Annotated in this window: 48 protein-coding genes (2 of these 48 only partly in view); 26 read left to right on the top strand and 22 right to left on the bottom strand. The window is 68.2% G+C overall.

Annotation, left to right across the window (positions count from 1 at the left end; translation table 11 throughout):
• The 3 genes from OG300_RS02970 to OG300_RS02960 form a co-directional block, all read left to right on the top strand.
• Positions 1–327, top strand: partial view of an aspartate aminotransferase family protein gene (locus tag OG300_RS02970; RefSeq protein ID WP_405491861.1) — the end only. It extends 1,038 nt beyond the left edge of the window; only the last 327 of its 1,365 coding nucleotides appear in the window; its start codon lies beyond the left edge, outside the window; its stop codon occupies positions 325–327.
• A 10-nt stretch (positions 328–337) separates the two neighbouring features.
• A complete protein-coding gene (locus OG300_RS02965) occupies positions 338–1,825 on the top strand; it encodes a gamma-aminobutyraldehyde dehydrogenase (protein WP_405491859.1) in 1,488 nt (495 codons plus the stop codon).
• Between the two features lie 374 nt (positions 1,826–2,199).
• Positions 2,200–3,615: an NAD(P)/FAD-dependent oxidoreductase gene (locus OG300_RS02960; RefSeq protein WP_405491857.1), complete on the top strand. Its 1,416-nt coding sequence runs from the start codon at positions 2,200–2,202 to the stop codon at positions 3,613–3,615.
• Here OG300_RS02960 and OG300_RS02955 read toward each other — a convergent pair.
• Complete coding sequence (locus tag OG300_RS02955; RefSeq protein ID WP_405491855.1) at positions 3,612–4,733, bottom strand: metallophosphoesterase; 1,122 nt, start codon at positions 4,731–4,733, stop codon at positions 3,612–3,614. The genes OG300_RS02960 and OG300_RS02955 overlap by 4 nt on opposite strands.
• A gap of 77 nt (positions 4,734–4,810) precedes the next feature.
• On the opposite strand from OG300_RS02955, the gene OG300_RS02950 reads away from it, so the two are divergent.
• A complete protein-coding gene (locus tag OG300_RS02950; RefSeq protein ID WP_405491853.1) occupies positions 4,811–5,296 on the top strand; it encodes an Lrp/AsnC family transcriptional regulator in 486 nt (161 codons plus the stop codon).
• 25 nt (positions 5,297–5,321) lie between these two features.
• On the opposite strand, the gene OG300_RS02945 is transcribed toward OG300_RS02950, so the two are convergent.
• On the bottom strand, positions 5,322–5,888 hold the full coding sequence (locus tag OG300_RS02945) for a TetR family transcriptional regulator (RefSeq protein WP_405491851.1): 567 nt from the start codon (positions 5,886–5,888) through the stop codon (positions 5,322–5,324).
• A 67-nt stretch (positions 5,889–5,955) separates the two neighbouring features.
• Between OG300_RS02945 and OG300_RS02940 the strand changes: the two genes are divergently transcribed.
• Complete coding sequence (locus tag OG300_RS02940) at positions 5,956–6,945, top strand: SMP-30/gluconolactonase/LRE family protein (RefSeq protein WP_405491849.1); 990 nt, start codon at positions 5,956–5,958, stop codon at positions 6,943–6,945.
• A 4-nt stretch (positions 6,946–6,949) separates the two neighbouring features.
• On the opposite strand, the gene OG300_RS02935 is transcribed toward OG300_RS02940, so the two are convergent.
• Positions 6,950–8,437, bottom strand: a complete 1,488-nt coding sequence (locus OG300_RS02935) for an MFS transporter (RefSeq protein WP_405491847.1) — start codon at positions 8,435–8,437, stop codon at positions 6,950–6,952.
• Positions 8,438–8,477: 40 nt separating this feature from the next.
• Positions 8,478–9,743: a uroporphyrinogen-III C-methyltransferase gene (gene cobA / locus OG300_RS02930; protein WP_405491845.1), complete on the bottom strand. Its 1,266-nt coding sequence runs from the start codon at positions 9,741–9,743 to the stop codon at positions 8,478–8,480.
• Positions 9,744–9,873: 130 nt separating this feature from the next.
• Here cobA and OG300_RS02925 point away from each other — a divergent pair, with 130 nt between their 5' ends.
• On the top strand, positions 9,874–10,857 hold the full coding sequence (locus OG300_RS02925; protein WP_405491843.1) for a hypothetical protein: 984 nt from the start codon (positions 9,874–9,876) through the stop codon (positions 10,855–10,857).
• Here OG300_RS02925 and OG300_RS02920 read toward each other — a convergent pair.
• The gene (locus tag OG300_RS02920) at positions 10,844–12,202 is read right to left on the bottom strand and encodes a DoxX family protein (protein ID WP_405491841.1); all 1,359 of its coding nucleotides are present in this window, start codon (positions 12,200–12,202) and stop codon (positions 10,844–10,846) included. The genes OG300_RS02925 and OG300_RS02920 overlap by 14 nt on opposite strands.
• 348 nt (positions 12,203–12,550) lie before the next feature.
• Between OG300_RS02920 and OG300_RS02915 the strand changes: the two genes are divergently transcribed.
• The 5 genes from OG300_RS02915 to OG300_RS02895 all read left to right on the top strand — a co-directional run bounded on the left by OG300_RS02915 (position 12,551) and on the right by OG300_RS02895 (position 19,197).
• The gene (locus OG300_RS02915) at positions 12,551–13,687 is read left to right on the top strand and encodes a phosphotransferase family protein (protein WP_405491839.1); all 1,137 of its coding nucleotides are present in this window, start codon (positions 12,551–12,553) and stop codon (positions 13,685–13,687) included.
• A 3-nt stretch (positions 13,688–13,690) separates the two neighbouring features.
• On the top strand, positions 13,691–14,803 hold the full coding sequence (locus tag OG300_RS02910) for a hypothetical protein (RefSeq protein ID WP_405491837.1): 1,113 nt from the start codon (positions 13,691–13,693) through the stop codon (positions 14,801–14,803).
• Positions 14,804–14,969: 166 nt separating this feature from the next.
• Positions 14,970–17,195 (top strand): MMPL family transporter, encoded by a 2,226-nt coding sequence (locus OG300_RS02905; RefSeq protein ID WP_405491835.1) that lies wholly within the window; start codon positions 14,970–14,972, stop codon positions 17,193–17,195.
• 95 nt (positions 17,196–17,290) lie between these two features.
• Entirely contained in the window at positions 17,291–18,526 is a 1,236-nt protein-coding gene (locus tag OG300_RS02900; protein ID WP_405491833.1) for a sensor histidine kinase, read from the top strand.
• Entirely contained in the window at positions 18,523–19,197 is a 675-nt protein-coding gene (locus OG300_RS02895) for a response regulator (protein ID WP_405491831.1), read from the top strand. The genes OG300_RS02900 and OG300_RS02895 overlap by 4 nt, the downstream gene beginning before the upstream one ends.
• Positions 19,198–19,229: 32 nt before the next feature.
• On the opposite strand, the gene OG300_RS02890 is transcribed toward OG300_RS02895, so the two are convergent.
• The 7 genes from OG300_RS02890 to mqo form a co-directional block, all read right to left on the bottom strand.
• Complete coding sequence (locus OG300_RS02890) at positions 19,230–20,396, bottom strand: DUF6301 family protein (protein ID WP_405491829.1); 1,167 nt, start codon at positions 20,394–20,396, stop codon at positions 19,230–19,232.
• A 72-nt stretch (positions 20,397–20,468) separates the two neighbouring features.
• Entirely contained in the window at positions 20,469–20,855 is a 387-nt protein-coding gene (locus OG300_RS02885; RefSeq protein WP_405491827.1) for a cobalamin biosynthesis protein, read from the bottom strand.
• Entirely contained in the window at positions 20,842–22,251 is a 1,410-nt protein-coding gene (locus tag OG300_RS02880) for a cobyrinate a,c-diamide synthase (protein ID WP_405491825.1), read from the bottom strand. Before OG300_RS02880 ends, OG300_RS02885 begins: the two co-directional genes overlap by 14 nt.
• Positions 22,245–22,865 carry a cob(I)yrinic acid a,c-diamide adenosyltransferase gene (gene cobO / locus OG300_RS02875; RefSeq protein WP_405491823.1) on the bottom strand — a complete coding sequence of 207 codons (621 nt, stop codon included), beginning with the start codon at positions 22,863–22,865 and terminating at the stop codon, positions 22,245–22,247. The genes OG300_RS02880 and cobO overlap by 7 nt, the downstream gene beginning before the upstream one ends.
• Before the next feature lie 86 nt (positions 22,866–22,951).
• A complete protein-coding gene (locus tag OG300_RS02870) occupies positions 22,952–25,084 on the bottom strand; it encodes a magnesium chelatase subunit D family protein (RefSeq protein ID WP_405491821.1) in 2,133 nt (710 codons plus the stop codon).
• 103 nt (positions 25,085–25,187) lie between these two features.
• Entirely contained in the window at positions 25,188–25,637 is a 450-nt protein-coding gene (locus OG300_RS02865; RefSeq protein ID WP_405491819.1) for a GNAT family N-acetyltransferase, read from the bottom strand.
• An 18-nt stretch (positions 25,638–25,655) separates the two neighbouring features.
• Positions 25,656–27,179: a malate dehydrogenase (quinone) gene (mqo, locus tag OG300_RS02860; protein ID WP_405491817.1), complete on the bottom strand. Its 1,524-nt coding sequence runs from the start codon at positions 27,177–27,179 to the stop codon at positions 25,656–25,658.
• Between the two features lie 259 nt (positions 27,180–27,438).
• Here mqo and OG300_RS02855 point away from each other — a divergent pair, with 259 nt between their 5' ends.
• Complete coding sequence (locus OG300_RS02855; protein WP_405498450.1) at positions 27,439–28,410, top strand: alpha/beta hydrolase; 972 nt, start codon at positions 27,439–27,441, stop codon at positions 28,408–28,410.
• Here the strand turns inward: OG300_RS02855 and OG300_RS02850 are convergent.
• The 3 genes from OG300_RS02850 to map all read right to left on the bottom strand — a co-directional run bounded on the left by OG300_RS02850 (position 28,390) and on the right by map (position 31,435).
• A complete protein-coding gene (locus tag OG300_RS02850) occupies positions 28,390–28,953 on the bottom strand; it encodes an alpha/beta fold hydrolase (RefSeq protein ID WP_405491815.1) in 564 nt (187 codons plus the stop codon). The two genes, OG300_RS02855 and OG300_RS02850, sit on opposite strands and share 21 nt — an antisense overlap.
• Positions 28,954–29,019: 66 nt before the next feature.
• Positions 29,020–30,561 carry a cobyric acid synthase gene (locus OG300_RS02845; RefSeq protein ID WP_405491813.1) on the bottom strand — a complete coding sequence of 514 codons (1,542 nt, stop codon included), beginning with the start codon at positions 30,559–30,561 and terminating at the stop codon, positions 29,020–29,022.
• A gap of 10 nt (positions 30,562–30,571) precedes the next feature.
• Complete coding sequence (map, locus tag OG300_RS02840) at positions 30,572–31,435, bottom strand: type I methionyl aminopeptidase (RefSeq protein ID WP_405491811.1); 864 nt, start codon at positions 31,433–31,435, stop codon at positions 30,572–30,574.
• A gap of 78 nt (positions 31,436–31,513) precedes the next feature.
• On the opposite strand from map, the gene OG300_RS02835 reads away from it, so the two are divergent.
• A complete protein-coding gene (locus OG300_RS02835; RefSeq protein WP_405491809.1) occupies positions 31,514–32,188 on the top strand; it encodes an epimerase in 675 nt (224 codons plus the stop codon).
• Positions 32,189–32,652: 464 nt separating this feature from the next.
• On the opposite strand, the gene OG300_RS02830 is transcribed toward OG300_RS02835, so the two are convergent.
• Positions 32,653–34,119 (bottom strand): DUF222 domain-containing protein, encoded by a 1,467-nt coding sequence (locus tag OG300_RS02830; RefSeq protein ID WP_405491807.1) that lies wholly within the window; start codon positions 34,117–34,119, stop codon positions 32,653–32,655.
• Positions 34,120–34,235: 116 nt separating this feature from the next.
• On the opposite strand from OG300_RS02830, the gene OG300_RS02825 reads away from it, so the two are divergent.
• Positions 34,236–34,850, top strand: coding sequence for a hypothetical protein (locus OG300_RS02825; protein ID WP_405491805.1), 615 nt, complete (start codon positions 34,236–34,238; stop codon positions 34,848–34,850).
• A gap of 16 nt (positions 34,851–34,866) precedes the next feature.
• On the opposite strand, the gene OG300_RS02820 is transcribed toward OG300_RS02825, so the two are convergent.
• The gene (locus OG300_RS02820) at positions 34,867–35,490 is read right to left on the bottom strand and encodes a TetR/AcrR family transcriptional regulator (RefSeq protein ID WP_405491803.1); all 624 of its coding nucleotides are present in this window, start codon (positions 35,488–35,490) and stop codon (positions 34,867–34,869) included.
• Positions 35,491–35,574: 84 nt separating this feature from the next.
• Here OG300_RS02820 and OG300_RS02815 point away from each other — a divergent pair, with 84 nt between their 5' ends.
• Entirely contained in the window at positions 35,575–36,045 is a 471-nt protein-coding gene (locus OG300_RS02815) for a nitroreductase/quinone reductase family protein (RefSeq protein ID WP_405491801.1), read from the top strand.
• Between the two features lie 13 nt (positions 36,046–36,058).
• Here OG300_RS02815 and OG300_RS02810 read toward each other — a convergent pair whose 3' ends face one another.
• Positions 36,059–36,670, bottom strand: a complete 612-nt coding sequence (locus OG300_RS02810) for a TetR/AcrR family transcriptional regulator (protein ID WP_405491799.1) — start codon at positions 36,668–36,670, stop codon at positions 36,059–36,061.
• Positions 36,667–38,280 carry an FAD-binding oxidoreductase gene (locus tag OG300_RS02805; protein ID WP_405491797.1) on the bottom strand — a complete coding sequence of 538 codons (1,614 nt, stop codon included), beginning with the start codon at positions 38,278–38,280 and terminating at the stop codon, positions 36,667–36,669. Before OG300_RS02805 ends, OG300_RS02810 begins: the two co-directional genes overlap by 4 nt.
• A 171-nt stretch (positions 38,281–38,451) precedes the next feature.
• Here OG300_RS02805 and OG300_RS02800 point away from each other — a divergent pair, with 171 nt between their 5' ends.
• Positions 38,452–39,465 (top strand): LLM class flavin-dependent oxidoreductase, encoded by a 1,014-nt coding sequence (locus tag OG300_RS02800; RefSeq protein WP_405491795.1) that lies wholly within the window; start codon positions 38,452–38,454, stop codon positions 39,463–39,465.
• Positions 39,466–39,486: 21 nt separating this feature from the next.
• Here OG300_RS02800 and OG300_RS02795 read toward each other — a convergent pair whose 3' ends face one another.
• On the bottom strand, positions 39,487–40,179 hold the full coding sequence (locus OG300_RS02795) for a GntR family transcriptional regulator (protein ID WP_405498449.1): 693 nt from the start codon (positions 40,177–40,179) through the stop codon (positions 39,487–39,489).
• Between the two features lie 181 nt (positions 40,180–40,360).
• On the opposite strand from OG300_RS02795, the gene OG300_RS02790 reads away from it, so the two are divergent.
• The 7 genes from OG300_RS02790 to OG300_RS02760 all read left to right on the top strand — a co-directional run bounded on the left by OG300_RS02790 (position 40,361) and on the right by OG300_RS02760 (position 48,113).
• Complete coding sequence (locus OG300_RS02790; RefSeq protein ID WP_405491793.1) at positions 40,361–41,476, top strand: TIGR03364 family FAD-dependent oxidoreductase; 1,116 nt, start codon at positions 40,361–40,363, stop codon at positions 41,474–41,476.
• A gap of 9 nt (positions 41,477–41,485) precedes the next feature.
• Positions 41,486–42,172, top strand: a complete 687-nt coding sequence (locus OG300_RS02785; RefSeq protein ID WP_405491791.1) for a phosphonatase-like hydrolase — start codon at positions 41,486–41,488, stop codon at positions 42,170–42,172.
• A 93-nt stretch (positions 42,173–42,265) separates the two neighbouring features.
• On the top strand, positions 42,266–43,333 hold the full coding sequence (locus OG300_RS02780; RefSeq protein ID WP_405491789.1) for a 2-aminoethylphosphonate ABC transporter substrate-binding protein: 1,068 nt from the start codon (positions 42,266–42,268) through the stop codon (positions 43,331–43,333).
• Between the two features lie 28 nt (positions 43,334–43,361).
• Positions 43,362–44,543: an ABC transporter ATP-binding protein gene (locus tag OG300_RS02775; RefSeq protein WP_405491787.1), complete on the top strand. Its 1,182-nt coding sequence runs from the start codon at positions 43,362–43,364 to the stop codon at positions 44,541–44,543.
• Positions 44,540–45,433 carry a 2-aminoethylphosphonate ABC transporter permease subunit gene (locus OG300_RS02770; RefSeq protein WP_405491785.1) on the top strand — a complete coding sequence of 298 codons (894 nt, stop codon included), beginning with the start codon at positions 44,540–44,542 and terminating at the stop codon, positions 45,431–45,433. The genes OG300_RS02775 and OG300_RS02770 overlap by 4 nt, the downstream gene beginning before the upstream one ends.
• A gap of 2 nt (positions 45,434–45,435) precedes the next feature.
• The gene (locus OG300_RS02765; protein ID WP_405491783.1) at positions 45,436–46,233 is read left to right on the top strand and encodes an ABC transporter permease; all 798 of its coding nucleotides are present in this window, start codon (positions 45,436–45,438) and stop codon (positions 46,231–46,233) included.
• Between the two features lie 140 nt (positions 46,234–46,373).
• Positions 46,374–48,113 carry a hypothetical protein gene (locus tag OG300_RS02760; protein WP_405491782.1) on the top strand — a complete coding sequence of 580 codons (1,740 nt, stop codon included), beginning with the start codon at positions 46,374–46,376 and terminating at the stop codon, positions 48,111–48,113.
• 62 nt (positions 48,114–48,175) lie between these two features.
• Here the strand turns inward: OG300_RS02760 and OG300_RS02755 are convergent, their stop codons facing one another.
• Entirely contained in the window at positions 48,176–48,550 is a 375-nt protein-coding gene (locus tag OG300_RS02755) for a hypothetical protein (protein WP_405491780.1), read from the bottom strand.
• Between the two features lie 298 nt (positions 48,551–48,848).
• Positions 48,849–49,286, bottom strand: coding sequence for a DUF4254 domain-containing protein (locus tag OG300_RS02750; protein WP_405491778.1), 438 nt, complete (start codon positions 49,284–49,286; stop codon positions 48,849–48,851).
• 184 nt (positions 49,287–49,470) lie between these two features.
• Here OG300_RS02750 and OG300_RS02745 point away from each other — a divergent pair, with 184 nt between their 5' ends.
• The 3 genes from OG300_RS02745 to OG300_RS02735 form a co-directional block, all read left to right on the top strand.
• On the top strand, positions 49,471–50,334 hold the full coding sequence (locus OG300_RS02745; protein WP_405491776.1) for a helix-turn-helix domain-containing protein: 864 nt from the start codon (positions 49,471–49,473) through the stop codon (positions 50,332–50,334).
• Between the two features lie 161 nt (positions 50,335–50,495).
• Positions 50,496–50,888 carry an AMP-binding protein gene (locus OG300_RS02740; protein WP_405491774.1) on the top strand — a complete coding sequence of 131 codons (393 nt, stop codon included), beginning with the start codon at positions 50,496–50,498 and terminating at the stop codon, positions 50,886–50,888.
• Between the two features lie 43 nt (positions 50,889–50,931).
• Positions 50,932–57,671 carry the 5' portion of an amino acid adenylation domain-containing protein gene (locus OG300_RS02735; RefSeq protein ID WP_405491772.1) on the top strand. 6,448 nt of this gene lie beyond the right edge of the window, so only the first 6,740 of its 13,188 coding nucleotides appear in the window; its start codon is at positions 50,932–50,934; its stop codon lies off the right edge, out of view.

The following is a 57,671-nucleotide window of genomic DNA, read 5'->3' as shown; positions in this document are numbered from 1 at the left end:
GACATGGGTGAACGCGTGATCGGTCCCGGACTGCGGGAACTGGCCGAACGGCATCCCAGCGTCGGCGAGGTACGCGGCGTCGGCGTGTTCTGGGCGGTCGAACTGGTCCGTGACCGCGACACCCGCGAACCCCTCGCGCCGTACGGCGGCAGCAGTCCCGCGATGAACGAGACCATGGCCGCCGCCAAGGCCGCCGGACTGCTGCTGTTCATGAATTTCAATCGCCTGCACGTGGTTCCGCCCTGCACCATCACCGAGGGCGAGGTCAAGGAGGGGCTGGCCATCCTGGATCAGGCCCTCGGTGTGGCGGATTCGCACCTCGCCTGAAAGGAACGCAGTGCCGGAGCAACACCTGCAGTACATCGACGGGGCGCGCCGGGCCGGATCCGGTGCGCCACTGTCGATCCTCGCCCCGGCGACCGGTGCGATCGTCGCCACCGGTCGCGGGGCACACGCCGATGATGTCGAAACCGCCGTCGGCGCAGCCCGTTCCGCCTTCCCGGCCTGGGCCGCGCTGACGCCGGGGACCCGCTCCGACCTCATGCACGAGTGGGCGCGCATCCTGCGCGAGCGCGCACCGGAGCTGGCCGCGATCGAAAGTGTCAACGCGGGCAAGCCGATTCGGCTGGCCACCGAATTCGATGTGCCCGGAACGATCGACAACACCGCGTTCTTCGCCGGTGCCGCCCGGCACCTGGAGGGCAAGGCGGCGGGCGAATACTCCGGCGAGCACACCTCCTCGATCCGCCGCGAGCCGCTCGGCGTGATCGGGTCGATCTCGCCGTGGAACTATCCGTTGCAGATGGCGGGATGGAAGATCCTGCCCGCCATCGCCGCCGGAAACACGGTGGTGCTCAAGCCTTCCGAGCTGACACCGCTCACCTCACTGCTGTTCGCCGAGGCCGCGACCGCCGCCGGGATTCCGGCGGGCGTGATCAACGTGCTCACCGGCGCCGGCCTCGACGCCGGGCAGCCGCTCGTCGAGCATCCGGCGGTGGCGATGGTGTCGTTCACCGGGTCGACCGCGGTCGGTCGCCGGGTGGCGGCGAGCGCGGCGGGCGCGGCCAAGCGGGTGCACCTCGAACTCGGCGGCAAGGCCCCGTTCGTGGTGTTCGACGACGCCGACCTCGAGGCCGCCGCCCGCGGTGCGGTCGCGGGCGCGCTGATCAATGCCGGGCAGGACTGCACGGCCGCGACCCGCGCCTATGTCCAGCGGCCGCTGTTCGAGGAGTTCGTCGGCCGCGTCGCTCACCTGATGGACCAGGTACGCATCGGACCGGTCGAGGACCCCGATACCGATATGGGCTCACTCATCTCCCGCGCACACCGCGACAAGGTGCACGGCATGGTCGAGCGGGCCCGCACCGACGGCGCGAAAGTCGTTCACGGCGGCCGGATTCCGGAGCACACCCCGCCGGCGGGCGCGTACTACGAACCCACCCTCATCACCGGCGCCGTCCAGGACTCCGAGATCGTGCAGCAGGAGATCTTCGGCCCGGTGCTGGTGGTGCTGCCGTTCGACACCGACGACGAGGCCATCGCCCTGGCCAACGACACCCCGTACGGTCTGGCCGCCTCCGCGTGGTCGCGCGACGTCTTCCGCACCCAGCGGGCCAGCCGGGAAATCCAGGCGGGTTGCGTCTGGATCAACGACCATATTCCGATTGTCAGCGAAATGCCGCACGGCGGCCTCAAGTCCTCCGGATTCGGAAAAGACATGTCCGCCTACGCATTCGAGGAATACACCAATATCAAACATGTCATGTCGGATATCACCGGGGCCGCGCACAAGCCCTGGCACGACGTGATCTTCCGGGCGCGATAGCAGGAGAAAATTCCGCGCAACCGGACCGGTAACCCTTACCGGTCCGGTTCGTGCGTTATCCTCATCGCACACGTCACGCTCTGCCTATCGTGTTGCAGGAGACGGCCATGGAACCGGATGCGACCACGTCGCTGACCTATCGTTCCGTGCGAAATTTCGTCATCGCCGGGCAATTGCGCATGCGTCGCCGCTGCGACGATCGCGCTGCCACCAGCTGATCACCGCCCTCACCGCCGGTCAGCCCATCCGGGCAGACCGGCGGTACTTCGTCATTCCCCCTAATCGGGTCGACGCATATCCGGGGCACGGAACAGCACATTCACCATCAGCCGGGCGGCCGGACCGCCGGGCGAGAGAGAAGGAGTTGATCGGCCATGGCGGCCAAAGGAAGCAAACTGTGGGCGTCGGCACTCGCTAACGCGGCGCCGACGCCGTACTGGACCGACCGGCCCGAGCGGCCGACCCCCACCGACCCCCTCACCACCGCCACCGACGCCGACCTTGCCGTCATCGGCGGCGGCTACAGCGGACTGTGGACCGCACTACTGGCCAAGGAACGCGATCCGGGCACCGATGTGGTGCTGATGGAATCCGGGCTGTGCGGGCACGCCGCCTCCGGGCGCAACGGCGGCTTCTGCTCCGCCAGCCTCACCCACGGCCTGGCCAACGGCCTGGAACGCTTCCCCGACGAGATCCACCAGCTCGAACGACTGGGCCGCATCAACCTCGACGGCATCGAGGACGCCATCCACCGCTACCGCATCGACTGCGAGTTCGAACGCACCGGGGAGATGGAAGTCGCCACCGCCCCACACGAATTGGAGTGGCTGCGCGAGAGCCACGACGCCGCCGAAGCGCTCGGATATCGCAGCAAGCTCTTCGACGCGGGCGAGACCCGGGGGCTCGTGCACTCCCCCACCTATCTGGGCGGCTGGTGGGATCCCGACGGCGTCGCCATGCTCGATCCCGCGCGACTGGCCTGGGGACTGCGCCGGGCCTGCCTGCAAGCCGGGGTCCGCATCTACGAAGGCACTCCCGTGCAACGCATTTCGAAATCGCACGGCGGCGCGCTCAACCTGCACACACCGCACGGCGAGGTGCGCGCACCCCGGGTCGCGTTGTGCACCAGCGCTTTCGCTGGACCGGTACCCAAGGTCACCCGGCACGTGGTGCCCGTCTACGACTACGCGCTGATGACCGAACCGCTCACCGCCGAACAGCGGCGCAGCATCGGCTGGGATACCCGCATGGGGCTCGGCGACGCCTCCTACCGCTTCCACTACTACCGGCTCACCAGCGACAACCGCATCCTGTTCGGCGGCTACGACGCCATCTACCACTTCGGCAACCGCATCGCGCCGACCCTGGAATCCAACGAGGCCACCTTCGAAACCCTTGCCGCGCACTTCTTCCAGACCTTCCCGCAACTCGAGGGGCTGCGCTTCAGCCATCGGTGGGGCGGGGTCATCGACACCTGCGGGCGCTTCTGCGCCTTCTTCGGCTCCGCGTACAAGGGCCGCCTGGTCTACGCGGCCGGATACACCGGGCTCGGGGTCGGGGCGACCCGGTTCGGGGCGGAGGTGATGCTCGATCAGCTCTGGGACCTCGACACCGAGCGCACCCGCCTGCGCCTGGTGCGCTCGCGACCCCGTGCCCTGCCGCCGGAACCGTTGCGGTCGGCCGGAATCAACCTCACCCGGTGGTCGCTGGCCAGGGCCGACGCCCACGAGGGACGACGCAACCTGTGGTTGAAGACCCTCGACTACACCGGGCTCGGGTTCGACAGCTAGGCGCTGCGCAGGATCAGGACCGTGATCTCGCTCGGCGCGAACAGCCGCAGCTGCGGCCCCCAGAAGCCGGTGCCGCGGCTGGTGTAGAGCTGGGTGCGCTCCCCGTGCCTGCTCAGCCCCGCGACCACCGGCTGCTCCAGCCGGACCAGATAGTGGAACGGCCAGATCTGACCGCCGTGGGTGTGACCCGAGATCTGCAGGGCCACACCGGCTTTCACGGCGTCGGCAACCTGGACCGGCTGATGCGCCAGCAGCACCACCGGAATCGCGGGATCGGCACCGGCGAGCGCGGCCTCGATATCGGGGCCGTGCCCGGTCAGACCGCGACCGGTCGGATCGTCGATGCCCGCGATGATCAAGCTGTCGCCGCCGCGGGTGAGCACCTGGTGCTCGTTGCGCATCGGCTTCCAGCCCAGCCCGGCCATGTGCTCGATCCAGCCCGGCGCGTCACCGAAGTACTCGTGATTGCCGGTGATGTAGAAGCGGCCCAGCGTGGCCTCGACCTTGCCGAGCGGATCCACCTGGGCGCTGCGCGCGGCCACCGAACCGTCGGCCAGATCGCCTGCGTGACAGGCGATATCGGGCCGCTGCGCATTGACCTCGGCCACCACCCGCTCCGACCAGCGCAGGCGATCCAGCGCCGCGAAGTGGGTGTCGGTCACCACCACCAGGCGCACACCGTCCAGGCCCGCGCCCAAGCCCTCGATCGGGACCTCGACCGTGCGCACCCGCGGCAAGCGCCGCGCCTCGTAGACCGCGTACGCCACCAGCGCCGCCGCCACCACCACGACACCGATCGCCACGATGCGCGAACGCGCGGGATCATCGACCCCGCCGAGGATCAGCCCGGCGCGGACCACCGCGCCGATCACCGACCAGGTGAACACCACCCACATCACGCCCAGCAGCGTGTCACCGATCTTGGACGCGGTATCCGACTGCCGCGGACCGTGCCCGAGCAGCATGCCGGTGGGCAGCGCCGCGAACGCGAGCAGGAACACCGCCGTGCCCAGCCAGAACCACGGGCCGGACAGGGTGGTGTAGACCAGCAGCCACCACGGCGCCCCGAACAGCAGTGCCGGAATGGCGAGAAACATGACTATGCGCGGAAATCTCACGGGGGTTCATCCTTGTCGGACAGGAATGGCGCCGAAAACGACGCCTCCGACCAACATACCCGCGCATATCGGGAAGGATGGGCCACGTGACCGACCAGACCTCCGGCCGGGGAGCGCCGCTCCTCGACGACATCTCCAAACGGATCATCGCCCAGCTTCAGGAAGACGGGCGACGGGCGTACGCCACCATCGGCAAGGCGGTCGGGCTGTCGGAGGCCGCGGTACGGCAGCGGGTGCAGAAACTGGCCGACGCGGGCGTGATCCAGATCGTCGCCGTCACCGACCCGTTGCAGGTGGGTCTGTTCCGGCAGGCGATGATCGCGATCACCGTGGACGGGCCGGTGCAGCCGGTCGCCGACGCGCTGGCCGCCATCGACGAGATCAATTACGTGGTGGTGTGCGCGGGGCGCTACGACATCCTGTGCGAGGCGGTCTGCCCGGACGACGAAGGGCTGCTGGATCTGGTGTCGCACCGCATTCGGGCGCTGGGCGGGGTGCGGCACGCGGAGATCATGGTGTACCTCAAGCTGCGCAAGCAGACCTACCGCTACGGCACCCGCTGATCACAGCGTGAGATAGCGCTGCCCCTCACAACGTGAGATATTTCTGCACCGTCGGGCCGATGTCGGCGACGATCTGCGCGTGGGTCATCGCGACCACCGGCGGCAGCCGTAAGACGTAGCGGCACAGGGCGAGTCCCAGCATCTGGCTCGCGATCAGCCCGGCCCGGTGCGGGGCGTCCCCGGGATCGCCGACCCGCAGTACCGCAGGCATCAGCTGCTGCGCGAACACCCGCTGCGCGCGCTCGACCACGGCCTCGTCGGTCACCGCCGAGCGGATGAGGGTGAACAGGATGTCGGCGGTCGGCGGGTTCTCCCACAGTTCGATGAATCGCCCGGCGACCAGTTCGCCCAGCGAATCCGGTTCCGCCGCAGCCAGATCCGGCAGTTGCAGATCGACATCCAGTGCGGCGTCGAACAATCCGTCCTTGTTGCCGTAGTACCGCATCACCATCGAGGGGTCGATGCCCGCGTCGGCGGCGATGGCCCGGATGGTGGCCTTGCGGAAGCCGTCCTCGGCGAAGCGCCGCCGGGCCGCCTCGAGGATGGCGGCGCGGGTGGCGTCGGAACGCCGCGGCGAAGTCTCCACAGTCATGCCAACGAGTGTAGGCCAACATTCGTTGACCCTCGCGATCCGGGCCGTGATCCGGTTAGGGTTAACCATGTCCATGCAGCCGCACCGCTGGTCTCCGCCCAAGGCGACACCCCGCGCGAGCGAAAAACACAGCACACCGCCGATGCCGCCACTGCGGCTGCTGCCCCTGCCCGGCACCGGACCCGAGGACGTGGTGATCGCCGCCGACGGCAGAGTGCTCACCGGACTCACGGACGGCGCGGTGGTGGCCGTCGACCCCACCGACGGCAGCGTCGAGCAGATCGCGCACACCGGGGGTCGCCCGCTGGGCCTGCACGCCGAGGCCGACGGATCGCTGCTGATCTGCGACGCGCACCGCGGCCTGCTGCGCCTCGACAAACCCGGCGGCACCCTGGAAACCCTGGTCACCGAGATCGACGGCAAGCCACTGACTTTCACCAGCAATGTGGTCGCCGACGGCGAGACGATCTACTTCTCCGAGTCCTCCCGCAAGTGGCCGCTCGAGGAGTACATGGGCGACATGCTCGAGCACACCGAGTCCGGCCGACTGTTCCGCCGAGCCGCGGACGGCAGCGTCGAAACCCTGATCGACGGACTGAAATTCGCCAACGGCATCGTGCTGGCACCCGACCGGTCCTGCGTGCTGGTTGCCGAGACCGGCGGCTACCGCGTCACCCGCTACTGGCTCACCGGTGAGCGCGCGGGCACCATCGACCTGTTCACCGAGAACCTGCCCGCCTTCCCCGACAACATGGGCCTCGGCAGCGACGGCCTGGTCTGGGTCACGCTGGTCTCCCCGCGAAATCCGCTGCTGGACACGCTGCTTCCGCTGCCCGGCGCGATCCGGCGGGTGGTGTGGGCGATTCCCGAAGCGCTGCAACCGAAACCGGCCCGCACCGTCTGGGTGCAGGCCTTCGACTTCGACGGCAACCTCGTGCACGACCTGCAACGCGAGGCCGACGACTACGCCATGGTCACCGGTGTCGCCGAACTCGACGGCACCGTCTACCTCGGCAGCCTCTCGGAATCCGCGATCGCGGTGACCCGGATTCCCTAGCGGCTCAGTTCTTCTGGGCCTCGTCCTGCGCGTGCTGCGCCTGCGCCAACTGTGCGGGCGTGTAGCGCAGGGTGAGCGCGATCAGACCCATGACGGCGGTGCCGATCGCGCACACCAGCAGCACGAAGGTGTAACCGCTGCTGAGCGCCTCGATCTGGTGCGGATTCATCTCGCTGACCTTGCCGGTCGCGCCCTTGTCCAGCGACAGCGTCTTGGACAGCGCCACCGGGCTGAGCAGGCCGACCGCGAACGGTGTGCCCATGTTCATGAACATCTGGCCGACCGCCGACAGTGGGCCGATGTGGGCCATATCCACGCCGACCAGCACGCACAGCGGCAGGATGACGATCGCGGTGCCGACACAGAAACCGACCACCGACAGCAGAATCAGCAGGGTCGGGAAGTACTCGGCCGAACTGTCCAGGGTGGAACCGAAGGCCAGGCCCGCCGACAGCACGATCGCGGAGACCAACAGCAGCCAGCGCGGCTGCACGTACAGCGCCAGCTTGGAGGCCACCGCGGTGCCGACACCCGCGCCGAGGGTGAACGGGATGCTGGCCAGACCCGCGGTCAGCGGGCTGTAGCCGAGCACGTTCTGCAGGAACTGGGCCACGAAGAAGGTGGTCGCGCCGAGCACACCGGAGGTCAGGAAGATCGCGATGAAGGTGATCACTCGATCGCGACTGTCGAACAGCGACCAGGGCAGCAGCGGGTTGGGGACATCGCGTTCGGCGAGGACGAAGACCACCATCAGGATCAGGCCGCCGATCACCGCGGTCAGGATGTATGGACTGTCCCAACCCAATTCGGGTCCCTCGGTCGCGCCGAACACGATCGCCGCGCAGGCCAGGGTGCCCAATACCGCGCCGCGCGCGTCCAAGCCGGTGCGACGGTGCTCGGTGTCGCGCAGCTGGGTCATGGCGCCCCACACGATGAGCAGACCGATCGGCACATTGATCCAGAAGATCCAGCGCCAATCCACCTGGGTGAGCGCACCACCGATCACCAGGCCGCCGACCGAGCCGATGCCGACCATGGATCCGAAGATCGCCACCGCCTGATTGCGGGCGGGTCCGGGCGCGTAGGTGCTCGCCACCAGCGCGAAGGCGGTCGGCGCGGCAATGGCCGCGCCGGTGCCCTGTAGGGCGCGGGCCGCGATCAGCCAGGCCTCGTTCTGCGCGGTACCGCACAGCGCCGAGGCCAGGGTGAACAGCGAGACGCCGACGATCAGCATCCGTTTGCGGCCGAACGAGTCACCGAGGCGACCGCCCAGCAGCATCAGTCCGGCGAACGGCAGGCCGTAGGCGGTCACCGTCCACGCGCTGCCCGCGCTGGACAGGCCGAGCTGCTCCTGTAGTCGCGGCAGCGCGAGGATCATGACGGTGCCGTCGAGCACCACCATCAGCTGCAGTCCGCTCAACACGAGGATGGCGAGGCCGAACGCCCGCTTGGTCACCGGATACTGCATCGTCGCAGCGGGGTTATCGAGCACCCAGCCACTGTAATGGATGGGCGGCCCGACACCCGGGCCGTCAGTTGCCTACGCTCGCGGTCGGATCGCCCGCGGTGAATCCGGCGGTCGGGCCGATCACGATGATCGCGGGCGGGCGAATGCCTTCCGCCCGCACCTTTTCCGCGACCGAGGCCAGGTCGGCGCGCACGATGCGCTGGGTGCGCAGGCTGCCCTCCTGGATCACGGTGACCGGAGTGTCCGAGGGGCGACCGCCGTCGATCAGCGCCGCCGCGAATTTCTCGATGCGCTCGACCGCCATCAGCAGCACGATGGTGCCGCGCAGTTTGGCCAGCGCGGGCCAATCCACCAGGGAATCCGGATGATCCGGGGCCACATGGCCGCTGACCACCACGAACTCGTGGGTGACGCCGCGATGGGTGACCGGGATACCGGCGAGGGCGGGCACCGAGATGGCACTGGTCACGCCGGGCACCACGGTCACCGGGATACCGGCCTCGACGCAGGCCTCGAGTTCTTCGTAACCGCGGCCGAAGACGTAATTGTCGCCACCCTTGAGGCGCACCACGAACTTTCCGGCCTTCGCGCCCTCGATCAGGGTGGCGTTGATGGCCTCCTGCGCCATGGCACGGCCGTACGGGATCTTGGCCGCGTCCACCACCTCGACGTCCGGGCCGAGCTCGGCCAGCAGCTCCGGCGGCGCGAGCCGGTCGGCGACAACGAGATTCGCGCGCGCCAGCAGGCGACGACCGCGCACGGTGATCAGGTCCGGATCGCCCGGACCGCCGCCGACGAGCGCCACGCCCGGGGTCACCGGGGCCGAATCATCGGTCACCACACCGGATTGCAGCGCTTCGAGCAGCGCGTTGCGCACCGCCGCCGAGCGCCGGTGCTGGCCACCGGCCAGCACGCCCAGGCTCATGCCGTCGTAGCGGGCGGTCGCCGGAGTGACGGCGGTACCGAGGCGGGCATTGTCGGCGCGCACGCAGAACACCCGTCGCCGGGTGGCCTCCGCGACCACGGCGGCATTGGTGTCGGGTTCGTCGGTGCAGGCCATGGCGTACCAGGCCCCGTCGAGATCGCCGTCGGCGTAGGCGCGCAATTCCAGGCTCAGCTGACCGGAGGTCGCCATGCCCTCGACCGCGGGGGTGACCTCACGGCTGATCACGTGGACATCCGCGCCGGAGGCGATGAGCAGACCCAGGCGACGTTGCGCGACCGTGCCACCGCCCACCACGACTACGCGGCGACCGCTCAGATCGAGGCCGACCAGGTAGTTCGGGTCGCCGACGGGCTGGTCGTCTGGGGTGGCTGAGGCGTTCTGCACAAGAATTGAGCCTACGGCGTGCCCGACGCGCCCCGACAATCACCCGGCATCCGGACCGCAACCGGGCGAGTAGTGCCAACCCGTCGGATCCGGCATCGAAATCGGCGAACCGTTCCTATGCTCGATTGCCATGACACGCCGAATCGTCACGGTCCTGCTGCGCGGCGGACTGCTGGTCCTGTTGATCGCGTTCGGGCTGCCCGGTGCGGCCGTCGCGGATCCGGTGTCGACGCAACCGAATCCGACGGTGGAGAGCGTCTACGCGCAGCCCGGACCATGGGCGGTGACCTCCCAGGCGGGCTTCGCCTGCTGTGATTCCACGGGGTCGAGCTACGACGTCTGGTATCCGGCGGACCTGGGGGCCAACGGGTTCCGGCATCCCATCGTCAGCTGGGGCGACGGCACCTGGGCGCACCCCGACCAATACGACTATCTACTGCGGCATCTGGCGTCCTGGGGGTTCGTGGTGGTCGCCACCGAGAACTCCTCGACCGGATCCGGCGTGGACATCACCGACGCCGTGGACAAGCTCCTGGACGTGGCGGCCGATCCGGCGAGCGTCTTCCACGATCGGCTGGATCCGAACGCCATTGGCGCGATGGGGCATTCGCAGGGCGCGACCGGGGTGCTCAACGCCATGCGCGACTCCGGCGGCCGGATCAAGACCGCGGTGCCGATCGAACTGCCGACCCAGCTGCTGTGCAGCCTCGGTTCCTTCTGCGGCAATACCGCGACCCTGACCGGCGGATCGGTGTTCTTCGTCAACGGCTCGCAGGACTCCCCCATCTCGCCGTCGGATCAGCCGCTCCCGGCCTCGGCCATCGGACTGCAATCGGTGCGCGCCTACTACGACGCGGTCCCGGCGACCGTACCGAAGGTCTGGGGCACCCTCGTCGGGCCGAATCACAACGACGTGCAAGGCCAGCCCGACTGCGCGAAAGCGTCCTGGCCCTGCACGCTGGGTGTGTACGGCTACCTCGGGTATCCGACCGCCTGGCTGGCCGCCGAACTGCTCGGGCGCGCCGACGCCCGCCAGGCATTCGCCGCCGGCGGCGAGTTCTTCGCGCCGAATCCCGGCTGGACCAACCAGATCGGTGACATCACTCCCCCATGACCTTGCCGAAGTTCGGGTTCTCCTGGATGAAGTGCAGGCCGCGGCCCGCCCGTAGCGGGAGCTTGCTCAGGTCGACCTGATCGAGGGTCACCGTCGTGGGATGGCCGTCCAGCTCACCGGTCAGCACCAGGCGGTCCGGGGCGGGTCGCTCGTAGGTGAACGTCGCCAGATCGGTGGTCGATTCCGGCAGACGCAGCACCAATCGGTGTGCGCCGGAGTCGATCTCGGCACCGACCGGTACGAAATCGGAGGTCATCCGCTGGATGACGGCGGCCTTCGGATTCTCGAAAACCACACGCTGCCAGCGATTTTCATCCGTCAGCAGCGGCGGCAGCGACTGGCCGTCACGGGTGAACTCGCCGACCGTCCAGATGCCGTACAGCTCCGGCTTCGTCGCGCCCGGACCGTAGGTGCGCCAGCCGTCCCAGCCCTGCCAGACATCGCCCGCCGACATCCACACCGCCAGCAGGATCTGCGCCACCGCCGCGATCCGCACGGCGCGGCGAGTGTGGAACGGCTGCGGTGTCGCGGCGGGACCGGCAGCGCGGCCGGTCAGCACCGCGGTCAGTCTCGGCAGCTCCGGCACCAGCAGCACCGCGGACAGCAGCAGCAGGTGGAACGACAGCAGTTTCACCGGCACATCGAAGGTCATGTTGAGCACCCACACCTGCGCCATCGCCACCATGCTCAGCAGCACCCCGGCCAGCTGCATGCGCGGCAGCAGCAGGAGCACGCCGCCCAGCACCTCGGCGCTGCCCAGCAGCATCTCGTACACCGGCGAGACGCCGACCTGCGTCCACAGCACGCCCATCGGCGCGAAATCACCGAACGGGGTCAGCAGGGTGGTCAGCGCCGGATCCGGCATCTGGGTCGGAATGAGTTTGGCGAAGCCGTAACCCAGCATCTGTCCGGCCAGGCACAGCCGGATGAAGAACAGGAACCAGGCGGCCAGCCGGTCGTAGCGCGGGCGGCGGCGATCCAGCACGCTCCACACCAGAGTTCCGGCCACCGCGATCACCAGGATGGTGAACACCAGCACCCAGAAGAACATCCCGTCACCGCTGCCGGTGTTGTGCACGGAGGCCTCGACGCCGAAGACGGTGTGCCCGACCCATTTCACCACCGGCTCGGACATGGTCACATAGCCGAGCACCCAGCTGTCGGGCAGCCAATTGGTGACGGGTCCGAGAAAGGCGAACACCGGCTGCGGATAGAAGACGCAGAACAGGCCGAAGTAGAGAAACGCGAAGCGGAACAGCAGGCGGCCGATCGGGTTCCAGGACCGCGCCGCGCCGGGTTCCCCCGTTTCCGGATCGGTCGCGGTTTCGACTGTCTGCACACTCATCGATGTCCCCTCGCTACATTGCCCGGCCTTTCGAGGGTAGGAAGCAAGAGGGGTCGCGCGCCTCGGTGACAACCCTGAGCCGACCCGGAATATGCCTGATAGGAAGTACTTCCGAAGGACTACGTGGCAGCACGAAGCCGCGGGAGCGACCAAGTGGCATCCCATTGACCGGTACTGGTGAAACAGGTCTCACCAATCCCCTACCGGAGCCAATTGGAACGCGTTACATTTCACCCAACGTGCCGCCCGGACTTACCACAAATGCCGCGTCGCCGCCCGCGTCAGCGGGAATTCGCCCGCGCCGGTAATCCGTTGACACGCTCCGCTATTCCCGTGCCAGGAGGACTCATGACATCGGCCCACGCCGATCCGAACGAGCGGTGGGAACTCACCGTCTCCGACCAGAACATCGACGAGCTCGCCGCCGAGCTCGCCCAGTGGCTCGGGACCAAGGTCGAGGCCGACGAGCAGCCCCGGGTCACCTCCATCACCCGCCCGCAGGCCGGTGGCATGTCCAGCACCACGCTGCTGTTCGAGGCCGAGTGGACCGAGCACGGCGAGGCCGCCGGCGGTTCCTTCGTGGCCCGGCTCGCCCCGGACCAGGACTCGTTCCCGGTGTTCGAAAACTATGACCTGGCAACCCAGTTCGCGGTCATGGCCGGCGTCACCGAGGCCACCGACCTGCCGCTGCCGCCGCTGTGCTGGCTCGAGACCGGCACCGACAATGTGCTGGGCGCACCGTTCTTCGTCATGCGCCGGGTGAACGGCCGTGTGCCCGAGGACAATCCGCCCTACGTGTTCGTCGGCTGGTTGCACGACGCCACCCCCGAACAGCGCTACGAGCTCACCCGCAACACCGTCGAGATCATCGCCAAGGTGCACGCGATTCCGGATCCGGCGCAGCGCTTCCCGATGCTCGACGGCGAGGGCTCCTCGCTGCGGCGGCACCTCGACGCGCAGAAGGCCTGGTACGACTGGGCGCTGGCCCGCGACGGCTTCCCCATCCCGCTCATCGACCGCACCTTCGCCTGGCTCGAGGACAACTTCCCGGCCGATCCCGGCGCGGACGTGCTCAGCTGGGGCGACGCGCGGCCCGGCAACATCATGTTCGACGAATTCGACCCGGTCGCGGTGCTGGACTGGGAGATGGCGGCCATCGGCCCGCGCGAACTCGACATCGCCTGGACCATCCTGATCCACCGGTTCTTCCAGGACATCGCCACCACCTTCGACCAGCCCGGCCTCGCCGACTACATGCGCCGCGCCGACGTCGAGAAGCTCTACGAGGAGACCACCGGCCACGCGCCGCGCGACCTCGACTGGTACCTGATGTACGCCGCGCTGCGGCACGGCATCGTGATGGGCCGCATCCGCCGCCGGATGATCCACTTCGGCGAGGCCGCCGACTGCGAGGACCGCGACGACTACGTGATGCACCGCAAACTGCTGGAAGCCATGCTCGACGGCACCTATTCGTGGGATTGAGAGATGACCCAGAACCAGATCAACAAGCTCGACGAATACCCGATCCACCAGACCCCGCTGTCCATGACGCGGGTCGGCAGCAGTGATCGGAACTTCTACGACCGCAACTACTTCAACGCTCTCGACACCGGCAGCGACACCTTTCTGGTCACCGGTTTCGGCGTGTACCCGAACCTGGGCGTGACCGACGCGTTCGCCACCGTGCGCCGCGGCGACACCCAGCGGGCGGTCAAGTTCTCCGACAAGCTGGTCGAGCGCAGCCTGGAACCCAAGGTCGGCGGCTACCGCATCGAGATCGTCGAACCGCTGCAGCAGCTGCGGGTGGTGTGCGAGCACGACGACCTGTCGTTCGACCTCACCTGGGAGGGTTCCTTCCCGGCGAAACCCGAACAGCCGCATACCATTCTGACCGGCGTGAACCGGCCGATCATCGACGCGCAGCGCTTCGCTCAGGTCGGAAGCTGGTCGGGCACACTGAATGTCGACGGCAGCGACATCGCCGTATCGCCGTCGAGCTGGCACGGTACCCGCGACCGCTCCTGGGGCATCCGCCCGGTCGGTGAGGCCGACCATCCGGGCCGCCTGGCTTCCGAACCGTCCGAAGGCTTCTGGTGGCTGTACGTGCCGCTGCGCTTCGACGACTTCTCCATCATCGTGATCGTGCAGGAGGAGCCGGACGGCTTCCGCACCCTCAACGACGCCACCCGCGTCTGGAAGGACGGCCGCGTCGAACAGCTCGGCTGGCCGCGCGTGCACCTCACCTACAAGTCCGGCACCCGCATCCCCACCAAGGTGCGCCTGGACCTCACCACCCCCGACGGCAAACCGCTCGAGGTCGAGGTCGAAGCCGGAACCTTCATGGCCCTCAACGTCGGCTGCGGCTACGGCGGCGACCCCGACTGGCAGCACGGTCAGTGGAAGGGTGCGGGCTGGTCCGACAGCACCCTCTACGACCTGACCGATCCGGCCATCGCGGGCCGCATCCCGTTCGGCGTCATCGACCACGTCGGCCACGCCCGCTGCGGTGACGCCGAGGGCTGGGGCCTGTTCGAGCACGGCTCGCTGGGCCGCCACGATCCGACCGGCTTCGCCGACTGGGGCTCGGTCGCGCCCTGAGCCCAGCTGATCGACCCCCGCCGGACCAACCACACGGCGGGGGTCGCTCGGCGTCGGCGTGCTGCGCAGCGACTACGGAGTCGGGTTTCGTACTGCGGATGCAGTACACCGGACGGCCGCCTTCGGCACGATGCCGACTACAGAGCCACCCGACGAGCATGGCGGCATGGCCAAATTCCTGTATCGCGTCGGACGGTTCTCGTTCGAGAAGCGGCGGCTAGTCGTGTTGCTCTGGTTGGGGATTCTGGCCGCGTGTGCGGTCGGGGCCTCACAGGCTCCCACCGCACCGCCGGACAAGTTCTCCATTCCCGGGACCGAATCGCAGCAGGCTTTCGATCTGCTGGCGCAGCGGTTCCCCGGATCCAAATCCGATGGGGCGCAAGCCCGAATCGTGTTCGTCGCACCCGACGGGACACAGATCTCCAGCGACGCCAACAAGGCCGCTGTCGAGAAGGTGGTCGCCGAGGTCGCGGGCAGCTCGCAGGTGAAGGGCGTGCTTGACCCGTTCCAGACCGGGGCGGTGAGCAAGAGCGGCACCACCGCGTACGCCACCGTCAACTACGACGCCGCACCCAACGACCTCACCTCCGCCACCAAGGACGCGCTGACCAACGCGGCCGCGGACGGTAAGGCGGCGGGCGTCACCGTCGAGATCGGCGGCACCGCGCTACAGGCCAAACCCGATATGGGCGGGGCCACCGAGGCGATCGGCATCGCCATCGCGGCCATCGTGCTGATGATCACCTTCGGCGCGTTCGCGGCGGCGGGACTGCCGCTGATCACCGCGCTGATCGGCGTCGGCGCGGGCATCATGGCCATCGTCGCGATCGGGATGTCCACCACCACAACCACTCTCGCCATGATGCTGGGCCTGGCCGTGGGCATCGACTACGCGCTGTTCATCGTCTCCCGGTATCGCACCGAGCGGCGTGAGGGCTACGGACCGGAGGAGGCCGCCGGACGTGCCGTCGGAACCGCCGGTTCCGCAGTGGTTTTCGCGGGCCTCACCGTGGTGATCGCGCTGGCCGGACTGGCCGTGGTCGGCATTCCGATGCTGACCGAGATGGGCCTGGCCGCGGCCGCGACCGTCGCCATCGCCGTCACCATCGCGCTGACCCTGCTGCCCGCGCTGCTGGGCTTCTTCCAGCGCGCGGTCATGCCCAAGGCATTCCGTAAGGCCCTGCGCGCCAAGGCCGCCGAGGACGGCACCGCCGGGCGTGACACCGTCGTCGAACCCGCCCCCGCGGGCAAGCCGAACATGGGCACCCGCTGGGCGCAGTTCGTGGTGCGGCGGCCGATCCCGATCCTGCTGCTGAGCCTGATCGGCCTCGGCGCGCTCGCGCTGCCGGTCACCGACCTGCAACTCGCCATCACCGGCGACGAGTCGCAGCCGACCTCGACCACCCAGCGCCGCGCCTACGACGCGCTCGCCGAGGGCTTCGGACCCGGCTTCAACGGCCCGCTCTCGGTGGTCGTCGACGTGAAGGGCGCGCCCGATCCGAAGGCCGCCGTCGCCCAGGTGTCCAGCACGCTGGCCGGGACCAAGGGCGTGGTGTCGGTCTCGCCCGCCGGGTTCAACCCCGCCGGAGACACGGCCATGCTGAGCGTCGTGCCCTCGACCGGGCCGTCCTCGGAGCAGACCAAGGATCTGGTGCAGACACTGCGCGGTGAGGCGAGCGGACTGCGCGAGGCCACCGGCGCCAAGATGCTGATCACCGGCACCACCGCGGTGAACATCGATCTCTCGCAGAAGATGTCGAGTGCGCTGCTGCCCTACCTGGCCGTCGTGGTCGGCCTGGCGATCATCCTGCTGATGGTGGTGTTCCGCTCCATCGCGGTGCCGATCAAGGCGGCCCTGGGCTTCCTGCTCTCGGTCGGCGCGGCCTTCGGCGTGATCGTGGCGGTCTTCCAATGGGGTTGGCTGGCAGGGCTTTTCGGAGTCACCCAGACCGGGCCGATCATGAGCATGATGCCGATCTTCCTGATCGGCGTGGTGTTCGGGCTCGCCATGGACTACGAGGTGTTCCTGGTGACCCGCATGCGGGAGGCGTTCGCGCACGGCGAGGACGCGAAGAGCGCCATCGTCACCGGCTTCCGGCACAGCGCCCGGGTGGTGGTCGCGGCCGCGGCGATCATGATCGCGGTGTTCTCCGGCTTCATCGGCGGCGGCGAACCGATGATCACCATGATGGGTCTCGGACTCGCGTCGGCGGTGTTCTTCGACGCCTTCATCGTCCGCATGACGCTGGTCCCGGCGGTGCTCGCACTGCTCGGCGACAAGGCCTGGTGGCTGCCCAAGTGGCTGGACCGCATCCTGCCCAATGTGGATGTGGAGGGTGAGTCGCTGCGGCAGGTGTCGCCGGAGCGCGAACCGGAACCCGCGCTGGTCTGAGCGATGAAACAACCGCAGGCCGTCCCGGGTGGGGCGGCCTGCGGTGTGTCCGGGGCATCGCCGATTAGGGTCACAGAGGAAGGTGAGGAGCACTCATGACGATGGAATGGTCGAGCTGGCCCAGGCGCCACGGCCGATTCGTCGACGTGTTCACCGCCATCCTGCTGTGCGGGCTGGCCACCTACTCCAGCATGCTCGCGCAGCAGAACGGTGAGACCGCGGGGCCGATCATCGTGCGTTCCCCCTCGCCCGCGGTGTTCGCGCTCTCGGCGGTGGCGTCGCTGGCGCTGCTGTGGCGCAGACAGTATCCGCGCACGGTCCTCGCGGTGGCCACCGGCTGCGGGGTCGTCATCGGCGCACTGGGATTCGAGGTATCGGTGCTCAGCGCGGGCGCGGCCATGGTGGCGGTGTACTCGCTGGGACTCTGGGTCGATCCACGCACCGCGAAGATCGCCACGCCGATCGCGGCCGGAATCCTGTTGATCGCCTCCTACTTCCATCAACTCAGTCCGATCCTCACCGGCGGGCGAATAACCGTGGTGGCCGGACTGCTGGTGGCGGGCGCGCTCGCCGAGGCCACCCGCAACCGGCAGAACTATCTGGCCGCGCTGCACGCGCGCGCCGAACTCGCCGAGCGGACCCGGGAGGACGAGGCCAGGCAGCGGGTCAGCGAGGAACGCGTGCGCATCGCGCGGGAACTGCACGACATCGTCGCCCACCACATGGCCCTCGCGCACGCTCAAGCCTCCACCGCCGCATACCTTTTGCGCAGCCAGCCCGATCAGGCGCAGGGCATGCTGGATCAGCTGGCCGGGACGACCTCCGCCGCGCTGCGCGAACTCAAGGCCACCGTCGGGCTGCTGCGCGACGACGACTCCGACGCCCCGCTGGAACCCACGCCCGGACTCGATCAGCTGCCCGAACTGCTGGCCGCGTTCGAACGGGCCGGAATGGTGATCTCGCTGTCGGTAACCGGCGAACCCCGGCCGCTGTCGCCCGGCGCGGACCTGACCGCCTACCGGATCGTGCAGGAGGCGCTCACCAATGTCACCAAGCACGCGGGCAACGCGGCCGCCACGGTGCGCCTGGTCTACTCCCGGCAACTGCTGACCGTCAGCGTCGTCGACGACGGCCCCGCCCTGCCCGATCACGTTCGCGGCGAAACGGATTCGAACATCACCGGCTACGGTCTGATCGGCATGAACGAGCGCGCCGTCTCCGTCGGCGGCCAGCTGCACGCCGGTCGCCGTCCCGACGGCGGGTTCGAGGTCACCACCGAACTGCCGCTGGGCCCCGCGCCCACCCCTGACACCGAGGACAGGACATCATGACCATCCGCGTACTGCTGGCCGACGATCAGGCGCTGCTCGCGGGCACCTTCCGGCTGCTCATCGACTCCGCCGACGATATGGAGGTGGTCGGCATCGCCGGAAACGGCCGGGAGGCAGTCGATCTGACGCGCGCGTCGAAACCCGACGTGGTGGTCATGGACATCCGCATGCCCGGCGTGGACGGTCTCACCGCGACCCAGGAGATCTGCGCCGACGAGACCCTGCGCGACACCCGCGTGCTGATCCTGACCACCTTCGAACTCGACGAGTATGTGGCACAGGCACTTCGGGCCGGGGCCAGCGGTTTCCTCGGCAAGGACGTCGGGCCGGAGGAGCTGCTGCGCTCGATTCGCGCGGTCGCCGCCGGTGACGCCCTGCTCTCCCCCACCGCCACCCGCACGCTCATCGCCCGCTACCTGTCGCGGCCCGAAAGCCGGGTCTCCGCAGCCGAATCCCTCGATGTGCTCACCGCGCGCGAACGCGAAGTCGTCGCGATGGTCGCCGAAGGCCTCTCCAACGAGGAGATCGCCGAGAAGATGTACGTCAGCCCGCTGACCGTTCGCACCCACGTGCAACGCGCCATGTCCAAGGTGGGGGTGCAGAACCGCGCGCAGCTGGTGGTGGCCGCCTTCCAATCGGGGCTGGTCCGAGTCGAACCCCCACGGCAGTAGGGCTTTCGATCAGTACGGCCCGGACGCTCCGGTCATCTGGAGTGCTTGGGCCGGTGGTACACGATGGGCTCGGTCTCGTGTTCCCACATCGTGAAGTGAGCGTCGACGAGCTGGGGTTCGGGCGGGAGCGGCGGGGTGGCCCGGACCTCGTAGCGCGGAGCCGGTGGTTCGATCACGGGCTCACGATGTGGGCCGCGGTGCTGCTCCCGCTCGGAAGGGAGAGTCGGCGCCACCGAAACCTGGAGCGGCGACTCGGAATTCGGTCCCCGCGTCAGCCGGACGGTGTCGTGCTCGAGCCGCCAGAGCGCGAATTCGTTCGACTCACCCACCTGGTGCGGATCCCCGAGCCGGTCGATGCACCGCTCCAGCGCCCATACGTACACCCGGTCCACGGTTTCCGGCGGGACGAACTCGAGCAGGCGCACCTCGAAGAACTCGCCGTATCCGTAGCGCTGCCGACGGTCCGGGGTCCGGCCCGCGATCAGGGACGGGCCCTGCGGGTACACGGCCATCAGGCTGCCGTCGTCCACCTGCTCCGGGCGCAGGCGAAAAGCCTTGAAAACACTGTCGATATCGCGGCGAGACCAGATGCCGCGCAGGGAACGCCGAGCGAGGACGGCGCTGAGCCCGGACCGCTGACGCAGGTCCTCCAGCCGGTCGCCCAGATTCGAGGCGATCACCGACTCGAGGTGTTCGAGGAATCCCTCGCCCGCTCGTTCCAGTTCACGGGTGTTGACCCGCGGCCGTTGCGGCGGTGGGGCGTTCCAGCGGGCCGGGTTCTGCAGGATCAGCTCGACCGTCTCACCGCCCGCCACCTTGATCACGACCTGCGGCAGCACCCAGACCGCCCCGGTGCCGTCCTCGTGCGCAGGGCCCACCGAGGGGCCGCAGTAGCCGAGCATGGCCGCGACCGTGTCGGCGAGCGCGTCCGCCGGACGATGCAGGGGCATTGCCGCGAGCAGGATCGCGACCGCGGTGATCTCGCCGTGCTCGTCGGCGCCGAACATCGCCACCGGATCACCGTGGTCGAGATTCGTGGTCACATAGAGCACCGATGGATCGTCCTCGTCGGGCGTGGGCGTACCCCAGCCGACCCAGGCGGCGAAACGCGCGACGTCACCGACCGCCCAGGTCCAGCCGAATTCCGCCGCCGCCGAGGCGATTCGCATCGCACCAGGCAGGTCTACCTGCGCACTCACCAGGTGAGACTAACCGTCAGCGACTCTGGAATATAGAGATTTCAAATACGGTCCTCGACTTGGGGCACACAGCTACCAGACGGCAGCCACCGCCACCGTGACCCCGCCGATCACCTGCTTGGAAACAAGCAGCTCGGTCCCGGCGGCGGCGAGCAGGGCCGCGGCCTCGGCCACACTCGGCGTCCCGACCGAGGACGCGGCGCGTAGCGACGGGTTGGGCACCGGAACCCGCTCCAGATCGTGGGCGGCGAACCCGACGATGTACACACCCAACTGTTCAGCGGCCTGCATCAAGCCGGGCTCGGCAGCGCGCCGGTCCAGCGTCGCCAGACAGCGAATCTCCCCCGCCCCCAGCACTTCTCGCACCGCGGTGACAATCGCCTCGCCGGTGGTTCCAGGTCGGCAGCCGACCCCGACCGCCACCTGCGGCCGATCGGTGAGCCCGTCAGGCCGGGGCATGGGTCCGAGCGAAGTCTGCCGCGGCGGCCACGAATCTGGCCATGGCACCGGGATTTCCCGCCGGATGGGTGTGCAGATAGGAGGCGTGGACCTGATGCACGATCGCACCCTCGCGCACCGTCTCACCCGACGGCGCACGCCAAGCCCAGGCGTTCGGAGCCGGAGCGGCGGCAACGAGCCGGGTGCGGTGGAATTCGTGGCCACGCAGGCGTTCACCGGTGCGCCACAGCGGAGAATCGTTGAGCACCACGGCATCTCGATAGCCGAGGGTGAGCCGAGGACCGAATTCTGCCTCCGCGTCGATGACACCGGCCATCGGATGCCCGTCGAGCGTGCGGGTGAGGTAAAGCAGGCCCGCGCACTCGGCATGGATCGGCAGACCCCGACGCGCCTGCTCGGCGATGGCCGACAGCAGTCCGTTGTTGGCGGAGAGATCGGCCGCGTGCTCCTCAGGGAAACCGCCTGGGACGACCAGACCCGCTGTGCCGGAAGGCAATTGCTCGTGCAGCGGGTCGAAAACCTCGACGCGCGCACCGGCGGCGGCGAGCAGTTCGCGATGTTCCGCGTAACCGAAAGTGAAGGCGGGACCGCCCGCGACCGCCACGATCGGACCGGAATCACCTGCGGCGAGCGCGGATTCACCGGTGGCGGCGAGCTCCTCGGCCGCGTCCCACGGGGTGCCCGTCACGGACGCGGTGGCCAGCGCCGCCACGGCCGCGAGATCGACGTGGGCCGCGACGAGATCGGTCATGGCCTCGACCGCGTCCCGGGCGGCGGCACCGTGTTCGACGGCGGGAATCAGACCCAGATGCCTTGAAGGAACCACCAATTCGGCCATCCGCGGCAGCGCGCCCAGCACCGGCAGCCCGACCCGGGCACACGCGGCGCGCAGCACCTGCTCATGGCGTTCACTGCCGACCCGGTTGAGAATCACGCCGCCGAGCCGGATTCCGCTGTCGTAGGTGGCGAATCCGTGCAGCAGCGCGGCCAGGCTCTGACTGTGCCCGCGCGCGTCCACCACCAGGATCACCGGTGCGCCCAGCATCGCCGCGATCTGCGCGGTCGAACCCTCGGCGATCGGCTCGGTGTTGTGCTCGTCGATGCGGCCGTCGAACAGCCCCATCACACCCTCGACCACCGCCAGGTCACAGCCCTGACTGCCGTGCAGGTACAGCGGCACAACACGTTCCGCGCCCACCAGCACCGGATCCAGATTGCGCCCCGGCCGCCCCGCCGCCAGCCCGTGATACCCCGGATCGATGTAGTCGGGCCCCACCTTGAACGGCGCGACGCGATGCCCCGCTCGCCGCAGCGCCCCGATCAATCCGGTTGCCAGCGTGGTCTTTCCGCTACCCGAGGCGGGCGCGGCGATGACGACGGCGGGTGTGGTCACCATTCGATCCCGCGCTGGCCCTTACGCCCCGCGTCCATCGGATGCTTCACCTTCGTCATCTCGGTGACCAGATCCGCCACCTCGAGCAACGCCTGCGGCGCATCCCGCCCCGTGATCACCACATGCTGATTGCCCGGCCGATCCCGCAGCGTCGCCACCACCTCGTCGACATCCACCCACCCCCACTTCAGCGGATAGGTGAACTCGTCGAGCACATAGAACCGATGCTCCTCAGCCCGCAACCTACGAGCGATCTCCTGCCACCCCGCCAGCGCGGCCGCCGCATGATCCTCCTCGGACCCCTGCTTCTTCGACCACGACCAGCCTTCGCCCATCTTGTGCCACTCCACGGCACCGCCCACCCCGGTCTCCTCGTGCAAAGTCCCCAGCGTGCGGAAAGCAGCTTCCTCCCCCACCTTCCATTTCGCACTCTTCACGAACTGGAACACCGCCACATCGAACCCCTGATTCCAGGCCCGCAACGCCATCCCGAAAGCAGCCGTCGACTTCCCCTTACCGGGCCCGGTGTGCACGGCGAGCACCGGCAGATTCCGCCGCTGCCGAGTCGTCAGGCCATCGTCCGGAATGCTGTCCGGCAGTGGCACACCCTGGGGCATTTCGAGAACTCCCTTCGACTACGGCCGCCGCGGCCGAGCATTCACCCACGGTGCCATACGGCATTCGGCAGGCAGTGGCCAGGTACTCAGGCGACGCGGGTGGCGCGGACCACGCCCGCCACCGAGTCACCGGTCAGTTCGGCCAACTGCAAATAGCCGCCGCGGAGTTCGGTGGCGAACTCGCGGGCGAGGCCGAGACGGATCATGCCGCGTTCGCAGTCGACGACCATGGCGGTCACGGCGTCGTGAGTCAGTTGGCGGGCGGCGGCGCGGGCGCGCGGGATGGGGTCGGTGCCGCCGGTGGCGCGGCCGTCGGTGAGCAGGACCAGGAGGGGGCGGCGGTGCGGGTCGCGGGTGCGTTCGCGGCGGATGACCTCGCGGGCCTTCAGGAGGCCTTGGGCCAGTGGGGTTTTGCCGCCGGTGCGGAGGTCCGCCAGGCGGCGGACTGCGATATCGACCGAAGATGTGGGGGGCAGGACCAGTTCGGCGTCCTGGCCTCGCATGGTGATCACCGCCACCTTGTCGCGGCTCTGGTAGGCGTCACGCAGCAGGGCGACCACGGCGTTGGTGACGGCGGAGAGGCGGTCGCGGGCGGCCATGGAGCCGGAAGTGTCGACCACGAAGACGACCAGGTTGCCTTCTCGGCCTTCGCGGTACGCGCCACGGAGGTCGGCGGGTTCGAAGGCGAGGGGGCCGGAGAGGCGGCCGCGTTCGAACTGGCGGGGGGCCGCGGCGAAGATGGTGGCCAGCAGGTGCAGGCCGGTGGAGGTGTCGTCGAGGGGGCGCACGACACGGCCCTGACGGGTGCGGGCTCGGGAGCGTCGGCCGGGAGCCCCCTCGCCGACGCCGGGGACCTGCCAGCGTGGAGGTTTGGGGAGGGTTCCGGAGGGAGCGGCCACGCCGGACCCGGCGGGCGGCTGGCTGCCTTTGCCGCTGTCGGGGCGCGGCGAATCCTTGCCATCGCGGCGGGGGTCGGGACCATCCACCGGACCCCGGTCGCGCGGGTCCGGGTCATCGAGGGGTGAATCCTGGTCTGGGCCAGCCGGGTTCGAACCATCCGGGCGGTCGTTCCCGGCGTCGTCGTTCAGGCCCTGATTCTCCGCGCCCGAATCTCCGGCCTCCTGCGAATCATCCTGTCCGGCAGTGGTTTCCCGCGGTCCCGCGTTCGGCGGGACCGCATCACCTTTTCCCAGGCTGTCAGCTCCGCCGTCCTGGTCGGCGCGGTCGGCTTCCTCGGCGGCCTGACGCATGGCGTCGTCGAGCTGCTCCTCGCTGATCCCGGGTTCGTCGAACGGATCGCGCCGACGCCGGTGCGGCAGTGCGAGTTCGGCGGCGATGCGGACATCGGCCTCGGTGACGGTGGGTGCGCCGCGCCAGGCGGCGTGCGCGGTGGCGGTGCGGGCCACCACCAGATCCGCGCGCATGCCGTCGACGTCGAAGGTGGCGCACAGGGCGGCGATGCGACGCAGCTCGACATTGTCGAGGGTGACCTCGGCGATGCGGTCGCGGGCGGTCAGAATGCGTTCGGCCACTTCACGATCGGCGGGCGCGTAGCCGGCGGCGAAGGCGGCCGGATCCGCCTCGTAATCCAGGCGGCGGCGCACCACGGCCATCCGGACGTCCACGTTGCGGGAGGCGACCACGTCCACGGTGAGGCCGAAGCGGTCCAGCAGCTGCGGACGCAGTTCGCCCTCTTCGGGATTCATGGTGCCGACGAGCACGAAGCGAGCCGGATGGGTGTGCGAGACGCCGTCGCGTTCGATGTGCACGCGCCCCATGGCGGCGGCGTCGAGCAGCACGTCCACCAGATGGTCGTGCAGCAGGTTGACCTCGTCGACGTAGAGCACGCCGTGATGGGCGGCGGCCAGCAGGCCGGGCTTGAAAGCCTGTTCACCGTCCCGCAGTACGCGTTCCAGGTCGATGGACCCGACCACGCGGTCCTCGGTCGCGCCGACCGGCAACTCCACCAGTCGTGCGGGCCGCGCCCCGGTCTCGTCGACCACCGGCGGCAGCAACTGCGCCAGCGCGCGCACCACGGTCGACTTCGCCGTCCCCTTCTCGCCGCGCACCAGCACGCCTCCGATGCCGGGGTGCACCGCGCACAGGATCAGCGCCAGCTGCAACCGCTCCTGCCCGACCACCGCGGAGAACGGGAAACCGACCTCGTCACCGGCTGCCGCACGGACACTTTCGGAGTAAGCCACTGGGGAAACGGACACCCAGCAACTCTAGGCCCGCCCGAATCACCCCCGGAACGCCGGGTGCCCGCTGTGAATCCACAGCGGGCACCCGGTCGAGAGTTATGGAGGTGAGGGGTCGAACTCAGCCGCGACGCATCGGGATGTGCGGGATGCCGTCCTCGATGTACTCGTCACCGTCGATCTTGAAGCCGTGCTTGGTGTACATGTCGACCAGGTAGGTCTGGGCGTTCAACCGGACCGTCGCGGAACCCGCTTCGGCCAGGGCCGCCTGCAGCAGGCGGGTGGTGTAGCCATGTCCGCGCCCCGCGGGGGTGGTGCAGAGGCGGCCGATCCGGAAGGACTTCACGCCGTCCTCGTGCTCCTCCATGAGGCGCAGGGTGCAGATGAAATCACCCTCGTCGTCGAGCCAGAAGTGCCGGGTCTCCGGCAGCAGGTCGAAACCGTCCAGCTCCGGGTAGGCGCACTTCTGTTCGACAACGAAAACCTCGACGCGAAGTTTCAACAGCTTGTACAGCGTCGCGGTGTCCAGATCTTGGGCCCACGACCGTTTGAGAGCAACCGTTGACATCATCGCGTCTTGCTATCACATCTACGCGTGAGAAGCGATAGGGGCGTGCTTCGGCGTGTTGTTGTCGGTGAGGCGCAGGGCCTTCCCGGTCCAGTCCCACACCTCGCGGTAGAGCGCCTGATCCTCGGAGAGCTTGACGCCCAGCGACGGCACCATTTCCTTGAGTTTCGGCTCCCACGAACCGAATTCGCGCGGGAAGCAGCGCTTCATGACATCCAGCATGGCGCTCACGCAGGTGGACGCGCCGGGCGAGGCGCCGAGCAGACCGGCGATGGTGCCGTCCTCGGCCGCGACCACGGCGGTGCCGAGCTCGAGCACGCCGCCCGCGCCCTTGCGACGGATGACCTGCACGCGCTGGCCGGCGATGATCAGCTCCCAATCCTGGCCGTCGGCACGCGGAATGAACTCCTCCATCGCGCCGATGCGGTCGGCCTGCGAGTTGAGCAGCTCACCGACCAGGTAGTTGACCAGGCCCATCTCGGTGACACCGACACCCAGCATGGAGAACAGGTTGTTGGGCTTGACCGACTTGAACAGGTCGGTCAGCTTGCCGTCCTTGAGGAACTTCGGCGTCCAACCGGCGTACGGACCGAACAGCAGGCCCTTCTCACCGTTGATGACGCGAGTGTCCAAGTGCGGCACCGACATCGGCGGCGCACCGACCGAGGCCTGGCCGTACACCTTGGCCTCGTGCTCGGCGACCAGCGCCGGGTTGGTGCTGCGCAGGAACAGACCCGACACCGGGAAACCACCGAAACCGGAGATCTCCTTGATGCCCGACTTCTGCAGCAGCGGCAGTGCGCCACCGCCCGCGCCGACGAACACGAACTTGGCGTTGATGACCCGCACCTTGCGGCTGCGCAGGTTGCGGACCTTCACCAGCCAGGAGCCGTCGGACTGCTTGGTCAGGTTGAGCACCTCGTGGCCGAACGCGATATCCGCGCCGGACGCGCCGAGGTAGGCCAGCAGTTCCTTGGTGAGCTCACCGAAGTCGATGTCGGTGCCCTTGTCCGACCAGTTCAGGGCGACCGGGTCGGAGAAGTCACGGCCCTTGGACATCAGCGGCAGACGCGAGCTGAATTCGGCTGCGTCGTCGATGAATTCCATGCCCTCGAACAGCGGGTGCTTCGACAGCGCCTCGTAGCGCTTGCGCAGGTACTCCACGCCGTCCGCGCCGTGCGTGAAGCTCACGTGCGGGATCGGGTTGATGAAGTTCGACGGGTTGGCCAGCACCCCGTTCTCCGCGGCGTACGACCAGAACTGGCGCGACACCTGGAAGCGCTCGTTGATGTCGATGGCCTTGGTGATCTCCACCGAGCCGTCGGCATTGCGCGGCGTGTAGTTCAGCTCGCAGAGCGCGGAGTGACCGGTACCGGCGTTGTTCCACGGGTCGCTGCTCTCGGCGGCAGCGGCCTCGAGGCGCTCGAATACGGTGATCGACCAGTCCGGCTGCACCTGACGAAGCAAGGCACCGAGGGTGGCACTCATGATGCCGGCACCGATGAGGACTACATCGGTCTTTTCAATCGTGGCAGCGTTCGACACGGCGGGATCGACTTCCTTGTCTTTATGGGTCACCCAGTTGGGAGTTAGGTTACCCGTCGTTCACTTGAGCCAGATTCTGCCCCTGAGCATTCCGAAATCCCTCAACGAAATCCCCGAATGTGAGAGATCCCTCCCAAATCGACATCGATGTGGTTCGGACTAGATTGGGCGGGTGACCTCCGATACGTCATCGCCCACCCCGTCCGCTTCGTCCCAGGCCCAGCCCACGACCCCGGCCGTCGGCACGTGGCAGCCCGACGTGCTGGGGACCGACTACCAGCAGCTGACCATCCCGCTGGGACCCGATCCCGACGGTGAGGGCGACGCCGTCGCCACCCTCGTCCGCTATACCCCGGCCGCAGCACCCGCACCCACCAGAGCTGTGCTGTATGTACACGGATTCACCGACTACTTCTTCCAGGAACACCTCTCCGAGCATCTGGCCGCGCAGGGCCACGCCTTCTACGCGCTCGACCTGCGCAAGTGCGGCCGCTCCACCCGCCCCGGGCAGACCCCGCACTACGTCAGCGATCTCGCGCTCTACGACGAGGAGCTCAACCGGTCGTTGCGGGTCATCCGCGAGGAGACCGGCCTGCCCGTGATGGTGATGGCGCATTCGACCGGCGGCCTGGTGACCTCGCTGTGGCTCAACCGGTTGCAGAATGCCGGTGATGTTCGCGCGCAGGGCATTACCGGTCTGGTGCTCAACAGCCCCTGGTTCGATCTGCAGGGACCCGGCTACTACCGCTCGGTCGGCACCCCGCTGATGGAGGCGCTGGGCAAGCTGCGGGCCTTCACCAAGCTTCCGCTGGGCGTGTCCACCGCCTACGGCGACAGCCTGTATCACGCCAAGTCCGGCGAGTGGGACTACAACCTGGACTGGAAGCCGTTGAGCGGCTTCGCGGTTCACGCGGGCTGGCTGCGGGCCATCCGGCGCGGACAGCTGCGACTGCACCGGGGCCTCGACATCGGGGTGCCCGCGCTGATCCTGCGGTCCAAGGCGACCAAGTTCATGCGCGCGTACGGCCCGGCCGCCGACGTGTCGGATCTGGTGCTGGACGTCAAGCAGATCCAGCGCTGGTCGGGCTGCCTGGGTGAGCGCACCAACATCGTGCCGATCGAGGGGGCGCGCCACGACGTGTTCCTGTCCGCGGAGACACCGCGCAACCAGGCGTTCCGAGAGCTGGATTCCTGGTTGCGCTGGCTGGATTCACCAGAAGCTGGTGCGTAGCACCACTTCGGTGGCGAGTTCGTGGCCCGCATCGGCGGGCACGTTCGTGACATCCATGGGGACCAGCCGGAATTCGCCGTAGACGAACCGGCTGGAGCCCTCGGCCAGCTCGCGCGGGAAGGCCTTGGTGGCCAGCAGGGTGGTGGGGATCTCCACCGGCGGGCAGGCGCTGTCACGGACACTGCCGTCCGCGCCCGCGGCCGCCGGGTGACCGCCGCCCGCGACGATGAGGCTCATGAAGCGGCCGAAGCCGCGTGCCGCCAGTTCCCACGCGAGGTCCGCGCCCACACCGGAGCCCACCAGGTTCGCCCAGCCGACCTTCAACTGGTCGAGGATGGCGAACACCGTCGCCGAGTCCAGACCGTCGATCGACTCGATGACGATGGTGCGCAGGTCCGAGGTCTGCAGTCGTTCGCAGACCTGGTCGTATACGTCGGCCGGGTCGCCCGCATCGGGGAGTAGCAGGACGTGGTGCCGGGATTCGGGACCCCCGAGCCGCACGGCCCACTCGCGGTCACCGACCGTGATCCGCCGAGATTCCATGGTCGTTCACGCTACACGGCGCGCGAAGGGGCCGAACGCGTGTCGCCCCGATTGCGGTGACAGCGGTCACCGGGAGACGGTCAGAACCGGCAGATCCGGGGGCGCTCCGGCGGTGATCAGACGCTCGAGAGCGTCGAGATCGAGGTGCTTCTCCAGCAGATCGGCGAGCAGATCGAGCTGTTCGGCGCGTACGTCCGCGACCGAGACATCCTCTGCGACAACGAAACCCGTGCGGCCCGCCTGTTCCGCGACCTGTCGAAGCCAGGTGCGGCGAAACTCGTCCGATTCCAATGCCCCGTGCAGGTGGGTGCCCCAGATCGCTTCGCGGACACTGCCTTCCGCGCTGCCGTCGAGCTCGAGCCAGGGACGGTCCGCGTTGCGGGTGACGCGGCCGTGGTGGATCTCATAGCCGTGCACCGGGAGATCGTTCTCACGTCCGATGTCGCCGTGATCCAGCACTCGTCCGGTGGAGCGGCGCAGCACCTTCGGATCGGCGAACTCGATATCGAGGTCCAGCAGGCCCAGGCCGGGCACCTCGCCCGCATCGGATTCCACCCGGTCGACGATGGTGCGGGCGAGCATCTGGTAGCCGCCGCAGATGCCGAGGATCGGTCCCCCGGCGGCGGCACGGGCGGTGAGGGCGTCGGCGATCCCGGTGCGGCGCAACCACTCCAGATCGCTGACGGTGGATTTGCTGCCCGGCAGCACCACCAGGTCGGCGCCTTCGAGCCGGGACGGGTCGGTGACCCAGCGCACGGAGACGCCGGGCTCGCAGGCCAGGGCTTCGACGTCGGTGGAGTTGGAGATGCGCGGCAGGCGGACGGCGGCAACGGTCAGCCACTCGGCGCCTCGCGGCGGGCGGGAGCGGCCCACCGGGGCGTCGGCGATCGTGCTCAGCGAGTCCTCTGCGTCGATCCAGAGATCCTCGGCGAAGGGCAGCACACCGAGCGTGGGGCGGCCGGTGAGTTCGGCCAACTGGTCGAGACCCGGCCGCAACAGATCCACGTCGCCACGGAACTTGTTGACGATGAAGCCGCAGATCAGTTGCTGGTCTTCGGGTTCCAGGATGGCGACGGTGCCGAACAGGTGCGCGAGGACTCCCCCACGGTCGATATCGCCGACCAGCAGCACCGGCAGATCCGCCGCTCGGGCCAGGCCCATGTTCGCCAGATCGGTTGCGCGCAGGTTGATCTCGGCGGGCGAACCGGCACCCTCGCAGATCACCACATCGAATTCCGCGCGCAGCGAAGCCAATTCGTCCGCGACGATCGCACGCAACGCCTGCCGATGCTTGAAATAGTCCTTGGCCCCGACCGTGTCGACGGCCTTACCCCGCACCACCAGTTGCGAACGCCGGTCGCTGCCCGGCTTCAGCAGCACCGGATTGAACCGCACGCTGGGTTCCAGTCCGCAGGCGCGCGCCTGCAAAGCCTGCGCACGCCCGATCTCCCCGCCGTCGAGAGTGACGACGGAGTTGTTGGACATGTTCTGCGCCTTGAACGGCGCGACCCGGACACCGCGGCGCGCCAGCAGGCGGCAAAGTCCGGCCACCACAACGCTTTTGCCCGCGTCGGAAGTGTTTCCGGCGATCAGCAGAGCGCCCTTCACCGCGCAACGCTCACGGGAGGGTGAGGACTTCCGCGCCGTCCTCGGTGACCACCAGGGTGTGCTCGAACTGGGCGGTCCACTTGCGGTCCTTGGTGACGACGGTCCAGCCGTCCTCCCAGATCTCGTAGTCGATGCCGCCGAGGTTGATCATCGGCTCGATGGTGAAGGTCATGCCCGGTTCGATGACGGCTTCCACGGCGGGCTGGTCGTAGTGCAGGATCACCAGGCCCGAGTGGAAGGTGGGACCGACGCCGTGACCGGTGAAGTCGCGGACCACGCCGTAGCCGAAGCGATTCGCGTACGCCTCGATGACGCGGCCGATCACATTGAGCGCGCGACCCGGCTTGACGGCCTTGATGGCGCGGTCGGTGGCCTCTTTGGTGCGCTCGACCAGCAGGCGCACCTCCTCGTCGACGTCACCGGCGAGGAAGGTCTTGTTGGTGTCGCCGTGCACGCCGTGGATGTAGGCGGTGACGTCGATATTGACGATGTCGCCGTCCTGGATGACGGTCGAGTCCGGGATGCCGTGGCAGATGACCTCGTTCAGCGAGGTGCAGCAGGACTTGGGAAAACCCTTGTAGCCCAGCGTCGACGGGTAGGCGCCGTGGTCGAGCATGTATTCGTGGGCGATCCGGTCGAGCTCATCGGTGGTGACGCCGGGGGCAACGGCCTTACCGGCCTCTTCCAGCGCCTGCGCCGCGATCTTGCTCGCGATCCGCATCTTGTCGATGGTTTCGGCGGTCTGCACCCACGGCTCGTGGCCCTCGTTGACAGTCTTCTTCCAGACGTATTCGGGCCGCTCGATCGATTTGGGCACCTCACGAATGGGCGACTGCGTGCCGGGAACGAGAGGTTGACGGGTGCGCACAGACATGCGACCAGACTATCCGGCCGCGCGAAATCGCACGTGGCCAGCCGCACGACGGGTGCTCGCTGAGGCAAGATTCCAGGTATGAAGGTGATCCTCTTCGGCGCGACCGGCATGGTCGGCCAGGGCGTTCTCAACGAATGCCTGCAAGACGACCGGGTCGAACAGGTCCTCGCCATCGGCCGCAGCCCGCTAGGTATCGAGAACCCCAAGTTGCGTGAGCTGGTCCAGCCCGACCCCACCGATCTCGCCGCGATCGCGGACGAACTGCCACAGTTCGACGCCTGCTTCTTCTGTCTCGGAGTCTCCTCCGTCGGCATGAAGGAAGACGAATATCGTCGCATCACCTACGACCTCGCCCTGAAGGTCGGGCGCACCCTCGCTGCCGCCAACCCGAAGCTGACGTTCATCTACGTTTCCGGTCAAGGCACCGACAGCACCGAGCAGGGCCGCTCGATGTGGGCGCGAGTCAAGGGCAAGACCGAGAACGACCTGCTGGCACTTCCGTTCCAGGCGTACATGTTCCGGCCCGGGTTCATCCAGCCGATGGACGGGGTGAAGTCCAAGACGCCGCTGTACCGGGCGGCGTACGCGGTCACCGGGCCGCTGATTCCGGTGTTCCGTCGGCTGGCACCGAACATCGTCAACGACAACCGTGAGATCGGACGCGCCATGATCAATGTCGCGGCGGGTGGGGCGGGAGAGCGGGTGCTTGTGCCTCGGGCGATCGCGGCGGAGGCGGGGGGATCGACCAAATAGGACGTGATAGTCGCTGGGTGAGGCTCTCCCTCCTACCCCTGGATAAACCCATCACCGGTTCACAATGCAGGCTCAGAGATCTAGTTCAGCGTGGTTACCTCGCCTGCCCTACCGGACGTTGGCTGACGCGACTTGGGAGCCGCCAACCCTCGGTCCCAGCCCAGGGACTGCACGCATCACCTTTCAAGACCAAGACCGCCCGGACAAGAACTAGCAAAAACAAGACCCTCGAGACAAGACACGGAAAGACAAAAGCCCCAGACACTCTCGCCGGGGAGACCTCGCACCTTCGAGCCAAGGTCAGGGAGCTCTCGCCGTGGTGAACCGGACATAATTTCACGGTGAGAGCTCCCTGACCTTGATACGGCGGGGCTCGGACATGAGCAGTGTCAGGCCGTGCAGCGGGCAGCCTTCAGCACGGTGAATGCCGTGTTGGATGTGGCGGGCCGAGCTGCGGCTGCCCGCTATTCGGGTGCGCGGTGGGCGATGCGCGCTTGATACGCCAGCCGGGCGCGTCGATTCTGGCTGCGTGCCACCGACTGCGCGATCTGCTCCGCCCGGTGATGCAGATGATTCACGCGTGGAGTCTGAGTCGGATCGACATGCACAGGCTTGATCCACCCGGTGCGTCCAGCGAAGGGTGAATCCTTGCCCATCACAATCGTTTTCCACCCATTCGGGCCGTCGTTCACCAGGGCATGGCAGTGATCGCACGCCAAGGTGAGATTACGCAGGTCGGTGGGTCCGCCCTTGGCCCAATCGGTCACGTGATGCACCGCGCACATACTCGGCGGGGCATCGCATCCCGGTCGGGTGCACCCCTTCTCGGAAGCAATAAGGGCGAGACGCTGTGCGGAGCTGGCCAAACGGCGAGCCCGACGCAAGTGCAGCGGCATGCCGTGCCGGTCGAAAATCGCCAGAATCGGCTTGGTACCAGCCGCCATCTTCAACGCCTCATTGATCGACAGCTGAGTACCGGTAGCGGTATTCGCGATACCCGCGGCGTTCTCCAGATCCTCGAGGCTCATGGTGATCACGGCCTGCACAGGCAGTCCACGGTGCTTGCCGAGCTTGGCGGCATCGATGTCCGGGTTCAGGATCATCGCCAGAGCGTCATGAACACGCATCGCCGCAGTGCGGGTGTCACGGCGTGCGGCAGCCTCGAGGACAGCCTTGTCGACCTTGCCGTAGAACAGGTTCGGGCTTTCCGGGTCATCGAGGTTGCAGACACCGGGGCGGGCGTACTTCGAGATGATCACATCCCACACGGTGCGTACGGTGGGCATGATCCAGCCTTGCACCCAGGACATGCCGTCGGCGCGTTGACGACCGATCGTGATGCCCCGCATACGCTTACGATCCGCGTCCGTGGTCAACGAACCATCCGGATCCAGGCGCGCGGTGATCTCACGCCCGATGCGCGGCAGGTCATCGGGCCAGCCTTCGCGTGAGTAGTCGAGAAGTTGTGTTTCGACCTCGGTACGGGTTTCCGCGTCCACCGCGTCCGGGAGCTGATGCAGGACTTCGATGATGTTGCGGACATGGTCACGGGAGATCTCACCGATCTCGTACGCGTGCGCGGTAGCCGCCAACGCAGGCTCCCGCACATGTCCTGTCGGGTCACGGAATTCACCGACCTGTTCGGTCACTTTCACCCGGCAGGTGGCGTCGTATTTGGTGAGCCGCAACGTATCCCGCAGGTACCGAACAACTCCTCCCGCACCCGAGGTTTGCGGCATCGACCGGTCGGAGACTTCGATGATCAACCGGGAATCCATCGCCGACAACACACGCTTGCACATCTCGCACTGCTGCAAGAACTCCGTGAGCTCATCCTCTGAGAAGTGAGTGAAATCGGTGGAGGCGACAACATTCACCGCGGCGACCAGGTCGGCCATACCGCTCATGTTGGATGATTCCCCCGAATTCATACCCCCATTCTACTCCCGAAGACACTCCATTGCACTCGAATTCCACTGTGATACAACCGTTTTCAGATATTGACCCCTATTGCAGACATGCAATTCCATAGGTAGTACTTGAAGGCATGCGCAACCTATTCGACCCCACCAGACTCAGCTGGCCGCAGCTGCACGATTCGCTGCATGTGTACGTTCTGCCCGACTCTCGGTTCGCGGCATCCGTGGAACCTGCCACCGCGGCGATTCGGCAGTTCGAGTATTGCGCCCCGGTCGCACCGCAGTGGATGCACGCGACCGTCACTCGAATCCCTTGGTGGCGTGGCGAAGTCGGGGAGGCCTCACTGCGGCGGTTCGGGGAGACCCTCGATGCGATCACGGCCGGGATCGGTGCGTTCTCGATTCCGATGGTCGGACCGGTCGTGCATGACACCAGCGTCGGGGTGGTGGGTGAGGCGGGCGCGGCGTGGGGAAGTCTGCTCGACCGCACACGTGCTGCCGCCGAGCAGGTTTTCGGTGACGTGCGCCCGATGCCGCCCGCGCCGCCGATGCCGCACGTGTCCCTCGGGTATGGGATCGAGGACTGCGACTCGGGTGGACTGGAGTGGGCACTGCGGACGGTCGACACCCCGGCCACCCTTGCCATTGCGGCAGCGTATTTCGTTGCGGTGCATGCGAACCCAGACGATGGCACTTTCACTTGGGACAGGATCTCGTCGCATGCGTTGGCGATCGTCGACTGATCACCGGCGTTCGCGACTACGAACTGGAATTCACGGTTTCGTGGCCGCTCGCAGCGTCGCGGAGGGCGAGGGCGGGTGCCATTGCGCCGTTGAAGGCACCGATGCAGATCTGGGCCAGCTCTTCTCGGGAGATCGACTGTGACTGTAGCCATTCGACGCATGCGGTGCGGCCGAAGACCAGCCAGCCGTGGACTGCGATGGCCCCGAGCTCGCGGGCGTGGCCGGTGAGGCCGAGTTTGTCGAGTAGGTGGCGGCCGACGGTGTCGAGTTCGTCGGCGATGATCGCTTGGATGGCCGGATCACCGGACAGCGCACCGCGATTCACAGTGATTCCGGTGCGCGAGTTCTCGACGAAGTACTGGATGTGGGTGTCGACCGCTGCTGCCAGCAGTTGCGGGAAGGGGCGGTCGTCGTCGAGGTCGGCGGCGGCGAGGAGGCGGTCGCTGGAGCGCTGGAAGATGGCGGCGTAGAAGTCCCGCTTGTTCGGGAAGTAGTGGTACATGAGGCCGCGGGTGACACCGGCGCGCTCGGCGACCTCCTCCATGAGGACGTCCTCGTAGGGCTTGTCCGCGAACAGTGCCGCGCCGACATCGAGCAGCTGGTCACGGCGCTGCTGGGGGCTCAATCGTCGACCTGCCATCCGCCCCACTTTACTTGACACGTGTACAACAGTTGGTATTCTCGGCTTTGTTGTACACGTGTTGAATAAGACGGAGGTTCGACCATGAGCACATCGACCGTCACTCCCGCTCCCCCTACCGTGCCCGGATACGTGGACTGGATCGCGAAACGTCTACTGCGGTCACGTCTGCACCCACTGCTGAGCCGACGCACCATGTTGCTGTCGTTCACCGGTCGCAAGAGCGGCAAGCTCTACGTGGCCGTGGTGCGCTACATTCGCGACGGCGATCTGGTTACCTGCTACACCGACAGCAAGTGGTGGATCAACCTGCGCGACAACGCAACTGTCGAACTTCTCATCGGCGGTCAGACGCGAGCCGGGGTCGCGGAGGTCGTCGAGGATCCGGCAGCCGTTGCCGACAGCCTGACGGCGTTCCTGCACGCCACGCCCGGGGATTCGAAGTACTACGGTGTGCGCCGCGACGCCGACGGCCTGCCCGACCCGCACGACATCACCGAAACAGCCAAGCGCACCAAGCTGATTCGAATCACCCTGGCGCAGCCCGCCCGTTAGCTCGACGACCGGGTCAGACCGGCGGGGACTGGCGGATGGCGGTGAAGATCCGCAGGCAGTGGGTGGTCATGTCGGCGGGGGTGTAGGCGGGATGGTCGGACCACCAGGCGATGGTGGTGGAGACGATGCTGAACCACCAGGCCAGCAGCAGGGAATGGTCTTCGGGGGTGGTGATGCCGGATTCGGTGAGGACCTCGGTGACGCCCTGGGAACCCATGGTGTTGAGCGCGGTTTGGTAGGCGTGCGCCTGGTCGTAGGCAGCGCTGGGGCGGGGCAGGGTGGTGTCGTAGATGATTCGCCAGTTCTGGGTGCGGCCGTCCAGCGCTTCGAAGATGCCCGCGAGGGTGGCGAGAGCCTTGCCCTGAGCGCCGTGCACGACCTGGGCGCGGGCGACCGCTTCGACGAGGCTCTCCCCCGCGCGCCGCACGCAGGCCGCGTGCAGACCGTCACGGGAACCGAAGTAGGTGTAGATCAGCGGCTTGGAAACGCCTGCGGCGGTGGCGATGTCGACGAGGGAGGCGTTGGCGTAGCCGCGGGTGCCGAACTCGGTGGTGGCGATGTCGAGGAGCTGCTGTTCGCGTTGGTCCCGGGGCACGCCCTTGGTTCCGGCTCGGCTCCCGGTCACGGCCGGGCCGCCGCCGGATCGATGAGGACGCCGGGGTTGAGGATGCCGGTGGGGTCCAGGGCCGATTTCGAGGCGCGCAGGGCGACGGCGAACGGTTCGGGGCGCTGCTGGTCGTACCAGGGGCGGTGGTCGCGGCCGACGGCGTGATGGTGGGTGATGGTGCCGCCGGAACTCGACAGCGCTTGTGAGACAGCGGCTTTGATCTCGTCCCACTGTTCGGCGGTGCGGCCCCAGGTGCCGGCGGCGTAGATGCCGAAGTAGGGGGCGGGGCCGTCGGGGTAGACGTGGGTGAAGCGGCAGGTGACCACGCCGGCGATGCCCAGGGATTCGAAGGCCTTGGCGGCGGCCGCGTGCACGGCGTCGCGGAGTTCGTCGAAACGGTCCCAGGTGCAGGCGGTTTCGAAGGTTTCCACGATCATCGACTGGGCGGCCAGGGCGTCGCGCTGATACGGCATGCGCAGGAACGACGAGCGCCAGGTGTCGGCCGCGCCGGTGCGGGCCTGGTCGTGTTCGGCGTCGGCGGAGCGGACGCCGTCGGGGACGCGGCCGCCGTGGTCACGGCAGATCTGCAACGCCCACGACATCGGTTCGTCCACCGGGTGATCGGCGGATTCGAAGCCGAGCACCAGCACACCGCCGGAGGTGGGGGTGCCCGCGTTCAGGAACGCCTCGACCGGGTCGAGCAGGCGGCAGTTGGCGGGGAACAGGCCGGACTGGGCGATGCCGCGGGTGGCGGCGACGGCGGCGGCGTAGTCGTCGAAGAGGACCGAGGCGCCGACCCGCCAGCGCGGGCGGACCTGCACGCGCATCCACGCCTCGGTGATCACGCCGAGGATGCCCTCGGAACCGAGGAACATGCGATCCGGTGACGGGCCCGCGCCGGAACCGGGCAGGCGACGGGATTCGCTGATGCCCACGGGGGTGACCACGCGCATCGATTCGACCATGTCGTCGATGTGGGTGTAGACGGTGGCGTAGTGGCCGCCCGCGCGCGTCGCCAACCAGCCACCGAGCGTGGAGAATTCGAAGGACTGCGGGAAGTGGCGCAGGGTCAGGCCTTCGGGGCGCAGTGCCTGTTCGAGGTCGGGGCCGAGCATGCCCGCTTGGATTCGGGCCGCGCGGCTCACCCGGTCGATCTCCACGACGCGGTTGAGACGGCCAAGGTCGAGGGATACCGCTCCGGCGTAGTCGGCGGTGTCGCGGGGTTCCACGCCGCCGACCACCGAGGTGCCGCCGCCGAAGGGGATCACCGCGATCGCGGAGTTCGCGCACCAGTCCAGGACGTCGACCACGTCCTGTTCGGTGCGCGGGCGCAGCACCAGGTCGGGGGCGTTGTCGACGCGGCCGAGCAAGGTGCGCACCACATCCCGGAACGCCTGGCCGTGGCCGTGCGCTACTCGATCGCCGAGATCGCCGGAGGCCAACTCCGCCAACGACTCCGGTGCTTGGATCCGGGCGGCCGGGACGGTCAGCTCGGTGAGTTCGGGCGGCTCGTGCGCGGTCAGATCCGCGCCGGGCAGCAGGTTCGCGACGCGTGCGGTGAGGGCGGTGCGTTCCGCCCCGGTGACCGCGTCCTCGACGTTGCCCCAGCCCCACCACGACCTCGTCACTGACGTCTCCTTCCGCACCGCTCGGCAATTGATCGAAAGGTAATTTACTCCAGAGTCAATTGCAAGAACCAGCTTCCGACCCGCAGGTCCGCAGCCCGGGAATTCTTCCGGACCGTGGTCCGTTTATGCTCTAGGTTGACTTGGAAACAATGTCTGGAAGGGGCTGCGGCCGTGGAACTGGGACTGACGACATTCGCCGAGACGCATCCCGTGAGTGGCGACGGGCCGGTGCCGAGCGCCGCCGAACGACTGCGACAGGTGGTCGAGGAGGCGGTGGCCACCGAGCAGGCGGGGCTGGACGTGTACGGCGTCGGCGAGCATCACCGCAAGGACTTCGCAGCCTCCTCCCCCGCCGTGGTACTGGCGGCCATCGCTTCGCGCACCGAGCGGATCCAACTGACCAGCGCGGTTACCGTGCTCAGCTCGGCCGATCCGGTGCGGGCGTATCAGGACTTCTCGACCCTGGACGGGCTGTCCAACGGGCGGGCCGAATTGATGGCGGGGCGTGGGTCTTTCACCGAATCGTTCCCGCTGTTCGGCTACGACCTGTCGGACTACGACGACCTGTTCGAGGAGAAGTTGGCGTTGCTGCTGAAGCTGCGCGACGAGGAGCCGGTGACGTGGTCGGGCAAGTTCCGGGCACCGTTGAAGGACGCGATCGTGTATCCGCGCACCGAGAATCGGCCGCTGCCGGTCTGGATCGCGGTGGGTGGGAGTCCCGAATCTGTGGTTCGCGCAGGGCTTTTGGGGTTGCCGCTGGCGATCGCGATCATCGGTGGGCAGCCCGCGCGGTTCAAGCCGCTGGTGGATCTCTATCACCGGGCACTGGACGAGGGCGGGCACGAGCGGCAGCCGGTGGCGGTGCACGCGCACGGGTACATCGCCGAGACGGACGCGGCGGCGGTGGAGGATTTCTATGCCTCCTACGCTCGGGCCATGTCGGGGATCGGGCGTGAGCGCGGGTGGGGGCCGATGACTCGGCAGCAGTTCGACGCGCTGCGGTCGCAGAGCGGTTCGCTGTTCGTGGGCACGCCGGACTATGTGGCGGGCAAGATCGCGGACGTGCGGGACACACTGGGGCTGGATCGGTTCATGTTGCACGCCAGTGTCGGGACGCTGCCGCACGGGAAGGTGCTGCGGACGATCGAATTGCTCGGCGAGAAGGTCGCGCCTCAGGTGCGCTGAGACGCAACGGGTTTCGACGGCTCAGTAGTCGCTGAGCTTGGCCTGGAAGGCGATGCGGTCGCCGCGGTACAGCGATCGCACCCGCTCTATCGGTACGCCCTCGCCATCGACGCTGCGGCGGTGCAGCAGCAGCATGGGGAGGGCGGTCGTGCATTCCAGCAGGCCCGCCTCGCGCGGGGAGGCGAGGACGGTTTCGATGCGTTCGGTGGCGACGGCGTAGACCACGCCCATGCCGCGGGTCGCGGCGTACAGCGAGGTCTCGGGGTTGTAGAAGTCACGCAGTACGGCGAAGCGGGGCAACGGCATCCAGGTGCTCTCCAGGCCGATGCGTTCACCGTCGGCCAGCAGGACACGTTCCAGGTGCATGACCGTGGTGCCGGGGCGCACGGCCAGATCGCGGGCGGTGTCCTCGTCGGCGGGGATGTCGGTCCAGCCGACCAGTAGTCGACCGGGCTTGCGGCCGAACTTGATCGCGCCCTCGGTGTAGGAGCGCAAGGACAAGGGCTGCACCATTTTCGGGCGCGAGACCACGGTGCCGCGGCCCTGGCGGCGAATGCGGCCCTCCACCAAGAGTTCTCGCATGGCCTGGCGGACGGTTTCGCGGGCCACGCCGCAGCGCAGGGCCAGTTCGCGTTCCGACGGCAGCGGATCGCCCTCCGAGAGCGAGCCCAGTAGCGACTCGAGCTCGGCGCGCACGCGGTACGACTTCGGCATGCGGCCGCCGGATTCGGGGTCGATGGTGGCGAAATCGCCGCCAGACCGCTGGGTGCCCTCCCCGGCAACCTCCGTGGTGTCCATGGGCACAGCGTACACAAGTTTGGTCTATACCAATTGTTTACCCAGCGTTAGCGTAGGAAACACTCCAAGGTCTAGACCATTGCCCAGGATGATCCCCATGCGATTGGTCATCATCGGCGGAGGCATTCTCGGCACCGCCCACGCCCTCGCCGCTATCGGACGTGGTCACGAAGTCGTGCACCTGGAACGCGAGGTGGAGGCCCGCGGGGCCACCGTCCGCAACTTCGGGTTGGTCTGGGTATCCGGGCGCAGCGACAGCGAATTGGAGCTCACGCTGCGTTCGCGACAGCTGTGGGAGGAGATCGGCGGCAAGGTGCCGGGCGTGGGGTTCCGCCCGGCGGGCTCGATCACGCTGGTGCGCACCGACAACGAGCTCGCGGTGGCCGAGGCCGCCGCCGCCCACCCGTCGGCCGGCGAGCGCGGCTTCGAACTGCTCGACGCCGAACGGGTCCGGGCGCTCAACCCGGCGCTGCGCGGCAAATTCCTTGCCGGGCTGCACTGTTCGTCGGATGCGGCGGTGGAGTCGCGGCAGGCGCTGCCCGCGCTGCGGCGGTACATGGAGGCCAGCGGGCGGTATACCTTCCTGGCCGGGACCGAGGCGCGCAGCGTCACCGGCACCGCGGTGTTCGACGACCGGGGTCGTCGTCACGACGGTGATCTGGTGCTGGTCTGCCCGGGTGCGGTGCACACGGGGCTGACCCGGGAGCTGGCCGGGGATCTGCCGGTGCGGCGGGTGCGGTTGCAGATGATGCAGACCGCGCCGCTGGGTGAGCCGCTCACCACGGCCATCGCCGACGGCGACAGCTTCCGGTACTACCCGGCTTTCGCGGGGCCGGAGCTGGATCGGCTCAATCGTGAAGAGGCACAGCCGTTCACGGCCGCGCAGCACAAGATGCAGCTGCTGGCGGTGCAGCGGTTGCACGGTGGGCTCACCATCGGTGACACCCACGAGTACGACGAACCGTTCACCTTCGATGTGGACGAGGCCCCCTACGAGCACCTCACCGGGGTGATCGAAGAGCTGCTGGGCCGCAAACTGCCGCCGATCGTGCGGCGCTGGGCGGGCGTGTACAGCCAGTCCATCGATCCGAGCGCGATCGTCACCCGTGCGCAGGCCGCCGACGGCGTCTGGGTCATCACCGGGCCGGGCGGCCGCGGTATGACGCTGGGCCCGGCGCTGGGTGAACAGACCGCCGACCTCCTCGACCTCTAAGGAATCACTGTGTCCGACAAGCAGATCGAACTCGCCGTCCTCGACATGGCGGGCACCACCGTCGCCGACGACGGACTGGTCGAGCGGGCCTTCGAGGCCGCCATCACCGCCGTCGGGATTCCGGCGGAGGGCGCGGAGCGCGAGGCGGCGCGGAAGTTCGTGCAGGAGACCATGGGTCAGTCCAAGATCTGGTGCTTCCGCACGCTGCTCGGCGACGAGGAGCGGGCGCAGCGCGCCAACCGCGCCTTCGAGGCCGCCTACGCCGAGTTCGCCGAGGCCGGGGTGAGCCCGATTCCCGGTGCGGTGGAAGCCATCTCGGCGCTGCGGGCGGCCGGGATCAAGGTCGCGCTGACCACCGGGTTCAGCAAGGAGACCCAGACCAAGCTGCTGAACGCGCTGGACTGGAACGAGATCGCGGATCTCACCCTGGCGCCCTCCGACGCCGGACGCGGGCGGCCCTTCCCCGACATGGTGCTGACCGCGGTGCTGCGGCTCGAGGCCGACGCGGTGGATCGGGTTGCGGTGCTGGGTGATACGTCCAGCGATATCGCCACCGGGCTGGCCGCCGGCGCGCGCATCGTGGCGGGCACGCTGACCGGCGCGCACGACGAGGAGCAGCTGCGGGCCGCCGGAGCCACCCATGTGGTGCCCTCGATCACCGAGTTCGCGCAGCTGCTGCTGGCCGAGCGCGGCTAGAGAATTCCGCCGCCGGGCGCGCCTCGCGCGGCGGCGGAGTACCCATCCATCCCTTCGATTCGATCGTCCCCTGAACTGAAAGTTGCAGTCATCGTGCGTAATTCGAACACGCGCCTCGCCCGCACCATCGCGCGCACCGCACTGATCCTCACCTCCGCGACCGCGGTCGCCTTCAGTCTGACCGCCTGTGGCGGCACCGGCAGCGACTCCTCGGGCGGCAAGACGGTGACCGTCTACTCCGCCGATGGTGTCGGCGACTGGTACAAGAGCGAATTCGCCAAGTTCAAGGACCAGACCGGTATTTCGGTCAACCTGGTCGAGCTGGGCTCCGGCGAGGTCGTGTCTCGCGTGGAGAAGGAACAGTCCAACCCGCAGGCCGACGTGGTGGTCACGCTGCCGCCGTTCATGCAGAAGGCCGACAAGTCCGGGCTGCTGGCGCCCAGCGGCGTCGACACCAGTGCCTTCCCGGCCACCGACAAGGACGCCAAGGGCGACTGGGTGACGCTGGCGGGCAACTACCTGTGCTTCATCGCCAACCCCTCGGTCGAGGCCGCCAAGGTCACCTGGGACGACCTGCTCAAGCCGGACTACAAGGGCAAGATCCAGTACTCCACCCCCGGTCAGGCCGGTGACGGCACCGCCGTGCTGGTGCTGCTGCAGCAGCTGATGGGCAAGCAGGGCGCACTGGACTACCTGGGCAAGCTGCAGGCCAACAATGTCGGGCCGTCGTCGTCGACCGGCAAGTTGCAGGCCAAGGTCGACAAGGGCGAGATCCTGGTCGCCAACGGCGATGTGCAGATGAACCTGGCCACCATCAAGGAGCAGGGTTCCAAGTTCTCCGTGTTCTTCCCGGCCACCGCCGACGGCAAGCAGTCCACCGTGGCACTGCCGTACCTGATGGGCCTGGCCAAGGGCGCGCCGCACTCCGACGCCGGTAAGAAGCTGATGGAGTTCCTGCTCTCGGCCGACTCGCAGAAGACGCTGACCGACGCGTTCGCCGTCTCCGCGCGCACCGATCTGAAGGATGCCGCGGCCCCCGCGGGCACCGTCTCCCCCGCCACCGTCGTGAAGAACGTCGAGATCGTGCACCCCGACTGGAACACCGTGCTGGACAGCCTGGATGCCGATGTCGCGGCGTACACCAAGGCCACCGGCAGCTAATTCCCTCAGACAGCCAGGAGCAGCAACCATGTCCTCCGCGTTGACGACATCCTCGGTGGCGACCGACGCCACCGCCGAACCGGCGATCGTGTTCGACCGGGTCGGGGTCACCTACGGCCGTGGCCGCAAATCCACTGTCGCACTGGCCGATTTCAATCTGCGCGTCGCCGCGGGGGAAACGGTCGCGCTGCTCGGGCCCAGCGGTTCCGGCAAGTCCACCGCGCTCAAGGCACTGGCCGGATTCGTCCGGCCCACCTCGGGCACGGTGCGGCTCGGCGGCCGCGACGTCACCGACCTGTCCCCCGCCAAGCGCGGGATCGGGGTGGTGGTGCAGTCCTACGCGCTGTTCCCGCACATGCGGGTGCACGACAATGTGGCCTTCGGGCTCAAGGCGCATCACGTGCCGCGCAACGAGATCGGGGCCCGGGTCACCGAGGCACTCGAGATGGTCGGCATGGGCGCCTACGCCAAGCGACTGCCGCGCGAGCTGTCCGGTGGACAGCAGCAGCGGGTCGCGATCGCCCGGGCACTGGCCATCCGGCCCAGGGTGCTGCTGCTCGACGAGCCGCTCGCGGCCCTCGACGCGCAGCTGCGCCAGAACATGCTCGGCGAGTTGCAGCAGCTTCGAAAGGCGTTGCCGGACACCGCGATGCTGTATGTGACTCACGACCAGGCGGAGGCGCTCGCGCTGGCCGACCGCATCGCGGTGATGCGCGACGCCCGGCTGGTCGACATCGACACCGCGACCCAGCTGTGGCAGCAGCCCGCCACCGAGTTCACCGCGTCGTTCCTCGGTGGCGCGAATCTGCTTCCCTGCGAGGTGAAGCACGTGGCGGGCACGGTCGCCCTGGTCACCGTCGGTGAGCACACGCTCAAGGCGGAGGCGCCGCGACCGGCGGTCGGGCGACCGGACTGGGTGCCCAATGCCGATGCGCAGCTGTGCGTTCGGCCGCACACGGTGCAGGTCGTCGCGCTGACCGAGCGGGATGTGCTGCGCGCCACCGTGATCACCAGTGTGTGGAAGGGTGCGACCACCCGGTTGCATCTGGATGTGACCGGGATTCCGGTGGAGCTGACCGCGGATGTGCCGGGACACAGCGAGATCGGGCCCGGCGATCACGTCGGGGTGCGCTTCCCGGATACCGCCGGGGTGCTGATTCCGCCGGGAATCGGCTCCGAGGCCGCCGCCGACGGCGAGGCCCGGGCATGACCACTGTATTGGAATCGCCTGCCGAGCAGGCGGATCCGCGGCCGGAGCAGCCGCGACGGTGGTTGCGGCCGGTGCTGTGGACGCTGCCGCCGGTGCTGGCCGTGGTGCTCATCGCGGTGTACCCGATCTCGCGGGTGCTGCTGGAGTCGACTCGGACCGCGGACGGGCGCGGGCTCGGCACCTGGAGCAAGGTGCTGGGTGAGGAGTCGTTCCGGAAGGCGCTGTGGCGCACCGTGTCCATCGCGGTGAGCTCGACGGCGGGGTGCGTGCTGCTGGGGACGTTCCTGGCGATCGTGCTGGCGTTCATTCCGTTTCCGGGGTCGCAGCTGGTGGGGCGGCTCATCGATTCGGTGCTGACGCTGCCGTCGTTCCTGGTGACGCTGGCGTTCACCTTCCTGTACGGGACGGCGGGGGCGGTCAACGCCCTCATCAACCGGATCACCGGTGGGACGCAACCGGCGCTGAACTTCCTGAGCACGCCGTGGGGCGTGATTCTGGCCGAGATCACCTTTTTCACGCCGTTCGTGGTGCGACCGCTGCTGGCGGCGTTCGCACAGTTGCCGCGCGAACAGCTGGATGTGGCCTCGAGTCTGGGCGCGAGCCCGTGGCGGGTGCTGCGGCAGGTGGTCTTGCCGGAGGCCTGGCCGGCGCTGGCCGCGGGCGGCAGCCTCACGCTGCTGTTGACGCTCAACGAGTTCGGGATCGTGCTGTTCACCGGGGCCAAGGGGGTGATCACGCTGCCCGCGCTGATCTACACCCGCGGCATCGTCACCTTCGATCTGCCGGGCGCGGCGGTGCTGGCCTCGGTGCAGGTACTGCTGTCGCTGAGCCTGTACCTCGGATATCGGCTGCTGTTCAGCCGCTTCGGCAGTGCCCGGAAGGAGAGCTAGCCATGCTGGTGTGGACTCGCAAGGGTCGCGTCGCGGTGCTGGCCGTGTTCGCGATCGTGGTCACGGTGGTGTTCGTCGCACCGTTCGCGACGGTGATCGCGGCGGCGCTGGCCGGACAGTGGAACGGGCCGCTGCCTTCGCATCTGGGCTTCGGCAACTTCGATCGGGCGCTCTCGGGCGAAGAATCCGCGAGCCTGTCGGTGAGTTTGCAGACCGCCCTGCTGGCCAGCGTGATCGCGCTGGTGCTGGGCACCTGGGCGGCGCTGGCCTCGATGGAGGCGCCGGGCTGGCTGCGGCGGATCACCGACGCGGTGTTCCACGTGCCGGTCGCGGTGCCGTCGGTGGCCATCGGGCTGGGCGTGCTGATCAGCTTCAACGAACGGCCGCTGCTGCTGGGCGGCACCAAATGGATTGTGATCCTGGCACATACGGTGCTGGTGCTGGCGTACGCCTTCAGTGGCGTCTCGGCGGCGCTGGATCGGCTCGATCCCGGGTATCGGCAGGCCGCCGAATCGCTGGGGGCCGGGCCGGTGCGGGTGCTGACCCGCATCACGCTGCCCCTGCTGCTGCCCGCGCTCGGCGCGGCGGCGGGGCTGGCCATCGCGCTGTCCATGGGTGAACTGGGGGCGACCATCATGGTCTACCCGGCCACCTGGAAGACGTTGCCGGTGGCCATCTTCGCGGCGACCGACCGCGGTGAAGTCTTCGACGCGGCGGCGAGCACCACCCTGCTGGTACTCGTCACCCTAATCGCCCTGGTGATCCTGGGCCGCTTGAAAGGGCGTGCGGCACTTCGGTGACCGCACTACGCACACCGCTGACCGCGCATGAGGGGACGGTCAGCGGTGTCTTGCATTCCGGCCGGGAGCCGGGCGTGGCGGCCGCCGGACCGGTACGCTTGCCGCGTTGATCGGCGTCTCGTGCGGGGGTGGAAAAATCCATGGTGGTGGTCGCAGGCCTGTCCGGTGAGTCCTACAGCGTGGACGCCGAACCGTTCTACGCCGCGGGCAGCCGGTCGGTGCAGTACCTGTGCCGGGATCCGCGCGGGCAGCAGCGGCTCTACAAGCTCTATCGGACGCCGGTCGGCAGTCCCGAAGCCATCGAATGGGCCAGGCAGGCCATGGTTCTCGGCCGCGATTCGGTGCTCACCGCCGAGGCGGGCGGCAGTACCGGGGCGGGCGCGGCCGAGGCCATCGGCTGGCCCCTCGACCTGATCCTGCACGAGGGCCTGCTGATCGGGGCCATCCTGCCGCTGATCCCGCTGGACTTCCTGCAACCCGACGGTCGGCCGCGCACCTTCGACCTACTGTGGGGTGCGGCGCCGCAGGCCGCGTATTTCCGGGTGGGCCTGATGATCCGGCTCTGCGACATCGTGCGGGTGCTCGACGAGCGCGGGCTGGTGCACGGGGATCTGTCGCCGAAGAACGTGCTGTGGCACGGGACCGCGCCGCTGGCCTACGTGATCGACACCGCCGGAATCGCCGCGGCCGAGGCGGTGCCCGACCGTTTCAAGGATCGCTACGATCTGGCCTCGCTGCTGTGGCGCGGGCTGTTCCCGGGCGCGGGACCGCAGCCGGGCAGCGTGATTCCGGCCGAGCTCGACGCACGGGTGAGCGCGCTGTTCGACCGGGCCTTCAATCCGGTGTTCACCGCGGACGCGCGGCCCTCGCCCTACGAGTGGGCCGAAGCGCTGCGGGCGGCGTTCCTGACGCCGGACGGCGCCACGTATCTGCCGGAGGCGCTGGCGGTATTGGACCGGCACGCAGCGGGTTTCGCGGCCGCGCCGACCGTGGCCAGCACGCCGACCGGCGGGATGCCGCAGACCTCGGGGATGCCGCAGCAGTCCTTGCCGCCGACCGTGGGGATGACCGTCGGTTCCCAGACCGGCTGGTCGAATCCGCAGCAGCCGCTGGTGTATCAGACTGCCCCGCAGGGGAATTCGAACACCGCGTTGAAGGTGGTGCTGGCCTCGCTGGTGGCGGTGCTGTTGATCGCGGTGGTGGTCGGGGTGGTGGTGCTCAACCGCAACAGCGGCAATGACCACTCGACCGCGTCGGGGACCAGTACGACGACGACCTCCATCGCGCCGGGCAAGTCGACCACGCCGCCCGCGCCCTCGACGCCGACGTTCGACAAGGGCACGCTCAATCAGTCCGGCACCGACAAGACGCCGTTCACCGCGGATGCCCTACTGCCGCAGACCTTCACCGACTCCAAGAACGTCGCGTACACGCTGCGGTCCTCGGGGTCGAAACCCTGTGTGTCGAGCAACATGTCGCAGAACGTCAAGGACGCGTTGAACAACAACAGCTGCCAGAACATGATGACCGGCGTCTACATCGACCAGTCCGACAAGATCCTGCTGTCCATCGAGGTGCTGGTGTTCCCGTCGCAGAACCAGGCCACCACCGTCTACAACGGGCTCAAGGGGCAGAACCAGACCTGGGATATCTGGTGCCCCACCAACGGAACCGGCTCGAGCGTCTGCCAGGCGCCGACCAAGACCATGTTCGCGGCGACCTACAGCAGTTGGGGACAGCAGGAGTACCGCTACCTCTACGAGTCGTACGCGCTGTACATCAACCTGACCCAGGACACCTCGGTCACCGACTGGCTGGAGGCTCCGGCCAAGGACATTCTCGACGTGGTGGGACCCGACAACTACTGGCACACGCGCTGATTCGCGCGTCGGGCCGGTACCCAGTGGGTACCGGCCCGACGTCCTTCGGGTGGGATCTGTGGTCAGCCCGAAGTCTCGAGGCCCGCCGTGGCGGCGAGCAGGGTCCGCGACGAGGCGTCGTCGGTTTCCCGGATCAGCCCGGCGGCCAGCAGGTAGGCGGCGGCCATCCGCAGGGCGGAGTGTTGCAGGGCGGCCAGCGCGGTGGTGAGATGTGCGCCCTTGGCCTCGAATCCGCGCCGGAGTTGGCGCGCGGAATCGAAATCGCCGAAGCCGCCGAGGGATCGAACATGATGGCTGCGCGCGATTTGCGGATCCAGTGCGTCTGCGAACCGCAGGAAGTTTGCGGCGCACTTGCGCGCCGCGTCGGCCTCCATGCGGAAGGTGCCGCCCAGTGCCCGTTGATACAGCTCGGTAGCCGTGGATTCCCCCGCGTTCATGACCGAACTCCCCTCCAACAGACCATTCAGTCCGAATTCAGTGAAAAGCTCTTTAGCGCTTGCAATTTCGCAAATGGGATAAAGGGCGCCCCCGAACTGCAAATCGGGGCGGGCGTGCCGCGCCAGTCGACCACGCGGCACGCCGGGCGGGGCGCCCCGTTGCGCCCGCCGTCTCGGCGGGCGACGTCTCACGGCGATGGGCGAGGCTATTGGTCGGACAGCCGCACCCGGATGACGTCACCGCTGATCGAAGCAATGAGTCGGTAGCGATACAGCAATTGTGTCAATGCATTTCGAATCATTGTTCCGGTAAACGGCGACGGCCGCCGGCCACGTCGATTACGAGATCAGTGTAGCCGTCAACCAGTTCAGCCAGGTGGTACCAGTGTTTATGGGTGTTATCACTGCCCGCGCCCTCGTGATCGATCACCTGATTGGCTTCGACCCAGCTCCGGGCCATGCGGTCGACGACCGCACCCAGGGTCTCGGGGTGTACCGCAGAATCACTGCGATGCGGCGGCAGTTCCTGCACCACCCACTCGTTGATATCGTCGACGAGTTCCTCGCGGCGGCAGTCGATCTCACCGACCATGTGCGCGTCTCGCAGTTGTGCGCGACGTTCGTGCAGTTCGGCGAGTGCGTGCGCCGACCGCAACAGGACTCGATCTTGAAAGCGCCTGCCTTGGAAGGCACAGAGCAATTGCGGAGCGGTCGGCAGGACGCCGGTAATCGACATGGTCATCGCGACTCCCCATACAAGCCAGACAGCATCACTAATCGCACCAACATGATTGGTCTCCGGATTCAGCTATACCGGTCATCGGATCGGTTGTTCACGAATAGGCTAGCTGGATCATGCTCTTACAAATGCAAGAACGCAATACTGCGTTCTTGCAAGTGCGCCAGACGAAAGGGATCTCATGGCAGGCAAGCGCACGGTGCTCACCGTCCGGTTGCGGAGGCTCGCGGCGATGCTGCACGAGATGCGCGAGCACGCCGGTCTCAGCAAAGAAGTGGTCAGCGCCAAGACCGGTATCAACGTAACCACGCTGTACCGCATAGAGACTGCGCAGGCCAGGCCGCAGCGCCGCACCCTGACAGCCATGCTGGACCTCTACGGGATCGCAGAACCACAGCGTTCAGATGCCTTGCAGTTGCTGGTGGACGCATTGCGGCCCGGCATGGCCCGCAGCTTCGAGGACGCGGTGTCGGAGGTCTACGGCGCGTACATCAACTTCGAGGCGGAGGCGTTGTCCGCCAGGTTCTTCCAGTCCACCTATATGCCCGGACTATTACAGACCGAAGAGTATGCATTAGCGGTTTATCAGACGACCATGCCGAAGATCTCCGATCAGGTTATCGAACAACGCATCCGCGCCCGGCAGGAGCGCGCGGGCGTGCTGGCCAAGGACGACCCGCTGGAACTGTGGGTGGTGCTCGACGAGGCCGTCATCCGCCGCCTGGTCGGCGGACGCGAGGTGATGGTGCAGCAGTTCTCGCGATTGCTGGACAATACCGAGAAGCGCAACGTGATCCTGCAGATCCTGCCCTTCGACGCCGGCGCCCACCCCGGGATGCTGGGGTCCTTCACCCTGCTGGACTTCCCCGACCCCGCCGACCCGGAACTGGTCTACGTGGAGGGCATCGCCAGCGACGAACTGATCGAGGGCCATCCCGAGGTCCGCCGCTACGGCGTGATGTTCGACCAGCTCAGGGCCATGGCGTTGAGCCCGCGCGACTCGATCAACATGATCCAGGAAGCGGTGCGGGCGCTCGAGAGCTGATCTTTCCGGCTGATCTTTCCAGCCACCCAAGGGTGGGGAAGGCGCACCCTCGGAGCGAATTTCGACAGCACTGCGGTCGCTATCGGCCCGGCGCTGCGGAGGCGACAGTGGATACATACCGAACACCACCTAAGCCGCCCCCTCCGAGAGGATGATGTTCGATGTGCAAGCCGTTCGAATCGCCTGCCACCACCGACGACACCACCCTGAACACCGCGGAGCTCGATCGCTGGAGCAATCGGGTGGCACGGATGCTGCTGACCCTCGGCGCCCGTCCCGGAACGCGCATCGCGATCGCGGAAGTCCCGCGCCTGGAGGCCATGGTGTGCCGCGCGGCCATCGTCAAGACCGGGGCCACCCCGGTGCCGCTGACCACCGAAACCGCGCTGGCCCGAGCCGATTACGGCATCACCACCAAGGCCGGACGCGACCTGATCACCGATCCGGCCCGCTGGCTGGTCCTCGACGACCGGTCCACCCTGCTCGGCTACCTCACCGGTTCCGACGCCCCGCTGTCCGAGGCGGAGATCGATCCGGCGCGCAAGGCTTCCTGACCCGCCGATTCGCCGTCTCCCGCAGAAAGCTCCAGCAGCCTTGATGGACTCCAGTTCCGCCTTCGCCCTGTCCGCAGCCCAGCGCGGGATCTGGTTCGCCCAGCAGCTTGCCGGTGACACCCCCGTCTCCATCGCGCAGTACGTCGAGTTCACCGGGACGGTGGACATCGCACTGCTCGCCGACGCCGCCCGGCAGGCCGGGCGCGAATTCGGGACCGGCTACCTGCGGCTGATCGAAATCGACGAGCTGCCTTGGCAACTCGTCGACACCGAGCTCGACGACGCCATCCAGACCCTGGACCTGAGCGCCGCGACGGACCCCGAGGCGGCGGCGCAGCGGTGGATGCGCGCCGAGTACACCGCGCCCCTGGATCTGACGCGCGATCGGCTGTGCACGGTCGCCATGCTGCGGCTGGGGCCCGATCGCTGGTACTGGTACTCGCGCTTCCATCACATCCTGCTCGACGGGGTCGGCGCGCTGACCATGTTGCAGCGCACCTCCGAGATCTACAACGCGGTCGCGAGCGGGCGGGAAGTTCCAGCGGGCAAGGCCGAACATCTGGTGCGGATCGTGGAAGCCGATGCGGCATACCGGGATTCGGACAAGCTGGCGGCCGACCGAGTCTATTGGCGCGAACATCTCACCGGGATGGCCGAACCGGTCGCGCTGGGCAAGCGCACCGGCGCGGTCGACGCGCATCCGCGGCGGCTCAGCGGCGCGCTGCCCGCGGCCACCGCCGGACTGCTCGACGCCGTCACCGCCGAACTGTCCACCAGTCCGGCCCCGATCGTGGTGGCCGCGTTCGCGGCGTTCGTGAGCGCCATGACCGGGGCGGGCGAGATCGTGCTGAGCCTGCCGGTGTCCGGGCGCACCACCGCCACCCTGCGGCGTTCCGGCGGCATGGTCGCGAATGTGGTTCCGCTGCGGCTGCATCCGGGACCCGCGGCGACCGTGGGGGATCTGATCCGGGCCACCCAGGGGGAACTCACCGCGGCGCTGCGGCGGCAGCGCTACCGGCAGGAAGACATCATCCGCGACCTCGGGTGGGCGATGGACGAGGTGGCCGGATTCGGGCCCACCGTCAACCTCATGCTCGCCGACACCCGCATCCGCCTGGGCGAGGCGGTCGGGCATCTCAACGTGCTCACCTCGGGGCTGATCGACGATCTGTTCGTCAACGTGTATCCCGGCACCGGCGGGGAACCGACCCACATCGACTTCCAGGCCAACCCGAATCGCTACGGCGACAGCGAACTCGCCACGCTGCACGCGCGGTTCCTGCGGTTCCTGCACCGGTTCCTGGCCGCGGGCACCGATGGACGACTGGTCGCGGTGACCGTGCTGGCCGAGGACGAACAGCGCGCGCTGGTGCCCGCCACCGGACGCGACGGGACCCCGCCGCGCACGCTGCCCGAAATCCTGTGCGGCGGAGCCGAACGCGCCCCGGCGGCCATCGCCATGCGGGTCGACGGGACCGTCTACACCTATCGCGAGGTCACCGAGTACGCGCAGCGGCTGGCGCGGGTGCTGATCGCGGCGGGAGCGGGACCCGAACGGACGGTGGCCATCTCGATTCCACGATCGGCGGAATCGGTGCTGGCGATGTGGGCGGTGGCGTTGACCGGGGCGGCGTTCGTGCCGATCGACCCCGGATATCCGAGCGATCGCATCGAACACATGCTGCGCGACAGCGGCGTGGTCGCGGGCGTCACCGTGACGGAATCGCGCAAGGCCCTGCCCGACCGGGTGGACTGGCTGGTGCTCGATACGCCGGAGACCGAAAAGGTACTGGCTGCAAGCGATTCCGGGCCGGTGGGCGATGGTGAGCGCCGGGGGGCCGTTCACCTCGACCAGGTCGCCTATCTCATCTACACCTCCGGGTCGACCGGGCTGCCCAAGGGGGTCGCGGTCACCCATCGCGGGCTGTCCAACCTGGCCACGGGGTCGGGGGCGGCGTTCGGGGTCGGATCGGATGCGGTGCTGGCGCATGCTGTTTCGCCGAGTTTCGACATCTCGGTGGAGGAGCTGCTGGTGGCGTTCGCGGTGGGCGCGACCGTCGCGGTGGTGCCGCCGTCCGCGTACGCCGGTGACGAGTTGGCGCGGGTGCTGCGTGCGCTCGAGGTGACACACCTGAATGTGACTCCCGCTGTGGCCGGTTCGCTCGAGCCGGCTACGCTGCCGCGACTGCGGACCGTGGTGGTGGGTGGCGACTCCTGCCCGCCGGAACTGCCGGTGCGGTGGGCCGGGCGGTGCGTGCTCAATGGGTACGGGCCGACGGAAACGACGGTGACCGCGACCATCAGCGCACCCCTCGCGCCGGGCGATGCGATCACCATCGGCGGGCCCGCGCGGGGCGTGCGGGCACTGGTGCTCGATCCGTGGCTGCGGCCGGTGCCGTCGGGGGTGACCGGGGAGCTGTATCTGAGCGGGTCCGGGGTGGCGCGCGGCTATCACCAGCGCATCGGTTCCACCGCACAGCGTTTCGTCGCCGACCCGTACGGGACCGGGGAACGGATGTACCGGACCGGGGATCTGGTGCGGTGGCGGCGGCAGAGCGGGCGGTGGCAGCTGGAATACCTGGGCCGTGGCGACACCCAGGTGAAGGTGCGCGGGTTCCGGATCGAACTCGGCGAGGTGGACGCGGCGGTGGCGCGGCACCCCGGGGTCGAGGTGGCGATCACCGTGGGCGCGACCACGCCCAGCGGGGCGACCGCGCTGGTCAGCTATGTGCTGGCCGCTGACGGTGCGATCGATCCGGAGGCGGTGAAAGCCACCGTCGCTCAGCTGCTTCCGGCGCACATGGTGCCCGCGTCGGTGATGGTGCTGGACACGCTGCCGCTCACGCCGGCGGGCAAGGTGGACCGGCGGGCACTGCCGAAACCGGACTTCACCACTCGTGCTCGCGGCGGGCGCGCACCCGCCACCGACAACGAACGCACCCTGGCCGCCCTGTTCGCCGAGGTGCTGGGCGTGGAATCGATTGCGGCGGACGACAATTTCTTCACCCTCGGCGGGGACAGCATCGTCGCCATCCAGCTGGTCGCGCGGGCCAAGTCCGCGGGGCTGGGGCTGCGGGCGCGGGATGTGTTCGAGCACAAGACCGTCGCGGCGCTGGCGGCGGTGGCCACCGAGGCGATCGGGCCGGTGGTGTCCGAACTGCCGGGCGGGGCGGTCGGCACGGTGCCGCTCACCCCGATCGTGCACGCCATGCTCGAACACGACGACAGCTGGCCGCGATTCGCGCAGGCCGTGCTGATCCCACTCCCCCGCGATATCGACCGCGCCCGGCTGCTGCCCGCCGTGCAGGCGCTGGTGGACCGACACGATCTGTTGCGCAGCAGGCTCATCCGGGTCGCCGACGGGGACGCGCCGCGCTGGGAGTGGCGGGTCGCGGCGGCCGGGCTGGTCGAGGCGGGCGCACTGATCGAGACCGCGCACGCACCGGCCGGCAGTGACGGGGAACGCGAATTGCAGCGCGCCGCCGATCTGCTCGACCCGGCGGCGGGCATCGTGGCGCGGTTCGTGCTGGTCGAACGCGGCGAGGGGGCGCTGCCCCTGCTGTGGGTGGTGCTGCACCATCTGGTCACCGATGGTGTGTCGTGGCGCATTCTGCTGCCCGATCTGGCCACCGCGTGGGCGGGTGGGACGCTCGCGCCGATCGGGACCTCGTTCCGGCGCTGGGCCACCGGGCAATTGGAGCAGACCGCCGAACGGGCGGCGGAAATACCGCTGTGGCAACGGATGCTGGCGACGCCGCAGCCGCAGCTGGGGTCGCGGGCGCTGGATCCCGCGATCGACACGGTCGCCACCCAGGTGCGGTTGCACACCGAGATCGATGCCGAAACCTCCTCGGCGGCACTGGAACTGGTGACCGACCGGTTCCACTGCGGGCCCGACGAGGTGCTGCTCACGGCGCTCGCGCTGGCCGTCAAGAAATGGCGGGGCAATCGGCACACGCTGCTCACCGTGGAGGGGCACGGGCGGGAGGAGTCGATCCTGCCGGGGGCGGACATCTCGCGCACCATCGGGTGGTTCACCAGCATCTATCCGGTCGCGCTGACGCTCGACGGGATAGACCTGGCCGACGCCTTACGGGGCGGGGCGGCGGCGGGACTGGCGCTCAAGAGCGTGAAGGAGCAGCTGCGAGCCATTCCCGACAAGGGGGTCGGGTTCGGCATGCTGCGCTACCTCGACGCCGGGCAGCCACTCGCCAGGACGGCGGCACCACAGCTCAGTTTCAACTATCTCGGGCGGACCGGGACCGGCGCGGAGACCAGCGGCGGGGACGAGGCACCTTGGTTCCCAGCACGATTCGCGGCGACGCAGCACGATCGCGCGCCGTTGGAAGCGGTCGTCGACATCAATGCCTTCCAGACCGACACCGGACTGGAACTCACCTGGGCGTATGCGTCACGGGTGCTCACCGCCACCCAGGTCGGCGAACTGGCCCGGCTCTGGGGTGAAGCGCTGACGGCGCTGGTCGCCCATGCCCGGCCGCTCGGGGCGGGCGGGCACACACCGTCCGACTTCCCGCTGGTCGCGGTGACACAGCCGCAGATCGATCGGTGGGAGCGGGAGCATCGGCCGCTGCGCGACGTCTGGCCGCTGTCGCCGCTGCAGTACGGGCTGCTGTTCCACGCGCGCTACGACACCGACACCGCCGACGGGTACACGGTGCAGACGCAGCTGTCGCTGGCCGGGCGCATCGACGCCGTCCGGCTGCGGGCGGCGGCGACCGAACTGCTGCGGCGGCACGATGTCTTGCGGGTCGCCTACGTCGAGACGCCGGACGGGCCGCGGCAGCTGGTGGTCGGCGAGGCCGAACTGCCTTGGCACGAAACCGATCTCACCTCGTTCACCGAACCCGCCGAACGCAGGCGGGAACTGGACCGGCTGATCGCCGTCGACGCGGGGACGCGGTTCGATCTGGCGCGGCCGCCGCTGCTGCGGTTCCATCTGCTGCGGACCGACACCGAGGCCTACACGCTGCTGATGACCAATCATCATCTGGCGCTGGACGGCTGGTCGACGCCGCTGGTGGTGCGGGAACTGCTGGCCGGATACCTCGCGGCCGTCACCGGGCAGACGCTGCCCGCCACCCCCGCGCACTCCTACCGGGAATTCCTGGCCTGGCTCGACGAGCAGGACCAGGACGCCGCGATCGGGGCGTGGACCGACGCGCTGGCCGGAGTGGACGCGCCGACGCGGGCCGTGCCCAGCCTGGCGGGCATCGCGTCGACCGAATCCGGCATGGTCTCCATCGAATTCGATGCCGAGCGGCTGGCGCGGCTCACCGCCACCGTCCGTGCGGCGGGCGCGACGGTGAACACCGCGGTGCAGACCGGGTGGGCGCTGCTGCTGAACATGCTCACCGGGCGCACCGACGTGGTGTTCGGTGGCACCGTCTCCGGGCGGCCCCCACAACTCGGTGGGGTCGAGGAGATGGTGGGGCTGTTCATCAACACGCTGCCGGTGCGGGTGCGCCTGGATCCCGGTGAGCGGGTGGCGGAACTGCTCGGGCGGGTGCAGGACGAGCAGGCGCGGCTGCTGGACTATCAGCATGTGGGGCTGGCCGCGATCCATCAGGCGGTCGGGCTGCCCGAGCTGTTCGACACCCTGACGGTGTTCGAATCGTATCCGTTGGATCGCGAAACCCTTTCGCGTGCACTGGATATCGCGGGGATGCGGATCCTCGATGTGTCCGGGACCGACGCGACGCCGTACCCGCTCAACCTCATGGTGATTCCGCAGCGTGGGCCGGACGGGGCCGAAAGTCTGCGGCTCACCGTGAAATTCATGGCCGATCAGCTGCCCGAGGTCGCCGCGCGGCGACTGCTGGACCGGTTCGGGGAACTGCTGAACCAGATCGCCGATCATCCGGAGTTCCGGATCGCGCAGGTGCAGCACTGCGACGCCGACGAGCGGGTGGCGCTGCTGCCGGTGCGCGGTGGTGCGCCGACACCGCTGCGGACGCTGCCCGACATCCTCGCCGCGGGGGCGCGGATGAACCCGGACGGCATCGCGGTCAGCTCCGGATCGTTGAGCATGACCTATCGGGACCTGGACACCTGGTCCAATCGGTTCGCGCGAGTGCTGTTGCGGCGCGGCGTCGGCCGGGAGACCTTCGTGGTGCTGGCGCTGACGCGGTCGGTGGAATCGGTGGTGGCGGTGTGGGCGCTGGCCAAGACCGGCGCGGCGTTCCTGCCGCTGGACCCCAACTATCCGGTCGAACGCATCGAGCACATTCTCAGTGATTCGCGCGCGCCCATCGGCGTCACCGTGTGCGCGGTCGGCGATTCACTACCCAGCAGCATCGACTGGCTGCTGCTCGACGACCTCGCCACCATCCGGCGCGTCATGACCGTGTCCGACGCGTACATCACCGACGCCGAGCGTGGTGGGCCGATCAACCTGGCGCAGACCGCGTACCTGATCTACACCTCCGGATCCACGGGTAAGCCCAAGGCGGTGCTGCTCAGTCATCGCGGGCTCGCGAATCTTGTCGCGTCGCAGCAGAGTCTGCTCGACCTGGACGAGACGGCCACGGTCTTGCAGGTCGCCTCACCCAGCTTCGACGCCTCCGTGCACGAACTGCTGATGGCGCACGGTGCGGGCGGGCGGCTGGTGCTCTCGCCGCCGGAGGTCTACGGCGGCAACGCACTCGAGGAATTGCTGCGCACCGAAAGGGTCACGCACGCGGTCATCACCCCGTCCGTCCTGGCCACCATGGATCCGACCGGACTCGACGACCTGGCCTGTCTGTCCGTCGCGGGTGAGGCCGC

It is taken from the genome of Nocardia sp. NBC_00511, assembly GCF_045161165.1.
Classification (GTDB): Bacteria; Actinomycetota; Actinomycetes; order Mycobacteriales; family Mycobacteriaceae; genus Nocardia.
The sequence above is the reverse complement of the archived record's forward strand: the minus strand, read 5'-3'. Positions and strand labels throughout refer to the sequence as shown.

Bases quoted from the DNA above. Each gene is read 5' to 3' on its own strand.
- OG300_RS02820 (WP_405491803.1), bottom strand. From the start codon at position 35,490: ATGGCAGGTCGACGATTGAGCCCCCAGCAGCGCCGTGACCAGCTGCTC.
- OG300_RS02940 (WP_405491849.1), top strand. From the start codon at position 5,956: ATGTCCATGCAGCCGCACCGCTGGTCTCCGCCCAAGGCGACACCCCGC.
- map (WP_405491811.1), bottom strand. From the start codon at position 31,435: ATGTCTGTGCGCACCCGTCAACCTCTCGTTCCCGGCACGCAGTCGCCC.
- cobO (WP_405491823.1), bottom strand. From the start codon at position 22,865: ATGCCCCAGGGTGTGCCACTGCCGGACAGCATTCCGGACGATGGCCTG.
- OG300_RS02795 (WP_405498449.1), bottom strand. From the start codon at position 40,179: ATGCCGAAGTCGTACCGCGTGCGCGCCGAGCTCGAGTCGCTACTGGGC.
- OG300_RS02900 (WP_405491833.1), top strand. From the start codon at position 17,291: ATGACGATGGAATGGTCGAGCTGGCCCAGGCGCCACGGCCGATTCGTC.
- OG300_RS02770 (WP_405491785.1), top strand. From the start codon at position 44,540: ATGACCACTGTATTGGAATCGCCTGCCGAGCAGGCGGATCCGCGGCCG.
- OG300_RS02950 (WP_405491853.1), top strand. From the start codon at position 4,811: ATGGGCCACGTGACCGACCAGACCTCCGGCCGGGGAGCGCCGCTCCTC.
- OG300_RS02850 (WP_405491815.1), bottom strand. From the start codon at position 28,953: ATGGAATCTCGGCGGATCACGGTCGGTGACCGCGAGTGGGCCGTGCGG.
- OG300_RS02815 (WP_405491801.1), top strand. From the start codon at position 35,575: ATGAGCACATCGACCGTCACTCCCGCTCCCCCTACCGTGCCCGGATAC.
- OG300_RS02830 (WP_405491807.1), bottom strand. From the start codon at position 34,119: ATGAATTCGGGGGAATCATCCAACATGAGCGGTATGGCCGACCTGGTC.
- OG300_RS02925 (WP_405491843.1), top strand. From the start codon at position 9,874: ATGACACGCCGAATCGTCACGGTCCTGCTGCGCGGCGGACTGCTGGTC.
- OG300_RS02760 (WP_405491782.1), top strand. From the start codon at position 46,374: ATGGTGGTGGTCGCAGGCCTGTCCGGTGAGTCCTACAGCGTGGACGCC.
- OG300_RS02905 (WP_405491835.1), top strand. From the start codon at position 14,970: ATGGCCAAATTCCTGTATCGCGTCGGACGGTTCTCGTTCGAGAAGCGG.
- OG300_RS02825 (WP_405491805.1), top strand. From the start codon at position 34,236: ATGCGCAACCTATTCGACCCCACCAGACTCAGCTGGCCGCAGCTGCAC.
- OG300_RS02945 (WP_405491851.1), bottom strand. From the start codon at position 5,888: ATGACTGTGGAGACTTCGCCGCGGCGTTCCGACGCCACCCGCGCCGCC.
- OG300_RS02790 (WP_405491793.1), top strand. From the start codon at position 40,361: ATGCGATTGGTCATCATCGGCGGAGGCATTCTCGGCACCGCCCACGCC.
- OG300_RS02885 (WP_405491827.1), bottom strand. From the start codon at position 20,855: ATGCCCCGGCCTGACGGGCTCACCGATCGGCCGCAGGTGGCGGTCGGG.
- OG300_RS02740 (WP_405491774.1), top strand. From the start codon at position 50,496: ATGTGCAAGCCGTTCGAATCGCCTGCCACCACCGACGACACCACCCTG.
- OG300_RS02880 (WP_405491825.1), bottom strand. From the start codon at position 22,251: ATGGTGACCACACCCGCCGTCGTCATCGCCGCGCCCGCCTCGGGTAGC.
- OG300_RS02915 (WP_405491839.1), top strand. From the start codon at position 12,551: ATGACATCGGCCCACGCCGATCCGAACGAGCGGTGGGAACTCACCGTC.
- OG300_RS02960 (WP_405491857.1), top strand. From the start codon at position 2,200: ATGGCGGCCAAAGGAAGCAAACTGTGGGCGTCGGCACTCGCTAACGCG.
- OG300_RS02765 (WP_405491783.1), top strand. From the start codon at position 45,436: ATGCTGGTGTGGACTCGCAAGGGTCGCGTCGCGGTGCTGGCCGTGTTC.
- OG300_RS02835 (WP_405491809.1), top strand. From the start codon at position 31,514: ATGAAGGTGATCCTCTTCGGCGCGACCGGCATGGTCGGCCAGGGCGTT.
- OG300_RS02750 (WP_405491778.1), bottom strand. From the start codon at position 49,286: ATGTCGATTACCGGCGTCCTGCCGACCGCTCCGCAATTGCTCTGTGCC.
- OG300_RS02895 (WP_405491831.1), top strand. From the start codon at position 18,523: ATGACCATCCGCGTACTGCTGGCCGACGATCAGGCGCTGCTCGCGGGC.
- OG300_RS02755 (WP_405491780.1), bottom strand. From the start codon at position 48,550: ATGAACGCGGGGGAATCCACGGCTACCGAGCTGTATCAACGGGCACTG.
- OG300_RS02865 (WP_405491819.1), bottom strand. From the start codon at position 25,637: ATGATGTCAACGGTTGCTCTCAAACGGTCGTGGGCCCAAGATCTGGAC.
- OG300_RS02775 (WP_405491787.1), top strand. From the start codon at position 43,362: ATGTCCTCCGCGTTGACGACATCCTCGGTGGCGACCGACGCCACCGCC.
- OG300_RS02745 (WP_405491776.1), top strand. From the start codon at position 49,471: ATGGCAGGCAAGCGCACGGTGCTCACCGTCCGGTTGCGGAGGCTCGCG.
- OG300_RS02920 (WP_405491841.1), bottom strand. From the start codon at position 12,202: ATGAGTGTGCAGACAGTCGAAACCGCGACCGATCCGGAAACGGGGGAA.
- OG300_RS02910 (WP_405491837.1), top strand. From the start codon at position 13,691: ATGACCCAGAACCAGATCAACAAGCTCGACGAATACCCGATCCACCAG.